We start from the raw sequence: 57,671 nt of genomic DNA on the forward strand, positions 1-57,671 counted from the left end.
AGCAAGTGCTTATCGTCCACTTTCCGCATGATGTAGCGTTCAAAGGCAATGGCTTCGCCTTTGATACTGAAGCGTTTATGAACCCGCTTTCCTTTGAGTCTGTTCGTGTAGCACTCACAAATCCACGGATTATTGGAGCCGTCTTTGAGGTTTCGGATAGACATGGCAAATCGCTAAAATACTGCATATAAATACAGTATTAATTGAGACGAGCGGCGAAACAATATTTGATATGGACGAAGAAATACAATGTGAGGTGGCTCATATACGATCTGGTACATTAGAGACGATAGTTCAAAGGGAGCGTACTATGAGCCTATTAACTCTCAATTCGATCAACATGACATTTAGGAGGTGGTATTTATGCCAACGGAAACGAATGTATATTCAAGAAACTTAAAGGTAATTTCACTCTTTTTTATAATTTACTGGTTGCTTGGATTACATCCTCAAGACAACGTGCTTTCCTTGGGGACAGTGCGTTTCAATATTGATGACCCTCGTTGGCTCCCATATATAGCTAATGGACTATTATTATATTTTGCTTGGAGATTCTTTATTCATTCTAGGAAAAAGGTATCTAGCTCATATACAAGTTTTTTACGCTATGAAATGCTTAATCGGAAGCACAAATTCTGGTGCAAAAAACTGACTGAGTCAGCAGAAAAAGACTTTGCTAATAATGGTAAATTCGAAGATTTCCAAAAACTTAATGCTAATGATTTTTTTGATAAGTTAAAACCAGAACAATGTAGGATTTCACTTCCTTCATTATCTAATTCAAATACACCGATTAAGTTTGGCTACAGATATATAGCATCTGTGCCAAGCAATTTAGAGGGCAGGCCAAGTAACGTAAAAACTGGTAGTTATATATTCAAGTTCAACTACTTACTACGAACCACTTTGAATCTTCATATGATTACATTGTGGTTATTGTTTAATGAGGACTCTGCAGATTATTTAATACCTTGGGTTTTATTTTTCATTGCAGTTTTTAGTATCTTCATAAGATGCGATGAATATTCAATATCAACTACTCTAGTAGCTCAATGTAAAAATTGTTAATTATTTTCGTGTGAATCATTGTCCATTTCCCCTTTAGCGAGACAATTCAAAACTAGAGGTTTCCAGTTGACTCCGGTATTTAGCCGGAGGAATATTGCCTAAGCTCACGTGTGTGCGTTCTTCTTTGTAATCGCACATCCCAGAGTGAGACACGTATGTTCACTTTTTGAACACACGTAAGTTCTCTCGGGCTGGTTGAGTAATTATTAGACACCTCATGCATTTCACACCTGTGGCAGGCGGTTAAAAATCACTCTTCATGATGATCTGATGCTGTTATGTGGCAGAAATCTCCAGTTTAGACTGTCTCAGGATAGGGGAAGTGGACAAAATGAGTTTGGTTAATTGGTTAATTGGTTAATTGGTTAATTGGTTAATTGGTTAATTGGTTAATTGGTTAATTGGTTAAGGGAGAGCTTACAAGATAGAAATATGTCATTAATTTAACTTGGTATTGATTGCCTTACACCAATAATAACTATGTCTATAAATATAAATATAAATAAAATTCCGTATACAATGTAGTGGAACTTGGCTTCTTCACTTTTACATTTGGCGTCTTCGTAGCTGGGGCTATTGAATAAATTGTCAAGCTCCACTTGGCAAAGCATATTTTTATATCTACTATAAAGTTCATCTTTTTGCTTTTGATAAAAAGAGACTTTTTTGGTTAGTTCACCTTCCACTAACTTTGTATAGATTAATGCCACAATAAAAAACGCTAACGAAATGTAGCAGAACAAGTCTATTGTTGAGTCAAAATTATTCTTAGACATTCCTCTAATGACTATCAAAGTCACTATATAAGACAATATAGCAACTAAGTTAACTTTGTTTGAGTTGTAATAAGAGTCGTATGATTCAGACATTTTATTGCTCAAGCTAAAAATAAAATCGACTACTTTGTTTTTTATTTCAAAGTATTGTTTTACATTGTCTTCTTGATACAGTTGGTGGTTGGATTCAATAGCATATATAGTTTCTTGTGAGAAAGCTTGTTCTAATTCAGTAAAGCCATTTGTTGTAAATATATTACGTATGATAGATATTTTTGCGACTGCTCCAGTATCCTCAAAAACCCAATGAAATAGGTCATGAACTTCTTGAGATATAGTTTCTCCATCAATATCGAAATTAACTTTTAAAGCTATTGAATTCACACCGTTAAAGAAGAAGAGGTAAAGGTTATCTTCTCTTTTTACCTTGTTGCTAAAAATAACAAGTGACATGTAAGTCGATAGTTTATTAAATATATTGTTGGGTTCAATTGATCTAATTGACTTTCCCCATATAAACAAATGCTCAGGCGTAACTTGATGCTTGATATCAAAGTTATAACGATGAAAAATATTTTCGGAATTGTATTTGCTTTGCGCGGGAAATATAAGCGGTAACTTTTTTTTATGAATAAATAACGATAGATAGTCATAGGAGCCAGCTATCTTGTCTACTTCATTTAGAGCTGTTTTTAGGTTTTTGCTTAAAGCATCTTTAAAATTGGCGTAAGAGTAGAAGTACAGTGAACCTGAACTAGGCTTATCAATCTCAATTCTTAAGCTATACTCTGTATCTACGGTTGATGAGTCCAATAATTGAGCAGTTATATAATCTAAAGCAGACTCGATATTTAATTCAAAATCTTGAGCCCACTCACCATTTTCATATAACGATACTCTATCGGCAGATAACTCCGAGACGTACTTTATATATGACTCTAACTCACTGACAATTGTCTCTTTGTTAAAATCTTTATTAAAACTTATTTTTAAAAATGAATCAGTCAGAGTTTCACTTAAATTAATCATCTGAAACGTCCAGTTTTCTAAAATTCCCGTATCCTGATTTAGCCTTAATAGCTATGAAGTTACTTTTTTTATATTCAAATTGATATATTTTTGATATGTCACCACTTTTAATTTTTAGCTCAATATCATCATCAATTTTAATGGTGCGTTTCAATTTGGATTTGATAGGACTTATATCTATTTCAAATGAAGTGTCAAACTTCCCGCTATTACACGCCTTTTTTAAATCTTTTTTTATTTTGTCAGTGCTAACTTCTTTACTTTCAGGTTCATAATTCCCCACAACTCGCTCAACCATGTCGTCAGGGTCAAAGTGAGTTGCCGTTGTGAAATATGATGTAAGATTACCTTTTAGGAAAGCGTGATCAACCGGAGATACTTTGTTGACTTGACTTAGAGTGGAACTTAATTGGCTAAACGCTAAATCGGTGTTTTTTTGCGAGTCTCGAATGAACTCACACTCTAAGAACGTGCTCCACCAAAATTTGGATATTGATGAGTTTGTATCCGATAAATAAATTTCTTCATTAAGTGCGTTATTTTCCACATTAACTAAACAAGTTTTATACACGCCTTTGTCTTGTGGTAGACCTTTTAACAGCTTTAGATGCTCAGTTTCGAAGAAGTTCTCTACGTCAATTTTTGATATCAAAATAGAGTTTTCTCCTTCGCTTTCGAAATTAGAAACCAATAATGAACCTTTTCTGATTTCGTTAAAGTTTCCGTGCTTCGAGTTGTATTCAACTTCACAGGATAAAAGTTGTTCTGCTATTTTAAGAATACTTCCTTGATTTTCATCATCAGTTAGAGAAGCGATTAATTCCTTTTTAACAGAAGAGGTATCTGAAAAAGAACCTTGTCTTCGAGATGATCCATATTTAGCGTCATTAGCAAGTTTTTTAACAAAAACTAATACATCGTTTGCGTTTGCGTCGTTTAAGTCTATCTTGCGAACCGAGTTAGATTCGGACGCTATTTCAAAAATTTGATAGTACTTGATGGTACTTTCTGGTGCATTTTTCTCCATGTAAATCCCTTACTTTAAGAAAAATTTTATAAGATTTTAAGCTTTAGTGAGCTCTATTTGAAAGGATTGTCTCTTGTCAATGACAAAAATACAATACCAGTTTCACACATAATCTATGATACGTGTACTATAACCGTAATGTACGCCTTTAAAGTTAGATTTTTTTATTGATAGAGTCAAAATGACACTTGTCTAACTTAGTTTTGGGGCAATAACGAGTTACGATCCAAACTATTTCCTCAGCTTTAGGGAAAAATTCAGGACGAATTTTTAGGTTGTCGGCGCTGGGAGCGCCTACAACCGGCCCGGGCAGCGACAAAGAACCCAAAGGCATTTCTGGGTACTCTTTTTGCCATAAAAGAGTACCTGGCGCGCATCAGAAAATGCTGAGGCAGGCACAAAAGTGAAAGCGCGACATACAAATTCACCTAAAGGTAGGATGGACATTTTAGACATCCCACCCCCTCCCATCGCACAAAAAACCACCAATCAAACGATTAACTCCTTAAAACCAAGCTAAGTCACTAAAAAGTAACTAATTGCTGGCTACACTGAAATGACTATCAGTGGAGAGATAAGGGGAAGGGTATGACAATGAAATCATTACAAGCAGATACCCTGTACCGCACCTGCACCTTAAACGGGCTGGATGCCGAGTTTTCATCAACCAAACATTTAGCACCCCTGAACGAAATTGTGGGGCAGGAGCGCGCTCAGCAGGCGGTTGAGTTCGCGATGTCGATTAAAGAGAAAGGATACAACATATATGCCATCGGCCGGAACGGGCTGGGTAAACGGACTATGGTACTGCGTTATCTGAACCGCCATGATCCGAACGGGGATGCTACGCCACTGTATGACTGGTGTTATGTCGCCAACTTTGAAGAAACACGTACCCCTAAACTGCTGAAACTAAAGCCCGGCACGGGGATGCCGTTCAAAAAAGACATTGAAAAGCTGATGCTTCGTCTGGTGAAAGCCTTGCCGCTGGCGTTCGATAACGAAATGTATTATTCGCGCTCGGAACAGCTGAAAAATCAGTTGGCGGAGAAACAGCAAACCGCCCTGGGCAATTTAACCGAACAAGCGAAAGAGCAAAAGGTGAGTCTGACCCTGACGACTCAGGGCGATTATCAGCTGATTGCGATGAATGGTGAAGAGCCGCACACCGAAGAAAGTTTTGTCGCGCTGCCTGAAGAAGAGCAGGAAAAATTCGAAACGATTATCACAGCGCTGGAAGTGAAACTGCGCGGCATTGCGCGCCAGCTTACTGACTGGGAAGAAGAGTTTTCCGATAAAATCCAGAAGCTCAATGAAGAAGTGGCGCTGGAAGTCGTCTCGCATTTTGTTAAACCGCTTAAAAAGCAGTACCGCGGTCATACTGAGATAAAAGACTATCTCACGGCGATGCAGAAAGACATTCTGGAAAACCTCGATATCTTTTTAGAAGAAAGTGAAGATCAGGTCGCGCTGTCTTATGCCGCGCTGGATAAGAAAATGCCGCGTCGTTATCAGGTTAATGTGCTGGTCAGCCAGGAGACTGAACGCTTTCCGATTGTGGTGGAAGAAAGCCCTAACTATCACGCCATCTTTGGCTACATAGAGAACGCGACCTACAAAGGCACTGTGTTTACCGATTTCTCGCTGATTCGCTCCGGCAGTCTGCACCGTGCCAATGGCGGCGTGTTGCTGATGGATGCGGTGAAGGTGCTGGAGCGGCCCTATGTGTGGGACGGCCTGAAACGGGCATTGCGCTCACGCAAGCTGAACCTGAGTTCGCTGGAGCGGGAAGTCACGCTGTCGGGGACGATTTCGCTGGAGCCTGAACCCATTCCGCTGGATGTCAAAATCATCCTGTTCGGTGATTATCAGACTTATCAGTTACTGGTTCATTATGATCCCGACTTCAGTGAGTTGTTCCGTGTGACTGCGGATTTTGAAGATGAAATGGAACGCACGGATGAGTCTGAGCTGCAGTATGCGCGTTTTATTTCCAGCATCGTGCACGATAACGGCATGCTGCATTGCGACCGTAAAGCCATTGCCCGCATCATAGAATACAGCTCCCGTCAGGCCGAGGATCAGAACAAACTGTCGCTGCACTCGGCGGATATCGCCAATCTGCTGCGTGAGACCAATTACACCGCCAGAGCCGCCAATGCCAATATGATCCGTGTCGCCCATGTCGAACAGGCCTTGCTGCGACAGGAAAAACGGGTCAGCCGCCTGCAGGATCAGATGCTGCATACCTTCAGGAACGGTACAACCCTGATTGATACTCAGGGTGATGTTATCGGTCAGATCAATGGTCTGTCCGTAGTATCGACCTCGGATCACCGTTTCGGCTTACCGAACCGGATCACGGCCACCACCTCTTGGGGGGAGGGCGAGGTGATGGATATCGAGCGCAGCGTGAAGCTGGGCGGGCGTATTCACTCAAAAGGCGTGATGATACTGACCGCTTACCTGTCGTCGCTGTTTGGCAAGAGCGCACGCATTCCGCTGACCACACATCTGACGTTTGAGCAATCTTACGGTGGCGTGGATGGCGACAGTGCCTCGATGGCCGAGCTGTGTGCCATTATCTCTGCGTTTTCCGGCTGCCCGATCAACCAGTCGATTGCGATTACCGGCTCGATGAATCAGTTTGGTCAGGCGCAACCGATTGGCGGTGTGAATGAAAAAATTGAAGGCTACTTTGATGTCTGTACCATCAAGGGGCGGCATAACAACCAGGGGGTGATTATCCCGCAGTCGAATGCCCATAACCTGATGTTACGCAAAGACATTCTCACCGCTGTTGAAAAAGGCGATTTCCACATCTGGGCGATTTCCCATGTCAGTGAGGCGATCAGCTTGCTCACCGGCAAAGATGCCGGTGACTGGCAGGACGATAATTACCCGCCGGAATCTGTACTGGGCATTGCGCAAAATAAGCTCAATGCGATGCGCAAATAAAACCGTGTGACAGGAAACCTGTTATCGGAAACAGAGAATGCCATCCAGCCGGATGGCATTTTTTCGGCTACACAGGTTCGCGCTGGCGGGCGACAGAGAGAAAGGTCGCCATGGCCTGAACATCAAGAAAGCCGTCTGTCTTCTTGTGGCTGCGCAGAAACTGATAACCCGCCAGCACTTTGATTAACTCTTCTGCGCGAACACCGTCAAAAGGCTGGCCTGTGACATGTTCCCAGGCGAGGGCCAGCGCTTCTTTGTCGACCACTTCAGCCTGACGGTACAGATAGCCGCAACCGGTGGCTAACCACTCCAGTGAGCAATTGGCTTTCACCGCAATTTGATTGGCTTTTTGCAGGCTGGGTTCGCTGCCGTTGAGGTATTTGCGGATCAAGGCTTCATTCAGCTCAACCCGGCGGGCAAAACCACTGGTACTTTCTTCGCCAATCAGGCTGCGCAAGCGTTGAGCAAATGACATAGACTCGTACTCTGGTTCGAAACTTGTGGGTTATATCATTGCCCGAGGGGGCGATCCAGCCTAGGATACGTTCAGCGAATTATTTCGGGTAATGAATAAAGGAGTATGGACCATGGTGGCAAACGTCGAACTGACGCCAAAAGGGCCGCAGCTTTCTGAATTGGTTCAGGGCTACTGGCGTCTGGCGGAGTGGGGCATGACCCCGCAGGAACGTCTGACCTTCCTGAAACAGCATATTGAATTGGGCATTACTACCGTTGACCACGCCGACATTTATGGCGGTTACACTTGTGAGCAATTGTTTGGTGAAGCGCTGGCGCTGGATCCCAGTGTGCGCGGGCAGATTCAGATCGTCTCTAAATGCGATATCAAGCTGTGCGGCAGCCAGTATCCCGAGCAGAGAATCAACCATTACAACACAGGTAAAGCGCATATTACTGAGTCGGTGAACAATTCACTGCAACGTCTGGGCGTTGAACAGTTAGATGTCCTCTTGATTCACCGCCCGGATGTGCTGATGGATGCCGACGAAGTCGCAGAAGCTTTTGCGGCGCTGAAACAGCAGGGCAAAGTGGCCCACTTTGGAGTGTCGAATTTTTCTCCTGCACAGTTTGATCTCCTGCAGTCACGTCTGGATGCGCCTTTGGTGACCAATCAGGTGGAAATCAATCCGCTCAACTTCGAGGTTTGCCATGACGGCACGCTGGATCAACTGCAGATGAAACGCACCAGGCCGATGGCATGGTCCTGCATGGCCGGCGGTGAGATCTTTAATGGGCAGTCAGAACAGGTGATCCGTGTTCGCAGCGAACTGGAAGCGATCCACCAGGAAATCGGCGCCAGCTCCATTGATCAGGTGATCTACGCCTGGGTACGCCGTTTGCCGTCTAAGCCGTTGCCGATTATCGGTTCCGGTAAAATTGAGCGGGTTGAAGATGCTATCGCCGCGCTGGCATTTGAACTGAGCCGCGAACAATGGTTCCGTGTGTGGGTGGCGTCGAAAGGTCATGGTGTGCCGTAACCCGTTTTCACTCGGCCATAACGACACAACCCCGCATCTGGCGGGGTTGTGGTTTTTATCGCGCTAAAAGATTAGCCGCTTAATTTTTCTTCTCAGTGGCTGTTTTCAGGATTTCTTTGATGCGCTTGTTCGAGACTCGTTTAGCCATAAATCACTCCTTGTAAAAAGACTACTCATACTGAAAACGATCGATGCCACGATATTGAGTGACTTTTCTAGTGACACTGTCACTCCGTTGCATTCGACCTTACTCCACTATAATGCCTGGCAGACTGAAAAAAGGGATCTGGCTCAACCTCTCGGGATTTGATGTTCGGAAAATGCGAGCTACACACCTTACTATCACGTATATAACTAATTGTTTTTGATTGAGTCGTGCGCCATGAAAGAGATTGATATCCAAGGGATGACCCCTGCGCATTTACCGCAGGTGGCTGAGTTGTCGGTAGCAACAGAGCAGGTGAAATTCGTTGGTACAATGGAAGAGCTGCTGGTTAACATCAATGATAAGCTCCACCCGCACGTGATTCTGGATGGCAACACGGTTGTCGGCTTTTTTCTGATCGATACGCAGTACGGGCACAGATACGACTTCGCCCATCCAGAGGCGCTCGGTTTACGTGCTTTCTTTATCGATCATCACCATCAGGGCAAAGGTTACGCCAAGCGTGCGGTTCTGGCCCTGAAAGCGTTTCTGCTATCTGCTTATCCCGGTTTTGATCAGATTTATCTGACAGTGAACTGTAAAAACCCTGCAGCCAGACATTGTTATCAGCAGGGCGGGTTTATTGATACCCATGAGCTCTATCTCGGTGGAGCCGCTGGCCCGCAGCATATTATGAGAATGGTGCTATAACTCCCACAGCGCAGACTGGCTGAGCCAAGCGGGTTATGTCACAGTGTAAGCGCTGATTTCAAACTATATTTTAATCACATCAGCTATCTGCCAGAGGGATGCGCATGGACAGCAAACACTACGAAATCAGAACCATGAAACCGGACGAAGTCAGCATTGCTGTCGAATGGGCTGCGCAGGAAGGCTGGAATCCCGGCCTGCATGATGCCGACTCTTACTACTACGCCGACAAAACCGGTTTTCTGGTCGGTGTATTGGATGATGAACCGATAGCGACCATTTCGGCGATTCGCTACGATGCGTCTTTCGGTTTTATTGGCTTTTATATCGTCAAACCAGAATACCGCGGTCAGGGCTATGGCATACAGATATGGAATGCGGCACTGGCGCACCTGGAAGATTGCAACATCGGCCTGGATGGGGTGGTGGAACAGCAGGACAATTATAAGAAATCCGGCTTTCAACTGGCATACAGCAACCTGCGTTATGAAGGGCTCAGCGGCGGACAATCACCCGAGGATCACGCGATTGTGGCACTGACAGCACTGCCGTTTGAAACCGTCGCTGCTTACGATCAGCTTTTCTTTCCTGCTTCTAGACCCGAGTTTCTGCAACATTGGATTACCCAGCCAGACAGCCATGCATTAGGCATTCTGGAAAATGGCATGCTGGCAGGCATAGGCGTGATCCGCCAGTGTCGCAACGGCTATAAAATCGGCCCGTTGTATGCCGAGAATGCCGATCTGGCCGAGCGTCTATTCGTCGCCCTGAAATCAGCGGTAGAACCCTCACAACCGCTTTTTCTTGATGTTCCGGAAGTCAATCAGGCCGCCATCGCACTGGCGGAAAAATACGACATGACGGTGTCGTTTGGTACCGCGCGTATGTACACCGGGGAACAACCGGCATTACCGCTGGAGCGGTTATTTGGTGTGACCTCGTTTGAGATTGGGTGAGTCAGGCTTGTGTGAGGCGGGTAAACAGGTTTGATGGTATGTCGCGCTTTTAATCCGGAGCGCCACTCCGCACTTTCTTATGCGCGCCAGGTACTCTTTTGGGGCAAAAAGAGTACCCAGAAATGCCTTTTTGTTCTCTGGCGCCGTCCGGGTCGGTTGCAGGCGTTCCCGGCACCGACAACCTAAAAATTCGTCCTGAATTTTTTCCCTCGGGTTGTGCCACCAATATACATTTTTAATCCGTCATTCCCGCGACAAGCGGGGAGCCATACAGCGAGTACGATTCTTAAGGCTGGGTGAGTATGTCGCGCTTGGGTTCTGTGTGTCACTCCGCATTTTCTTATGCGCGCCAGGTACTCTTTTGGGGCAAAAAGAGTACCCAGAAATGCCTTGTTGTTCTCTGGCGCCGTCCGGGTCGGTTGTAGGCGCTCCCGGCGCCGACAACCTAAAAATTCGTCCTGAATTTTTTCCCTCGGGTTGTGCCACCGATATACATTTTCAATTCGTCATTCCCGCGACAAGCGGGGAGCCATACAGCGAGTACGATTCTTAAGGCAGGCTGAGTATGTCGCGCTTGCGTTCTGTGCTTCACTCAGCATTTTCTCATGCGCGCCAGGTACTCTTTTGGGGCAAACAGAGTACCCAGAAATGCCTTGTTGTTCTCTGGCGCTGTCCGGGTCGGTTGCAGGCGCTCCCGGCGCCGACAACCTAAAAATTCGTCCTGAATTTTTTCCCTGGGTTGTGCCACCAATATACATTTTCAAGCCGTCATTCCCGCGACAAGCGGGGAGCCATACAGCGAGTACGATTCTTAAGGCTGGGTGAGTATGTCGCGCTTGGGTTCTGTGCTTCATTCAGCATTTTCTCATGCGCGCCAGGTACTCTTTTGAGGCAAAAAGAGTACCCAGAAATGCCTTTTTGTTCTCTTGCACCGTCCGGGTTGGTTGCAGGCGCTCCCGGCGCCGACAACCTAAAAATTCGTCCTGAATTTTTTCCCTCGGGTTGTGCCACCGATATACATTTTCAAGCCGTCATTCCCGCGATAGGCGGGAATCCATACAGCGAGTACGATTCTTAAGGCTGAGAGATGCCTCAAACTCAGGCGCGACATACTTTCATGCACAAACATATTATCCACCCCTCCAGAATAATTGCCTTTAATCCCTACCTTTATATGGATAATGCATAAATTCTATAGGAGGACATTTATGTTAAATAAGATCATTGGTTTCAGTTTTTTGGCTACAATTGCCACTTTTCCCAGCCTGGCTCAGGAACCTCTCAAAGGGTGCGACGCCAAAGCTTATGAGATACAGCAGCAAATCGAATATGCGAAAAGCCATGACAATACGCATCGTGTAACCGGTCTGGAAAAAGCGCTGAAAGAAGTACAGGATCATTGTACGGATGAAGGATTAATGCGCGAAAGACTTGCAAAAGTTAATGAAAAAGAACAGGAAGTTGCCGAACGCACGCTTGAACTGAAAGACGCCCAGGAATCTGGCAGAGCCGATAAAATTGAGAAAAGAATGAATAAGCTGCAAGAAGCAGAGGCAGAGCTTTCCGCCGCAAGAAGTGAGCTGAACAAGTAAGCTCAGATCTATCAGAGCTTGCAATGAATACTTGCCTCAAAGATAACTATCTAACAACGAGTTAATAGTCCCCAAAAATCCACTCTCCAGGGGAAAATTCAGGACGAATATTCAGGTTGTCGGCGCCGGGAGCGCCTACAACCGTCCCGGTCAACACCAAAGAACACAAAGGGGGTTTTCTGGGTACTCTTTGCACCAACAAAGAGTACCTGGCGCGCATACAAAGATGCTGAGAGAAGCCCCGAACTCAAGCGTGACAAACCAGCAACACCTCAGATATTGCACTCGTTATCTGGATTGCCGCCTGCGCGGCAATGACGGGCTGGGTGTATTTTCTTAGCTAAAGTGATCAACAAACCCAGGGGAAAATTCAGGACGAATTTTCAGGTTGTCGGCGCAGGGAGCGCCTACAACCGTCCCGGCCAATACCAAAGAACACAAAGGGGGTTTTCTGGGTACTCTTTGCACCAACAAAGAGTACCTGGCGCGCATACAAAGATGCTGAGAGAAGCCCCGAACTTAAGCGCGACAAACCAGCAACACCTCAGAAATTGCACTCGTTATCTGGATTGCCGCCTGCGCGGCAATGACGGGCTGGGTGTATTTTCTTAGCTAAAGTGAAGACTAGGACGCCCCTTTTGATTAACGACTCAACATAGAGATATCAAGTTTATCAATTACTATTATTGAGTTTTTATTTTATGAATGCTGTCAATTTTTTTTCATATTGTTCAAGCACTATATGAGTGACATCTCAGGGATATGAATTAAGTCATATTCTGGTACTCTATTTTTGCAGGGTATATCTTTTATCTTATTTGACTGTTTTGATAATAAATAGAAATGTTGTTTTTAATGTTGATGTGAAAAATAATATCTATTAGAATCTTGTTTCATATCATCAGTATGAATTTTGTCTTTTTTGTTTCAAAGGTTGATGGATAAAGTTTTTCATGACTATGAATCTATACAAAGCTTTGTTCTGTCTTATTGTTTTTTATTATTTCAATTTTCAAGATTGATCATTTACTGAGAACTTGTGTTATTTCAGTCGGGTTAAATGCCTCTTCGCTAATTCAATACGGCCATTTTACATCTGGTTGATTATATTATAATTAAATGTTGCATGTGATTGTTTTGACGTGATTATCAATAAATTTAGGGTGTCTTTGTCTAAATAAGGAAATGAAATGAATATCTCACATCTAGTTGGTAATACGCCTATCATTAAACTTCAAAGTTTAACAAAAAATTTATATGCCGATATCTATATTAAATTGGAATTTCTGAATCCTTGGGGATCAATCAAAGATAGAGCGGCGAAATCGATGATTGATGCAGCGATTGCAGATGGTTCAATTCAGCGCAATACGACGATTGTTGAAGCGACGACGGGGAATACGGGTATCTCTTTGGCCGGGATATGTGCTTCGATGGGTCTGCCACTGATTATTGTCATGCCAGAATATGTTACCGAAGAGCGGAAAAAGCTTTTGGAGCTTCTGGGTGCTCAAATTGAGTTGACGCCTGCTGAATTGAACTATCAAGGCGCTGTGTCTCGTGCCATTGAACTCGCGAGCCAGGAAAATTATTTCCTGGTTGATCAGGGAAATAATCAGAATAACCCATTCGCACATGTTCAGACGGCAAGGGAAATCATCGATTTCTTTGATGGTACGCCTGACATTTTTATTGCCGGGGTGGGGACTGGCGGACATTGTAATGGCATCGGAAATACCCTTAAGCAGCATAATCACCAGACAAAAGTAATTGCCATTGAACCGAAAGGTGCAGCCGTTCTTAGTGGTCGGACATCTTTCTCAGAAGTCAATTCGAATCATGGTGTTTTGGGGATCGGGCCGGGAATCATCGCGAAAACGGTCGATCGGGAAGTTATTGATGAAGTCTATGTGATCGAGGGTGATGATGCGATAACGATGACTCGAAAAGTGATATGCGAGGAAGGACTATTACTGGGTATTTCATCAGGCGCGTCTATCCATTGCGCTCTAGAGCTGGCTGCCAGAAAAGAGAATGCAGGGAAAAAGATCTTAACCATTGCTGCGAGCCAAACTGAGCGATATCTGTCAACTGGAATTTGAGGTCAAGCAAATGAACTTAGGAATAATTGGCGGTGGGGCTGGGTGTATCTCTGTGCTGATGCACTTACTGGAATTACCTCATGATATTTTCACAACAGTGAAAGTATTTAGTGGTGATCACAACCAGATAGGTTATGCCTACAAAGCGTCTCCAGAAGAATTTATTTTAAATACACGGCTGGACTCTCTGAAACAGTTTAATCATGTGGTCGATATCTACGAGTGGTTATCTCATGCAGGTTATGATTATACGAAGAAAGACTTTATTCCCAGAGCGATTTATGGTCGCTATCTCAAGCAAGTCAAAGACCTAATGATCACGACACTAGAATCAAGAGGGATTGCATTTGAGTATTACCCTGAAGCCAGTGCAGTCAATGAGTATGGTGATATTGTTTGTCAGGGGATAAAGCATCAGGTTTCTGCGACGGTCGTGTCCATTGGGTTTGGCGGTGATCTCTTGAATGATGTGCTGTTTGATAAAATCAATGCTGTACCCAAAGGAGAAAAGATCGAAATATACGGTTCAGGGTTGAGTGCGATTGATATGATTCTCTTTGTGAGTGCGTATCGGCCAGACTTAACCATTGATTGTTTTTCTTTAACCGGTCGTTTCCCCAGAATCAGAAGTGATTTTACATCAGGTGGACCTTCTCTGTTTGATGGTGTTGATATTGGGAACCTAACCGTTGATAAAATATTTTCCAGGTTTTTATCAACGCTCAAAAATACGCAGGAAAGAGAGATTGTTTTGAATAATCAGGTGACATTGTCTGAAGAATTACAATATGTCTCTGAGCACACACCACTCTGGCAAGAGATGATTTATAATGCGACGTCTAAGTATGTTGATGTGTATGCGCAACTTGCGATCGACTGTAAAAAGCGTTTACATGAAAATCGGGCGAATATTATTAATACACGTGCGATGTTTCCGCATGTCAATGCCTCGAAGTTAGTGAACCTGATAGACCAGGGGCAACTTCGGATGTGTAAGAAACCTTTCGATATTTTGACTGCAGGAAAATATGCACTGATGGGCTTTAATTCCTTTGAATCCCCTGAGTTCATCTCAAATAGCAAATTGCCAAAGAGTTTTATTTCCGGAATTGAGGTCGATGCCAACTGTCGAGTGAAAGACGAGCGAAATATTTATATTCTAGGGCCAATGGTGAACGGATGTCGGTTTTTTACAGAAGCGACATCACTCACAGTAAGAGATGCTGAACTCGTTGTCAGGGAAATATATCGCTCAGAAAAAGGAAAAAACCGTGTTTATACAGGATGTAAATAGATTTAGGAATCTTCTGAAGGGTGTGAAGACAATTGATATCGCATCGTTCGGGAGTGTTATTTCTCCGGAATATTTGATTCAACTGATCAACTTCACGGCCTGGAATGGTCGTTACGCCGAGAAATATGGTTTTATTGGCGCATCATTGCCGGGGGCTGGCTGGCAGGGTGGCTTGAATACTTTGCTTCAGGGAAACAATGTTGACTGGGTAATCGGTGGGTATTTTGGTGCAACGCGCCAAATTAATTGTAGCTTAGCGCTTGAAAGAGGCGAGGTTCATAACTTGCCTCAGGGGGTTCTTGCCAAGTTAATGAGTGAACCCAATCGGCAATATTCAACGAACATTGGGATGGGGACGTTTATTGATCCATCTGTAAAAGGAAGCTGTATTAGTTCCGGCGCACCGTTTAACTTCATGCCTGTGGTCAACACAGGCAATTTTCTAACGTATACACTCCCTGAGAGCGATCTGGTCATCATGCGGGGGGCCGGCTTCACTCAAAGTGGAGATATTGTTCTTGAAACGCAGCCTATCGATTTAGATTTAGAGTCTGTGATACGATGCGCCTTATCGAATCAGACAAAGATAGCGATTCAAGTGCCGGATCGGATTGTCAATGACCCGGAGAAAGTTTGTTCGAGAGATTTGTTTGATGAAGTCTTTATTGCCCCTGATGCTTTCCATATAGTGAGTTATTTACCGGGCAGATATCATCTGAATGATGAAAATCTTTATCGGCACTGTCTGGATTCAGCTTCAATTAGTCACCAGCTCGCGCAGCGTATTACGGCCCATGAACGGCTAATTATTGGCATCGGATTACCTGTGCCGGCAGTGAATCAGGTTCATCAATATACTGACTGTCAGTTTGATGCACTCATTGAATCAGGTGTTGCGGGCGGGGTGCTCTACGACGGTGATGGATTTGGAATGAGTCGTGGTGGAAAAAAAAGATACACACAAAACGAGATCTTTCAGAAAATCTGGAATGGCGAAATTGACCACGCAGTGCTTGGTTTGGGTGAAGTTGACCGATTGGGACGAGTCAATATTGCAAAGCTGGGAGAAACATTCTTTGGCGTTGGTGGCTTTATTGATATTTCTCAGTCCATACAAAAAATAACCTTTTGTTATCGGAATAAGTTCGAAACAGACCAACTTGAGCGGGTGTGTTTTACTCCCCGACAACATCAGGATATCTGTTATATAAGGAGTCATGTGTGACAGAGTGGTTACCGTTATTAGTATCCTTTACAACGCTGCTGTTGGTTGGTGTGATGAGCCCGGGTCCGGCGTTCTTTGTGACCACCCATAGTGCGCTGACTTTTTCAAGAAAAGAAGCCTTTGCGAGCGTTTTAGGGATTGCAACTGGCAACCTCATTTTTGCATCGCTTTCCGTACTGGGATTTTCTGCATTGTCACAAAATAGCTCGCTCATGAATGTGATTCACATTTTTGGCGGATGTTACCTGTTGTACCTGGCATTTAAGTTGTCAACGGCGCAGCCTGTTCAGGCGCACGCGGTGTCGGATCAGGGAGATCAGAGCTGTGGGTTCCTGTCCGGGTGTATGGTTCAGTTATCGAATCCGAAAGCATTTTTGTTCATCAGCAGTGCCGTTTCTTTTGCTGTGCAGAAAAACCATGAACCCCATTTTTATTTTCTGGTGGCTATGGTTACTTTTCTGGTCAGTGCTGGTTGGTATGGTTTTATTTGCTCGGTGGTGAGTCTTCGGTTTTTCAGAGAAGCTTTGCGCCCCAAACTGCATTGGTTCTGTCGGTGTTCGGCGTTAGTCATTTTATATATGGCCTACAGAATGTTCCTCCAGGTATTTGCAAGCTAAAAAGTACTTCGAGATACGCGGTTTATTTTTTCAATAAAATCAGGGCAGGTCTCTCAGGATCTACCCTGAATGTTTCTGATACCCGGTTAACATGCATCAAATACAATGCTTGTGCCGTAGCTGCCGTTCACTTTTGTTTGGGTGTCTGGTGATACGGATAACCGGGTGCCGGCAGACTGCCTGCCTGAAACCGATTTGGCATGACACAGGCTGGCGCTGGCCCCCATACCGAGTTCAACCGTGGCCTGGTTAACATGCAGGGGCTGGGCGGCGTGATCGAGTGTGGCACCCATGGCCAGAGCCAGTGTCAGCGTATCTGTGCTGCCGCTCAGCACCAGTTTGCTGCCCATTTCCCCGGTGGCTGCGAAACTGTCGCTAGCGATAGCGCAGCCGTCCACGGTAGCATCAATGCCAAATCTGGCGTCAAGGCGCTGAAGGGGTTGCGAAGTGTAAATATGCACAGTCAGCGGTTCAATGTTCTCCCAATCGTCACCCGAGCGATTGCTGATCTGCAGGGTACCCTGCTGTTCAGTCACCGTCAGCTTTTCCAAGGCAGCAGCCTTACCTGTGGCTTCAAGGTAATTTTTGTCGCTGCAATGCACGCTGACCTCCAGGCCTTTTTCGACAGATAGCTTATTGAATGCACGGACAGATTCTGTGCGTGTCTGCTCGTCGGCAAAGCTGAAATTTATGATACCGGTATACAGCGCAATACCAGCCAGGGCAGCAGGAAGAATCACTTTTTTCATCGTCGGTTTCATCGAATCATCACATCCGGTTTGTGGAAAGTGAGATTATCTAATCAATAGTCGTGCCAATATGCATTAAGGTCTGTAATCCAGGCTGTATGCGGGTTGGCGCTGATTCGTTTCACAGTTCCTCAGGGTATTGATATCAATTGTTAGCCGAAAAAACTAACAGGTGGCAAATTTCGCCACCTGTTTTCTCTTATTACCGACTGTTTTTGTTATTGCCGCCACGCTTTACATCATTCGGGACACAGTAAAACGGGTTTGCTGAATGACACCATGATCCGGGTTTAGCTGCCAGTCCGGGTTTTCCATAAAGCCCAGGGCTGAGAAGCTCAGGCCATCACCATCCTGCAGTTGCCAGGTCATGACTTTATCGCTGTCGGTAAAGTGGATCACCAGTTGTCCTTTGGCATTCACTATCCAGCTGAATGCTTCTGTCAGGGGCTGATCTGGCTGGTCAGCATTCGGCACGTTATAAGTACCGTTGCCGGAGAGCAGGCCGTCTGCATTGCTTGCCGGCACACCGCTGAACGCCAGGCTGTGACCGTTATCCAGCGTCAGCAAAGCGGTACTCAGCAGATTACCGGTAAAGGCCAGAGGTGTTGCTGTCCAGGGTGTGCCGCAGCTTGCGATGGCCTGAGCATAGTCGGCCGGTGTCGCGCCGCTGTCGGTCGGGCTTTGCGTGCTGTCATTCCAGCCGGTGTCGAAGTTATCACACTGGGTCAGTAAACGGCCGGGCAGGGCACTTTGCACCAGCGAACCGGAGCCGATCGCACCTTGTTCCTCGGTAATTCCCTCTGGTGTATTGTCCTTGACCCATTGCTCATTCACCGTAAAGACTTTCCAGCCGGTTTCACCGTTGGCCTCAGCTTCTGCCAGCAGAGAGAAGGTTTGCGTCCAACTGGTGGCATTGGGGATATCACGGCCCTGAATGGTCAGCAGATTGTTATCGATTTCCCATTGATAGCTCTCTGCTTTTTCGCCTGTCAGGCGATAGCCGAAGCCCTGATTGCCGTCACTGTTGGTCAGGAAGGTGTAGCGGCTGCCCAGATCATCACCCGGTTTGCCCCACAGGAAGGACTGGCTGGCCAGATGATCAACCGTCGGGGTGAGCTCACCACCTGAGGTACTTTGTTTGCACGTCTCGACGGCAGTATCAAACTGGGCTTTGGTAGCTGCCACTGTGGGTGCGTTATCGTCGCTCATCACGGAATCACCTGTCGTACAGGGCGACAGGGTTGCGCTGCTGGCAGGGACAGTATCGCCGGACTGACGGTAATCCAGGCTGCGCATCTGCCACAGGGCTTGTGTATCTATGATGTTGTCACCGTTGCTGGCGTATTGTGAGAAGACGATAAACAGGTTCTGCTCGCTGGTTTTGTTGAGCATCGCCCAGACTTCGGCATCGCCATTGCTGTTGAACAGCTTGATCATGCCGGAGGCGAACCCGTCTTTCTCGTTGCTGCCGGTAATACTCCAGGTGTAGTTTCCGGCCGCGACGCCGTTCAGATAACGCACGGCTGTGCCATTGTCTTCAAATTCATAGGCTTCAGTGGAACCAGACTCTGACTGGCTGCCATAGCTTGTATCGGCTTCCATCACACGGTTGCGGCGCAGTGCGGACAGTGCTTTAACGTCGTTACTGCCCAGCGGCAGGTAGCCGCCACATTGCAGAATGATGTTGTGCATTTTGCTGGCGTCCAGCTCGAACGAGTTGGAAATAATGGCATCAAACTGGCAACTGAGCTTGGTGGGATCCTGCGGATCTTCATCGTACTCATCGCTGACGCCATCGTTATCATTGTCAGGATCGGCATTGTCACCGATACCATCGCCGTCGGTATCGACGGTTTCGTTTTTATCTGTCGGGAAAGCATCTTCGCTGTCGTTCACTCCATCACCGTCGGTATCGGGATTGAACGGATCCGTTTTCAGCATCTCTTCCTGCACATCGGTCAGGCCGTCATTATCGTCATCAGGATCAAGGTTATCGCCAAGACCGTCATAATCGAAATCGCCGCTTTCATTGGGATCGTTCGGGAAAGGATCCGCGGCATCGATGACACCGTCGCCGTCACTGTCGGTTTTTAAGGCTGCATCATCCACCACTATGGGGAGATTGTTGCCGTCGAGCACGACGCGGTTATGGACATCAAACACCAGGTGATGATGGGTATCCAGCTGCTTCAAGACATCACGCAAGCGGCGGAACTCAGCCAGCGGGACGGCGAGCTCGTCTTCACTGCTCACTTCCTGTTTGAGCAAGATGCCCAGCTGAACAATGGCCCGCGCTTTGACCGCAATATCGTCCAGGCCATTGGCAATGTAATCGCCCATCACCTGACTGGCTCCGATACCCAGCGACTGGGCGGTGGCAGAAATCGCCGTCGACTCGCCCAGCCCTTCATACATATAAAGATGCACAATACTGGTGAGCGGGGTGACAGTGGTATAGCCGATCGGGGCCGACATTAAAAAGCTGTGACTGACCGGTGTCCCCGGATTGTCCAGATCCACTGTCTGTCCGGCAATCGCCAGGACGAAAGAAGCGTATTGCGATGGGTTTTCCAGCCCGTTCAGAGCGATTGATGCCTGACCCGACGCGTTGGTTGTCCCCTGGCGATCGCCGGATTCAAAGCGGAAATTCTGCCCCACGTCCACCCAGGCCTGGGCACTTTGCAGATACCCGTCAATGGCGGTGATGGTGTAGGAAGGTATGGTTTTTACCGGCGCGACAGGCTGTTTGGAATCACCACCACAGCCAGCCAGCAGGCTGATACCAATCAGCCCACACGCGCACTCCCATGATTTGTTCATCATGTTCAGCCCCCAAGTCAATCGCACCGCGCTCCGCGGTTAAAAAATAAGGTGTCGCGACTCTGTATCAGCACAGAATCACTTTTTCTTGCTTTCTGACTGTTAGCTTAGTGTTGTCTAGCTTGACCTTCATCAGCGCCGGAGAAAATGGGTGTCGCGAGAATAAGAATGTGCAGGTTTCGCGAGGATGCAAAACGGTAATCATGGTGTAAGATTATGAAAGTTTTGGTAATTAACCGGGAGCGTTCAGGGTATGACAACAAGTTTTTTTGCAGCCGTGCTGGCATTGTGGCTGTGCTGGTTATCCATGCAGGTGATTAAGGCACGCAGGCGGCATCAGATTGGTTACGGCGACGGGGGAGCCGAAGCAAAAGATCTGCAACTGGCCTGTTCTGCTCAATCTAACGCGGCAAATTACATCCCAATCACCTTGATCTTGCTGTTTCTGCTCGAAGATAACGGCGGTGCGAACTGGCTGATTGCTGTGATTGGGCTGATTTTCACCGCAGGCCGGGTGATTCATGGCCGTGGCATCTTAGCCGACAGCCTGAAAGGGCGGATATTGGGTATGCAACTGACGCTTTGGCCGATTATTGCGCTGGCGGTTCTGAATCTGCTGTATTTTCTTTTTGGCTGAATCAAAGGGGGCTGCCATAGCGCGCAGCCCCCTTTTAAAAATACTCAAAGTCAACAACATATTAAGCGAAATAGAGCACACCCAGTGATGCCGGCCGGCTGGCGCCTGTCACTTCAGGTAAATTGCTCGGCAGGCCATGAATGCGGCGCTGCGCCAGCCAGGCGAAGGCCATGGCTTCCATGTAATCGCTGTCGACGCCAAAATCGCTGGTTGGTGCGACCTGCCAATCGTTTAGCAGATCTGTCAGGCGCTCCATCAGCACAGGGTTTCGCGTACCGCCGCCGCACACCAGTAGCTGGGGAGCTGGGCCGGTTTTAAAGCGCCCGACCTCGCGGGCAATGGTCACTGCGGTGAATTCACACAGGGTGCGTTGCACATCTGGCGCACTGACATTGCTACTGATCAGGTTGGCGTCCAGCCAGGGCAGATTGAACAGCTCCCGGCCGGTACTTTTGGGGGCAGGCTGCGCAAAATACGGCTCGCTGAGCAAGCGGTTCAGTAAAGCCTCGTCCACCTTGCCCTGTCTGGCCAGGTTGCCGTTGCGGTCAAACTTCTGACCTGTGTGCCGTTCGCACCAGGCATCCATCAGCATATTTCCCGGACCGGTGTCGAAACCAAGGACATTTTCGTTGGGGCGAATCACGGAAATATTGGCAATCCCACCTATGTTCAGCACGATCACGCTGGAATCGGTCGAGTGGAAAATGGTCTTGTGGAAAGCCGGGACCAGCGGCGCGCCCTGTCCGCCCAGTGCCATGTCTTTGCGGCGAAAATCCGCAACGGTATCAATACCGGTTTTCGCGGCGATGATATTGGCATCGCCAATTTGCAGCGTGAACGGTGCATCGCCTAAGGGCTGGTGGTACACAGTCTGGCCATGATTGCCGATAGCGCGGATCTGATCGGCCCGGTAACCGGACTTTTTCAGCAGGGCATTGACGGCATCGGCAAATAAATGGCCCAGCAGGTGGTCCAGCTCGCCGATTTCAACCAGGGTGGTCTGCTGCCCGATGCAGACACTGAGCAAACGCTGTTTGAGCGGATCAGGCATGGGATAATCATCATGGGCCAGCAATTGAATGCGGTCGCCGTCTATAGACACTAATGCCGTGTCTACGCCGTCCATGCTGGTGCCTGACATGACGCCGATATACAACTCCTGAGTCATTCCTGTTCTCCCGCTCTTTGGTCGATCACTGTTCAGTGAAATCTTGCTATGGCGCATAGTGTCCCAGACTGGCGATAAACACGATATCAAAAATCGTTTCCTGTACCGTATTGAATGACAGATTGTGAATAGGCTTACAACTCTGTGCGGTGAAAATCAGGCCGTCTGTACAGGGAATAACCGTGTGAAGCCTGTGTGTAGTCCAGAATCATCAACATTGAGAAACCGGGCCATCCTGACTAGGCTTGCTGGTAAGTGCCGAAATAATAAATAAAATTTGTTTTGGTCTTTTCAGTATTCAAGCAGGAATCTTTATGTCCGACTTCTGGCAAAAGAATCTGTCGATGGCAAAAACCTTTCGGCAGGATTTACACCGCCATCCTGAGCTGGGATGGCAGGAACATCATACGGCCGCTGCCATTCGTGATCGTCTGACCGCAATGGGTATCGACTGGCGACCTTGCGCACAAACGGGCACGCTGGCGCATATTGCGTCTGGCAATCCTGGCGGTCGCCACATTGCCCTGCGGGGCGATATCGATGCTTTACCGATTGATGAAGACAGCGGCCGCACCTGGTCATCACAGCAGCAGGGCTGTATGCATGCCTGTGGTCACGATGGCCATACGGCGGCCCTGATGGCAACAGTCGCCTGGCTGAAACAGCATGAAGAGACGTTGCCTGGCCCCGTTACTTTTCTGTTTCAGCCTGCGGAAGAAGGCGGGCACGGTGCTCGGGAAATGATTGCAGACGGGGCGCTGGAAGGGGTGGATGAAATTTACGGCTGGCACAATTGGCCGGCGATCCCGTTCGGTAAGATGATTTGCCCGGATCAGCTGGTGATGTGCGGTAATGCTACTTTTTCCATTACAGTAAAAGGGCGCGGCGGCCATGCCAGCCAGCCGGAACTCTGCGCCGATCCTGTGCTGGCGGCGTCGGCAATTACCCTCAATTTGCAGCAGATTATCAGTCGCCGCTTACCGCCTCAGCATGCCGCCGTTGTCAGTGTGACCTCAATAGAGGCCGCCAGTGGCCTGACGGTGATCCCACAGCAGGCGGTGCTGAGTGGCAGTATCCGGGTACCTGACGACCAGACTAAAACCCGAATCAATCAGCTGATCGAAGAGATCAGCCATCACACTGCCATGAGTTATGGCGTGGCCTGCGAGGTGGCGATCCAGCCGCGTTACAGTGCCACGATCAATCATGCCAGACAGGCCGAAAAAGCCCGTACGGCCTGGCTGGCAGATCAGGATCAGCAGCTTGATCATGCCATTTCACTGCCTGTGATGGCCTCGGAAGATTTCAGCTATTACCTGCAGCAGGTGCCCGGTGCCTTTGCCCTGATCGGGGCCGACGATGGCGAGCCTGTCCATCAGTATCCCTGCCACAGCCCACACTACGATTTTAATGACCGACTGCTCGAAAAAGTCGTTCGCTGGTATGCAAGGCTTGCGGGGGCGCCATTACCGAACTACACAGGGTAGAGAGGGTAAAAAAAATCAAAGGGCTGTTGAAGGCTGGCTGAGCGAATCAGCACAGCGCAACAGCCCTGTTCACACCAGAGATTTTAAAGCACAAGGAGATGTACGATGAGCATTTTTGAACAGCGCGAATCCGAAATCCGGGCTTACTGCCGGGTCTACCCAGTCGTGTTTGATACGGCTTTCAATGCCAGGCAGACAGATGAGCAGGGTAAAGAGTACATCGACTTTTTTGCGGGTGCAGGGGTGTTGAACTTTGGACATAACAACGAACGTATGAAACAGGCGGTGATCGAATATCTCCAGCGTAATGGCGTGACACACAGTCTGGATATGCATACCAGCGCGAAACGCCGGTTCATGGAACGGTTCCATCACGTCATTCTTGAGCCGCGCAACATGCCCCACAAAATGCAGTTTATGGGGCCAACCGGCACCAATGCCGTCGAGGCGGCGCTGAAACTGGCGCGACGGGTCACAGGACGTCATGAGATCGTCGCTTTTCATCGTGGTTTTCATGGCATGACCTTAGGTGCACTGGCCTGTACGGCGAATCAGTACTTCCGGGGCGCGGCAGGTGTGCCGCTGACTCATGTGTCACATACCGCTTTCGGTGCACAAGGCAAAGCGGCAGAGCAAGCCCTGCAGGCGCTGGAATTGCTGGAAGACAGCTATCAGGACGGTTCAAGCGGCGTCATGCCACCGGCGGCGTTTATGGTCGAAGTGGTGCAGGCCGAAGGGGGCGTGAACATTGCCGATAAAGCCTGGCTGCAGCGGCTGGCATCGCTGGCGAAATCGGTCGGTGCATTGCTGATTGTGGACGATATTCAGGCCGGAATGGGGCGAACCGGCTCGTTTTTCAGTTTCGATGATTACGGCATCGACCCTGATATCGTTTGTCTGGCAAAAGGGTTGGGCGGTATGGGCACCCCGATTGCGATGAATCTGGTGAAACCCGAGCTGGATAAACACTGGTCGCCGGGTGAACACACAGGCACCTTCCGCGGGCAGTGTTTGTCTTTTGTGGCGGGCTGCGAAGCGCTGAGTTATTTCGAAGACAGTCACCTGATGGAAGAGGTGCAGCAAAAAGGCGAGATGATGCACGCGGCACTGGCGCCGCTGGCGGATCTGGCTGGGGTGGAAGTGCGCGGCAAAGGCATGTTGTATGGCGTGGATGTGGGTCTTGGCGAGCTGGCGAAAACCATTGTCGGGCGCTGTTTCGAAGCAGGGCTGCTGGTCTCAGCCTGCGGCAGCGGCGGCCGGGTGATTAAGCTGATCCCGCCACTGACAACGCCGGAAGCCGACTTGCAGTCAGGGCTGGCCATTCTGGTGGAAGTGACGCAGAACGTGCTCCGGGAGGCGGTATGAAAAAACGCGACGATATGACGTTTCCTTTTGAGGAATATGAGCGACGTCTGGGCGAGTTGCGGCAACGTATTGCTCATCGCCGCCTGGATGCGGTGGTGATCACCGATCCGGAAAACATCATGTACCTGACCGATTACCAGACAACCGGCTATTCCTTTTTTCAGGCGCTGGTTGTGCCGCTGGAAGATGAGCCCTTCATGATTACCCGGGCGATGGAAGAGTCGAACATTTTTGCCCGGACCTGGATTGAACGGACCCGGCCCTATCCCGATACCGGAGATGCGATTCAGATGCTGGTGGATGCGTTGCGGGAATTCGGACTGTCGCGAAAACGTATCGGCTACGAAAGAAACAGCTACTTCTTTCCGGCCTATCAGCAGGACACTATTCACACCACACTGACGGAAGCAAAACTGCTGGACTGCTTCGGCATCGTCGAGCAGGGGCGTATCTGCAAATCGCCGGTTGAAATCGAGTTGATGCGCAGAGCGGCGATTGCCACCGAAGCCGGTATGAAAGCCGGCATTGCGGCCTGTCAGGCTGGAGTAACAGAAAACGAAATCGGAGCGGCAATCAGCTCGGCGATGTTTAAAGCAGGCGGGGAGCCCCCTGCTGTGATGCCGTATGTGACATCCGGGCCCAGAACCATGATAGGTCATGCAACCTGGGAAGGACGGGTAGTGCAACCGGGCGAGCACGTGTTTCTTGAAGTGGCAGGCTGCTATCGTCGCTATCACACCGCTATGATGCGCACTGTGATTTTAGGTGAACTGACCGATTCCATGTACAAAGCGCAGGAAACCATGAAGCTGGCGCTGCAATCGCTGCATTCGTATATCCAGCCCGGTATGACGGTGTCGGATGCGGATAACCTGATCCGCAATATCATTTCACACAATGATGTGGGGGCCAGATTGATCACCCGCTCCGGCTATTCTATCGGTATCGCTTTTCCGCCCAGCTGGGACGAGGGTTATATTGTCAGCCTGAAACAGGGGGAGTCGACTGTGCTGCAAGAAGGTATGACGTTCCACATCATTCCCTGGATGTGGGGAGTGGATGGCGATAAGACCTGTGGTATTTCCGATACCATAGTTATCACCGCAGATGGCTGTGAATCTTTTTTCACTCTGCCGAAAGACTTCACTGTGTTGCCCGATCAGGGCAAACCGGCCAAGCCTGAAACCGCCACTTCCAGCGTGTCGTCTGACAAAGCGACATCCATAGATAAAGCCCGTAAAGGCAAACAGCAACAGGCTAACGGATAGCCGTTTAAGGGGGGAGATATGTCTTTAAAAGCGATCAATCCGGCCAATGGCACACTGATTGAGCAATACCCGACGCTGAATGCCGATGCGCTGGCCAGCCAGATTAAAGCGGCGAGAGCAGCGCAGCCTGACTGGCAGCGCTTAACCTTTGCCGCGCGCGGCGAAGTATTACGCCGCGTTGCAGAACAGTTGAGGGAACATAAAACCCGCTTGGGCGAACTGATGACACTGGAAATGGGTAAGCCGGTGAAGGAAGCCGGTCCTGAGGTGGAAAAAGCGGCCTGGTGTGCGGAGCATTATGCCGAGCATGCTGAATCCTATCTGGCAGATCAAAGCCTGCCGTCTGATGCCAGCCACAGTTATGTCTGCTATCAGCCTTTAGGTACTGTGTTAGGAATTTTGCCCTGGAATGCACCGCTGTGGCTGGCCTTCCGGTTTCTGGCACCGGCGCTGATGGCCGGAAACACCTGCGTGATGAAGCACGATCCGCATGTACCAGGTTGTGCCCGCGCGATCGCAGAAATGTTTGCACTGGCGGGGGCGCCCGCCAATATCATGGTCAACCTGCCGGTTGGCAATGAACTTGCCGAGCAGGCGATCCGCCATCCCGGCATTGCGGCGGTTTCGTTTACCGGTTCAGACCGCGCAGGTGCGAACGTTGCCGCGACTGCAGCCAGTGAGATCAAACCGGCAGTGCTGGAGCTGGGCGGCTCCGATCCTCTGGTGGTACTGGCTGATGCTGATCTGGAAACGGCCGCTGATGTCGCGACACTGTCACGCATTATCAACGCCGGTCAGTCTTGTATTGCGGCCAAACGGATTATTGTTGAAGCGCCTGTGTATGACATTTTCACCCAGCTGGTGGAAAGACGGCTGACGCTGCTGAGAGTCGGCGATCCCTCTTCGCCAGACACGGATATCGGGCCGCTTGCCCGTGATGATCTGCGCCAGAACCTGCATCGTCAGGTGCAGGCAACAATAGACGCAGGTGCACGGTGCCTGATGGGCGGCCAGCCAGAACCGGGGATGGGTTATTTCTATCCGGTGACCTTGTTGGCGGACGTGACACCAGAGATGTGCGCGTTTCGGGAAGAAACCTTTGGCCCAGTGATGGTGCTGGTAAAAGCGGATGATGCGGAACATGCTCTGCGGCTGGCTAACGATACCGCGTACGGACTGGGGGCCGGGGTCTGGACGGCAAATCCGGTACAGGCTCAGCGTTTTATTCGCGAATTACAGGCGGGTCAGATTGCCGTGAACGGTATTGTGAAAACAGATCCCCGCCTGCCGAGCGGCGGCATTAAACGCTCGGGTTACGGGCGGGAGCTGGGACCGCAAGGCATTCACGAGTTTGTGAATGCCAAGCAGGTTTGGGTGAAATAACGGGTATTGAAAGCGTACTGCCGGTACAAGCTGCTATGACTGAGTCGCTTGTACCGGATCGCTGTTTTGCTGTTGTAAGCGGGCAGAGCAGCGGTATAAATAGCCTGCCAGAACCAGCACACAGGCGGTGGACAGGAACAGCGCCGGGCCGCCGTATAACGACAAGATAATACCGCCAGCTAATGGCGATAAACTCACGCCGATCGATGCCAGATTTCCCGCCCCGAAGTAAGCCCCTCGCAGATGATCCGGTGCCGCTCTGTCAATCAGCAGATTAAAGGTCGGGAACAGAATCACTTCGCCCAGACTCAGTACAAAGGTGGCCAGCAGCCAGTACCACTCAGGGGCATCAAGCGGGAAGCTGGCGTACAGCACAAAGGCGCTGGCAAACAGGGCAACGCCCAGATATACACGGCGATACAGCGACCAGCTACTGAGCAGTTTCAGCAGTGGAAATTGCAGTAACACGATCACACTGGCATTGACAAAAATCATACTGGTGTAAAGTGCTATGACTTTATCGCCCAAACCATTCAGATACTGCACCAGCGAAGTTTCCTGATGCAGATAAGCGTACATCACCAGGGTGTTGGCCAGAATCAGCACCATGAATGCCTTGTCTCGCGCTAATACTTTCAGTGTCTGGCTGAAGTTCTGCTCGTTTTTGGGCGGTTGCGGTGTGTTACGGATCTGCCAGAAAGCCAGAATAAAACACACGCTGTAGATCAAGTAAGCCAGCGCGACCAGATAAAAAGAGGACTGTTCGCCGGTAAAGCCAAGCTGTAAGCCCATTAGCGGCCCGAAAGCCGCACCCAGATTGATGCAGTAATAGCGGACCTGGTGCGCCATTTCCCTGACGGGAATTTCAGGCAGTAAGTCCGAAATCATCGCCCGTGCCGGCGGTTCCAGCATAGCCCGGCTGATGCCTGCCATCAGCGCCCCGGCAGCATATAGCCAGCTTTGATCTGCCTCGGCCAGAATAATAAATGTCGCGACATGGGCCAGACAGCTGATGATCAGTAAATTTTTCCTGCCAAGCTTATCAGACAGATAGCCCACATACAGAGCGACAACGGCGCCGCCGAGTGCCGCCAGACTCATTATGGTGCCAATTTCAATTTCAGACAGGCCAAATTTCCGGTGCAGCATCACGGCCATATAGGGCCAGACCATAAAAAAGGAGGCGCGGGTCAGCAGAGTGCCGATTAATACGGCCCAGATAGGTGCCGAAAAACGGCGTACGTGAGACAACTCCATGTCGTTGATTTTCCTTTGAACTATCAAGCCGTTCATAGTGTCATAGCCCCTGATTTTTGTCTGTAATTTTTCTATTCAGGCAGCAAATTATTCTATTGTTCGATTTATTCGAATTAGTTACTCAATTTCAACCGGTGTTGTTTGGCTTTGACTGCCACTACACTTGCTTTCAATCGAGGAAGACAGAGCTAAGGCCAGTGCATGAGCAGTCAGCACAGCTTCTGTCACTTTTAACGATGACAGCTTTGAATATCTATTATTGTTCAACTTTTTTGAGGAAACCCTTATGAATACTTCTTTTATTAAACGCCTGTTAACGTCTTCAGACAGTGTTGCCCCTCTGGCGCTGCGTGTGCCTGCCGGTATCATTTTCATGGCCCATGGCGCACAAAAACTGTTTGGTGCTTTCGGTGGTTATGGTCTGGAAGGCACGGGCCAGTGGATGGCTTCTATAGGTCTGGAGCCTGGCATGCTGATGGCGTTTCTGGCCGGTAGCGGTGAGTTCTTCGGCGGTCTGTTTATCCTGATCGGTTTACTGACACGTCCGGCAGCTTTGGTGCTGGCAATCACTATGGTGGTGGCTATTGTGAGCGTTCACTTACCGAATGGCCTGTTTATGTCTAACGGCGGCTACGAGTTTGGTCTGTCTCTGCTGGCAATCGCGGTATCACTGGTTTTCTCAGGAGCAGGCAAATTGTCGGCTGACTCACTGCTGGCAAAACGCGTCCGCTAAGGGCGCGCTCAGCCTGACTAATCCTTTGTCGACATCATTTAAGAGGTGACATTATGCTGGAAATCAGACGTGCTGCAGAGCGTGGCAGAGCCTCGTTCGGATGGCTTGATAGTCGTCATACCTTCTCGTTCGGTCATTATTACGATCCTGAGCATATGGGCTATTCGGCGCTGCGGGTGATAAATGATGATACCGTCCGCGCCGGTGCCGGGTTTGATACCCATGGTCATCAAGACATGGAAATTATCAGCTATGTGCTGGAAGGCGAAATTGCCCATAAAGACAGCGCAGGTAACATCAAGCGTTTACCGGCGGGTGAATTTCAGCTGATGTCGGCCGGTAAAGGGATATATCACAGCGAGTTCAATGCGTCGCAGCACGACACACTGAAATTTCTGCAAATCTGGATTCAGCCGGATCAGCTTGGTGGCGAGCCGGGCTACCAGCAGAAAGACTTTGGTCAGCGTGAAGGCTTGACCCCAGTGATCACGCCGGACGGTGAGAACGGTACGTTGTCCATTAAGCAGGATGCCCGGCTCAGCCAGCTGATTTTAGCGGCAGGTGAATCTCTGACCCTGACACAGCAAGCCGGACGCCGGTTTTATCTGCATCAGATCAAAGGCCAACTGACGGTAGAAGGTGAGATCTTATCACCAGGGGACGGACTGAAGGTGGATCATCAGCCTGAGCTGATTGTATCCAATCAGGGCGATGTTTCGGTCACAGCTCTGGTGTTTGACTTACCCTAAAGGTTTTCCGAACGGTAAAGATTGCTTACACTAGCGCAGGGGCTGCTTATCTGTTCGTGATGTCTGACAGCTGTGATGCTAGACAGCCTGAAGACATACAGCCTTGAAGACAGACAGGTTGTGATTGCAAACAGATAAGCGGCTCCTGTTTGCCACGTGATGTGGCCAGTTCGCAATGACAAGGCTTTGGCCTGAGGAGAAAAAATGACAACAGCGAAAATTGGGATTGTCACCGTCAGTGACAGGGCGAGTGCGGGTGTTTATGAAGACCTTTCCGGGCAGGCGATCATTGAGACGCTGAAAGCGTATCTGACCTCACCGTGGGAACCTGTCTACGAAGTGATTCCTGATGAGCGTGATGTCATTGAGTCCACCTTAATTCGCATGGCTGATGAAGAAGAGTGCTGCCTGATAGTCACAACCGGCGGAACAGGCCCGGCGAAACGTGATGTTACCCCTGAAGCGACAGAAGCTGTGTGCGATCGCATGATGCCTGGTTTTGGTGAACTGATGCGGGCCGAATCTCTGAAGTTTGTGCCAACTGCTATTTTGTCACGCCAGACGGCAGGACTGCGCGACGATACGCTGATCGTGAATCTTCCCGGTAAACCTAAGTCTATCCGTGAATGTCTGGACGCGGTATTCCCGGCCATCCCGTATTGTATTGATCTGATGGAAGGGCCTTATCTGGAAAGCGATGAAAGCGTGATTAAGGTGTTCCGTCCAAAACAGAAATAAGCCGCTGTTTTCCCTGTTGGTCACTGCGTCACACCGGCAGGGAAAATCTCCCTTCTTCTCCATCTTACTGATTTTGCAATCTACACTTTAAACACTATCCCCAAATTACCTGTGTAGAGAGTCAAGAGGTCAGTGCTATGGAAAGCTTCATCCGAACCCTGCCGAAAGTTGAACTGCATGTCCATATTGAAGGGACATTAGAGCCAGAACTGATGTTTGAACTGGCGCAACGCAACCAGATCCCTTTGCCCTATGCCAGTGTTGAAGAAGCCCGGGCCGCCTATCAGTTTGATGATCTTCAGTCTTTTCTGGATATGTATTATCTCGGTGCGGCTGTCCTGCAGACTGAGCAGGACTTTTACGATCTCACCTGGGCGTATCTGCTGCATTGTCAGCAGGATCATGTCATGCATACCGAACTCTTTTTTGATCCGCAAACCCACACTGAGCGCGGCGTGACATTTCAGACAGTGATGGCCGGCATTACCCGGGCACTGGCCGACGGGGAGCAAAAATTGTCGATTTCAAGCCGGCTCATCATGTGCTTTCTGCGCCATCTCAGTGAGGATGCGGCGTTTGAAACTCTGGCTCAGGCGATGTCGTATCAGGAATACATTATTGGTGTTGGGCTGGATTCTTCTGAGAATGGCCATCCGCCGGAAAAATTCCGCCGTGTGTTTGAAAAAGCACACGATGCCGGGTTTTTGACCGTCGCCCACGCCGGCGAAGAAGGGCCGGCCAGTCATATTCGTGATGCGATATCGCTGCTTCGGGTGTCCCGAATCGATCATGGCGTGCAGTGTAGTCAGGATCCGGCGCTGGTGCATGAACTGATCCGCAATCAGATGCCTTTGACTGTTTGTCCTTTATCGAACGTTAAACTCAGGGTGTTTGATCACATGGCGGATCACAACATCATAGAGCTGCTGCGCAAAGGCGTGTGCGTGACGATCAATTCCGATGATCCGGCTTATTTTGGAGGTTACATGACGGACAATTTTCTGGCTGTAGCCGAGGCGTTTGAGGTAACAAAAGAAGAAATGGCTTTATTTACCGCCAACGCTATCCGGGCCAGCTTTTTGCCGGATGAAGAAAAAGCGCAGTTGCAGGAGCGCCTGGAGCATTACCTGTCTGTGCAGCTCCATCCGATACTGTAAAACAGATAAAAAAAACGCCTGTCAAAGGCATGACAGGCGGGGGAAATAAATCAACTCAAACTGCGTTAAAGACCCTGGCGGCTTTTTCCGTTCCGGGCATCTTAGCTGCAGGAGTTTTAAAGGAACAACATACTTGGTTAAAGCGTAGGCGGTATTATAGGGGTGATTAAAAAACGCGCAACGATCACTTTTGTAAAAAATGTATAGTCAAATGTTAAACATCAACCTTGTCAAAACATTAGGCGGATAACTTTTTTATTAGCAAAGACATAAAAAAAGCAGCCAGCCTGCTAGCTGTATGATTTAACATGATTTATTTGCTGTTTTTTCACTTTTTTATCTCAGCGTAAACACCGGGTTTTCGGGATCTGCCGTATGTTTTCAGTTTCACCGATGAAATATACGCTGAAACCAGCCTCTGAGTGAGTTTATGAAACTGACAGAGGACGTATTCTGCTCTGTGCCCCTCGCATTGTCGCGGGCTGATGCTTTACCTTGATAATAGGCCTGCATAAAGCGGCGCCGGGTTTGCTCAGCGCGGCTGTGGCTTGGCCCTGTGGCATCATCCGGAAACAGCAGGCTAGCGCTGGACTGCGCGTGATCGGCGGCATAGCTGAGATCGATCTGCTGATAACCGAGTACCAGCATCCACAGGCGTGTGACCAGCAGAAAATGGCCATGATGCTGGTTGTCGAAACGTGCCGCATGTTCCTTGCCAAGTTGCTGCACGAACAGATCATTCATTGCATGACTTTGGCTCTCCGTACTCTGATATTGCTCAAGTGCAGATAAATGCGTTTTGGTCATCAGCCCCAGTAAAAGATCGTCGCCTTTGCTGTTTGGCCGTTGCTGCTGCAGTGAGGAAAATTCTGTTTCAAGCTGGCTGAGCAGTACGTCTAAGCTTGCGTTTTCAGCCTGGTTAAAGTCTAAGCTTCTGAGGCCCATAGCGGTCAGTTGCTGGCTAAATGAAGACACTGAGGTTCCCCGGCAGTTACGTTTCAGATGTGGTGGGGGGCCAGTATACGGTTTTAAAGAACAATTCCCAGTTGAACAGCTGTGCCTGATAAACTGGCCACACAAAGACACCATGCTTGAAGCATGACAGGTAAGGAACAGAGTTATGGCGGCATTTTACGATTTTTCAGTCACCAGCCTGCAAGGCGAGCTACTGCCATTAAGCACTTACAAAGGGAAAGTTGTGTTGGTGGTGAATACCGCCAGTCAATGTGGCTTTACGCCGCAATATCAGGGCCTGCAGTCGCTTTATGAGACATACCGTGAGCAGGGTTTGGTGATTCTCGGTTTTCCCTGCAATCAGTTTGGTCAGCAGGAACCGGGTAATAGCGAAGCCATCAGTGAGTTTTGCGAAATTAACTATGGCGTTGATTTTCCCATGTTTGAAAAGGTGGATGTCAAAGGAGCGACCAGTCATCCGCTGTTTGCCTATCTGACCGGCGCTTTACCTGGCCTGCTGGGAAAAAATATCAAATGGAACTTCACCAAGTTCCTGATTGGCCGGGATGGCCAGCCGATTAAACGTTACGCGCCACTGACCAAGCCAGAGGCGCTGGAAGCGGATATTAAAGCTGCCATCAAAGCGGATATCTGAGACAGAGGCTGAGACTAAGATCGCGTCAGTCTGTTGTGAAAACTGATTCCGGCCAGTAGCAGACTGGCCGGCATCGCTTAATGCTTTCTGCTTAATAAAGGCTTTCTGATTAGCAAAGGCTTTCTGATTCGCTAAAGGCTCTCAGACCAGCTATAGACTGTCTGGTCAGCTTGAAGCGGGCGCATTGGCCCGGCAGTCGCTGATTTTGCTCAGTGCCGGTTGCATGGCTTCAATCGACAGGCGAACACGCTTTGCACCTTCCGTCTGCATGGTGCCGGGCTGAGTTAAGGAATGAATAGGGTGCTGCTCTGGTTGGCTGCATTGAATGGCTGAAATGGTGTTAAAAACACCCAGGGCGTAACCCAGACACAAGGACTCATTCTGATAAGTGCGAAGGCAGTCGTTCATAAAGGCTTGTTGCGCATCGGCCGCTGCAGCCTGGGGTGTTACAGACAGTGCAAACAGGGTGGAGAGAGTCAGTGTTATTGTTCTGATTGATTTCATACGCACTTCCTTTCATTTGTGTTTCATTCATTAATAGCAAAGCGCTGAAAATAAAGCGTGATTGGTCTCTCAGCTTGTATTGCTGTTTAATGAAGCTTTTATGAAATGTGCATGATGCCGCAAAAAATCTCCCGTCCGATGTCCTGTTCAGGGTTTATATATCTTTTCGAAGGATTTTTGAGGAGCAGCAAAGGCATACTGGTTGACATGATCGATAACACTGATTTTATGATCGGCATGCTGCTTTTGGCTGAATGTCAGTAAACGAGAGATTGCGTTATGGCGTTTTGATCCTGGCTTTTGCTGCTCAAGATACTGATTGAGAAAATCCATCTGTACCGCACTGTCGTTAAAGTAACCAAGGGAATCCTGCAGCGCTTTCAGCTGCTTGATGTGATCTTTCATGACTTTGCGCGGAAAAATCGGGGCAAAATACTCCAGAAGATAACGGAGCTTTTTGCAGGAAATTCTGAGCTCGTGAATGTGTTCGTCCGGGTTGGCGTAACCGATGGATTGACAGACATTCTGTGTTTTATTGAAGTGTTTCCAGATACATTTTTTTGCAAACGGCAGGCTGGGCTTTTTTCCTGCATCTGTCGGTTTCACGTTCAGTTCATCCAGTAACCCGACTATCTGGGCGCATTGTTGTTGATAGTCGGCAGATTTCAGCCACTCTTTAATTTGCTTTTGCAACACTATCCGTCTGTCCTGCAAGTCGTTAAAGAACAGGATCAACCCCTGATGATACTCATGATCCAGCGCATCGAAATAAGGCTCCATGTTGCCTAAATACACATCCAGATCCCGCAGTTCATTGGTTTTCTGCATCAAGGTTTTCAGGGCGTTCTGAATCATCTGTTTTTGCTGCGGCAGGAAAATGGCACTGAGCAGGCTGAGCAAGGCACGACAGCGCCGGAGTGACACACGGTACTGGTGCAGGAATTCTGTATCGTCATCGCGGATCAGCCCTGCCTCGTGGCGTCGGGCATGCTGAAATTCGCTTTTCAGAAAATGATAAGTCGGCAAGTAAATTGCGCTGTCTTTTTTCAGGGCAACTGACGTTTTTTTCCGCTGCGGTAAACGCAGTTTATCCCTTTTATTTACGCTCATTACAATGACCTCCTCCATAACCATAGTCAGGGGCTGTTTATCTTTCGAATCTCGACAGAGCCGGCAACACAGTCTCGCGGTTGTGATTGCCGCGAAGAGTTGGTTGCTTCTCTTATGCAGGTTGCTACGCAATCACTTCAGAGCAGTACTCCAGCGCATACGCCTATGTAAAGCTTTCTACACTATTTTTCAATTTTATGAAATGGCTTGATTTCATGGTGTCTCAGGTTCTTACGCTGTTCTCATTACCTGTAATGGATGGGGTGCTCATTGAGCTCAAATGGCTGGCAAGCTGGCTTTACAAACTATTTTTACATTGCGTTAACCTTAGTTTTACAACTGGCTTCTCAACCCCTCTCTGTGGTGCTAATTCTATAGGTAAGGAATCGCTGAACAGGCGTCAGCAAAGTAACCAATATGTGAGGATATACGGATGAGTGAAATGATGAAAAATCCTATGGGCACGGACGGCTTCGAGTTTGTTGAGTATACCGCACCGACGCCAGAGGGTATTGCCAATCTCAAAAACCTGTTCCGGCTGATGGGCTTCGCTGAAGTTGCCAAGCATAAACATAAATCAGTCTGGCTATACCGCCAGGGTGACATTAACTTTATCATTAACGGTGAACAGCATTCTCAGGCTGCCGGTTTTGCCGGTGTTCACGGTGCGAGCGTTAACGCGATGGCATTTCGTGTGAAAGACTCGACGCTGGCTCTGGAACACGCGGTGGACAACGGGGCGACAGCTTGTCCTGCTCAGGCCGGTCCGATGGAGCTGAATATTCCGGCCGTGTACGGTATCGGCGAATCTCTGATCTATCTGGTTGATCGTTATGGTGAGCACGATATCTATGAGATCGACTTCGACTATTACCCGGATTATCAGGAACGCCTGGCTAATCAGGATGCCGGTTTACATACCCTGGATCACCTGACTCACAACGTGAAGCAAGGAAATATGGATCTGTGGGCGGGCTTTTATGAGCGTATTGCCAACTTCCGTGAGATCCGCCACTTTGACATCAAAGGTAAAGTCACTGGCCTGCTGTCTCGCGCTATGACGGCGCCATGCGGAAAAATCCGTATTCCAATCAATGAATCCAGTGACGATAAATCACAGATTGCAGAGTATCTGGATCAATACAATGGCGAAGGCATCCAGCATATCGCTTTGAGCACAGACAATATTTTCGAGACGGTGACACGGCTGAAAAAGAACGGTCTGGCCTTCATGGATACCCCTGATACCTACTATGAAGGGGTGAATAAGCGTATTCCTGGTCATCAGGAAGATCTGGCGAAACTTCAAGATCTGAAAATCCTGATTGATGGTGATGAAACCGGCATTTTGCTGCAGATCTTTACCGATACCGTTATTGGTCCTGTGTTCTTTGAAATTATTCAGCGTAAAGGCAACGAAGGCTTCGGTGAAGGTAACTTCCAGGCGCTGTTTGAATCGATTGAACTGGATCAAATCCGCCGTGGTGTAATTCAGGTGCCGGATAACGCTTAACTTTATCCGCTCACTGACACAAACAAAGATATGAGCAAGCCCGCACGGCCAGGTGCGGGCTTTTTTCTTTTGGTTTTCTTGCGTTGTTCTCATAGCCGGCAGACACCAAACCAGGTGATTATCTGCTTCACTTACAGGAGTCGGGTTCAGTTATTTATCGACGCTGGGATTATCAGGAGAGGGGATATGATGCGTGTGCTGACTCTGTTGTCTTTCCTGTTGGTGACAGCCTGTACATCCCTGCCTGAGCCGATCCCGGATTCTATTCCGGCCCAGCAGCAAATCTACACACGCTCACAAGCCGACTGTGTTGATCTGCTCACGGACTTTAAGCGTACGGTTCAGCAACAGGGCGTACAAGATGCGCAGCTGACATGGGACCCGAGATTTCCGCACCTGGCTTTCGACCGTTTCAGTCTGTCCTGGCTATTTGAGCTGACTGATCGCGAAAGCAAACGCCAATGGCTGGACTATGTGTCACATCAGGCCGCCGTACAGCGGCAGGCGGAATATCAGAACCTGCCGGATAACACCGCTTATGGGTTAAAGCCGCTCGATCTGTGTGCAGAGCAGCTGGTCGGCCGCAGCCTGTATCAGCCCGCTCTGTGGTCAGCACTCATCACAGAGCCGCCTCAGTTGCCATCCGGCTACGCGACCTGGCAACGGGTACTGGGGCTGTACCCGGTCACACAACATTTTGCCAGACCTTCGATGGACAAAGAAAAGCGGCGTCTGATCAGCCATTTTATCCAACCTGTTGAGGGTTATGCGATCCGTTACGCGCCAGAAGACCGGCCATCCCTTAACCGCTTGCAGATACAGGCGTGGTTTCGTCAGGCAAGGGAGAGGTCGGCACTGTCATGGCCGCTGCTAAGCGCAGAGCAGCAGCAAAGTCTGCTTAGCTTTTACGCGCCGGTTTTTCAGGTCGAAACCCGCTCGCGGGATGACTTTCCCGGTCAGGTCCGTTATTTCACCCCCAGTCAGCCTGGGGTCGTTCCCCAGAAGCCGACCCTGTATACCCATGTCAGCTATACCCGCTTTTATGGACAGACCCTGATGCAGCTGAACTACACGTTGTGGTTCGCCAACCGCACCGCACGCTCAGGGTTTGATCCGTATGCAGGTCAGTTTGATGGGGTGTTGCTGAGGCTAACGCTGGATGCTGACGGACAACCTTACATTCTGGACAGTATTCACCATTGCGGCTGTTATCACATGGTGTTTGCCCTGTCACCGGCTCTCACTTTTGCTCCGCCGGGCAACAAAGCGGAATGGCCTGTTACCCTGCAAGTCTATACCGGGCATCAGACAGACAAGCTGGGGGTGACCTTATCGTTTGGCGAGCATATGGTGAAAGATGTGCAATGGCTGCGGCATGATGTCCGGGCACGCGTATTGACTGTATTGCCTTACGATAAGTTGCGCAGTTTACCTGTAGCAACAAGCCACAATAAGAGCCTGTTCAATTCGCAGGCGATGTTACCGGCCAGTGTGCGCGCAGAGCGGTTTTATCTCTGGCCGCTCGGGGTTAAATCGCCGGGGACTCAGCGTCAGCTGGGCCATCATGCGACCGCGTTTATTGGCAAGCGCCATTTTGATGAACCTTTCCTGCTTGAGGTGCTCTTTCAAAAACCTTAATGGTTTGCCATTCAATCTATTAGGGAAAATAAACAGACGGCAGTCTCAATTACCGGAACTGAGCCGTATCCAGATTTCTACACTCATGACATTGCATCATCTTAATAGGGTGTCAGGCTGCTGCCCGTTCTGGTTTATGCCAGGACATTGCACTGTGCTATGACAAGGTAAATGCTTTGTTCGATACCCGGGTCGCGCTCAAAGGGCATTCGCCACTGGTGAACGTATGATAATAAAAAACATTCAGGTTCTCTTCTTCACGCTTACGATTGGCTTTGTCTTGTCATCTGTGGCTGATGCTCGTGGTGATCGGTATGGGTCGTCCGATCCGGCTACGCCATTAGCAATTATGACTCTGGAAAGGGGAACTGTTGCTTTTGAGCAAGTGACGTTTGATCTTGAAATTGGCACCATCGCTGAGAGTGACTGGGGGCAGTTCAGAGTGAGGCTGGATCACTTGATCGATCGCCGTGGCAAACCGGTTGGCCCCGGGTATGTGAATGTATTCTTCTATCCGGATTCAGGCTCCGAGGCAGGGACACCCGTCTGGGCCGTGGATAATCTGTTTGTGCCCGGTTCTGCAGTCAAAATGGGTAAAACGCACGGCAAAAAAACACATACTGCAGACAATTATTACCATGTTTGGGCTGCTGATGGTCGGGGAGGCAATCAATGGGGGAGCCATGAATGGGGAAAAGAGGACGGGAGAAAACATGGTGGATCCCGTTCTGTTCCTGCTGTGAGCCGGCGGGCTGATGCAACGGTTTATTTCGACTTACGTCCGGGTACGGATGGGGAAGGATCGGTGCAGCAAGTCAGGGCGACGGTTCTCTTCTCATCGCAACCATTGCCCAATATTACCGATATCGTTCAGTTTGCTAACCAATTTTCACCGCAGATGTATCCGGTTCGCACTACTGTGGTCAAAGCTGAAGGCGCCGGACATGTTGATGGCCGGGTGAGCCCGGTTTCATCAACTATTCCCAATACTTTATCTCTTGGTAGACCACCGCAACCGGCTTTACCTGCACCGTCACTGCCAGACGATCTCAGCTTTCCGATTCAGGTGGTGCAGTCTGATCAGCCGAATCTGGACTCTGCACGGAACCAGTGTGTTCCGATTGCCAATGCCAACGCGTTGCAGTATCTGGAGGACCGCTATGACAATGTACCGCTCGCCTGGCGGGTACCGCAGTTACATATTCGCGGTATTGGTCAGATTGGCGCGGCTGGTGACGTGTTAACCTGGACCCCTGTACCGGAAAACAGCTTGGTCGCCAATATCGACAGCTATGGTCGTCGGGATAACGTCCATGACTTAAACACTGGCTCTTACACGACATTCTGCGGACTGATTCGTGGCTTGTTTGGGTATCTGGCCGACTCGGCTTCCGGTTCGCTTGATGTGGTTCATTTTCGCCATCAGGGCAGTAGCTCGGTCGTATTGGGCGACAATGCAGATTGTGACAACGGGACGGTACTCATGAGCGACATAACTTCCCAGCAGGAAGGTAACTTTCCAACCTGGGAATGGATGTTCAATGAGCTGTCGCAAGGTCGTGCAGTGACCATTTTGTTCAGTTGGTATGACATCAACGGGGAATGGAAAGGCGGTCATAGTGTCAGGGTGTACGGCGCAGCTCTCATTAATAATAAACATTACATCATGACGCTGGATGATGGCGAGCAGGGTGATAACTTCAGCAATGTATCCGATCCGCGAACGCAGCAATGGGAAGTCGCAGATACCGGGCGGCCGGGGCTGGATGGGGTGCCGGATGGACGTCTGAATATGAACGGGATGAGCTGGGAAATCGACTTTGCGCTTTCCTTTGAGGCGAAACCAACGCTGCTCATTCCCTGAGTGTGCTCTCTTTCGACCCAATCAAAAAGCGGGAATCAGACTCCCGCTTTCTTTATATTGTCTCGCTGGCACCCAAGCGCTCATATGTGCTTGGTGGGCAGATACCAGGGTTTATGCTTCCGCCTGAGCCTGTAGCCCGTGCCACTGGAAATGGTGGTTTGGCTTCTTACTGACCAGGCCTTCCCCCATCATGCGGTGGAACACCTCATCGACTTCATCAGCCGAGAGCTTCAGCGCCCGTATAATGGCCCGTTTTGAGCAGCTGACGGAATCAGACGTGAGTGCATCTACCACGCGATCGTAGGGCGACAGGGAGGGCGCTTCTTTGGCGCTTGCAGACTGAGATTCGCGGGCCGCTTCAATGGCTAAGGTTGCCATACTGGCTGTGCCTGTATGATCACTTGCTGGGCTATTTTCAGGTTCTGGCGGGTTGGACCCTGCGGCAGATTGCCTGACAGTCGTGTCTGAGACATAAATGGCATGGCGCTGGTTAAATTGCTGACGAAAACGCAGCTCTTCACCGATCAATCCGACAAAGAAAGCGGCAAAGAAATCCAGCAGAACAGAGAGAAAGATCACCAGCCCGAGCTGCGCTGCTTCGTTGCTGACTTTGAGGGTTTTTGCCAGACCGTCAATTAAACCCAGCACTGAGCCCTGGCTGACCACAGGCAGGTTGTCCCGCTCCATTGCCAGCGCTTGCTGCTGCTCGCGCAGCTTGCTGTTTTCTCGCTGAATACGGGTGACACCCGTGGCGATACGCTCCATTCTGATGTACTTCTGCGCCGCCTCATTGTTCAGATCGATCTGCTTTTCAATGGCGTCAATCTGCATGTTGTAAGCGTTGATTTTGCTCTGCTGTACTGTGACATGGCTCTGAGCCTGATTAGTGGCACTTTGAATGCCGCCGACTGAACCGCCGATGGAAATCGCCGCCAGTACAGAATAAAAAGCCAACGCGCAGGCGGCCCCTGAGTAGCTGCGTCTGGCGCGGCGTTCGCCAAATTCATACCAGGCGAAGAATTTACCCAGTTCGAAAATAACCGCCAGACCGCCAAAGAGGATCTGCATCACAGGGTTGTCGTCGATAGACAAAAACAGCAACAGTGAAAAAATGATGGAAGCCAGAATGGAAGCGCTGGTAAAGCTGTATACCGTCCACATGGCGAATCGGCCTTTCGGAAAGCGAACAGTGCCTGTCCCGGGTAGAGCGTTGTCTGAAACCATAATAGTGTTTTAATGCCGGCAGGGCTTACAGCCCAAAAAGAGAGTGATTAATTAGCGGGGTAGGATACCGGAAAATCCGGGTCACGCGGCATGAAAAAGGGGTTGCGCGTGCCTTGAGCCGGAAATTTGCACAGCGCTGTCATAACTGGTGAAAGCTTGTTCATCTCAGCGTTCAGGGCTTTATTGCTGCGTTGCTCAAAAAGTGATCGTGCTTCGGAAATGGTGCTTCGCAGGGCCTGAACCTTACTTTGTCGCTAAATCTTAACCTGATCTTGCCGCATAAGATTGATGCCAGAGTGGCTCTTCACTTTGGTGTGTATGACAAGAATGGCTACAAAACCATCGGTTAAGACAAAGGAATACAAATAGTGACTCTTCCGAAATTCACCTATCACCCCGATCCGCTGGCGACTGGTGCTGTAGTGAAAAGCATGAAAGTGTGCGATTGCTGTGGCGAGGCGCGAGGCTATCTGTACAGCGGCAGTATTTATTCCCAGCGGGATGTTGAATGGCTGTGCCCATGGTGCATCGCTGATGGCTCGGCAGCCAGAGAATTTAAAGCCTCGTATTCTGATGATTTTCCGCTGGACGGCGCTGGCCTGAAGCGGGAAGTGATTGCTGAGGTTTGCCAGCGCACGCCTGGTTATCAGTCCTGGCGTCAGGAAGTCTGGCTTGATCATTGTGGTGATGCCTGCGAATTCCACGGTTTTGCCGAGCATGATGAACTCAAAGCATTAAGCGGACAGGCACTAAAGGCATTTTTGAGCCGTCACATGCTTAAAGCGAATTTATGGCAGGACATCCTGGATACCTATGAAAAAGGCGGTAACCCGGCGGTGTATAAGTTCAGATGCCGGCATTGTGGCGACATTCTCTACGGCATGGATTTTCTCTGATTGTGAATACGGCGTTCTGAACAGCTCCAGCCTGATCCTCTCGCTCTCCTTCGTATAGGGGAGGGAATATGCAGTGCTTCAGCAAACTCAGTACGATCCCTTTCCTTGCCAAGGGGGAGGGGTCATGCCGATCGCGGCAACCGATAAGGCCAGTGAAGCACTATTGTCTACTTCTCATTTCTGTGGTTCGATGTTGTGGTAATGTTGCAAAACAGTTAGATTAAATGCTCTAACACAACGTATTTTGCCTTTGAGGAGCCATCATGGACGCAATTCTTCAACAGTACCCTGTGGTTACTGAAATTCCGGTTGCCTGGGGGGAGATGGACGCCCTGAATCACGTCAATAATGTGGTTTATTTTCGTTACTTTGAAACCGCCCGTCTGGATTACTTCAAAGAAGCCGCGCTGATGGACGACATCAAAGACACCGGTATCGGCCCGGTACTGAGTGACACCAGCGCCCGTTATCGCCTGCCTGTTACTTATCCTGATACTTTGCTGGTCGGCTCCCGCGTCAGCAAAATTGAAGATGACCGTTTTACTATGGAGTACGAAATTTTCAGTAAGAAAATGGGGGCGATTACGACCCGTGGTACAGCCCAGGTTGTGATGTTTGATTTCAAAAACAACAGCAAAGCCAAAATCTCTCCTAAACTCCGAGACACCATCGAAGCCATCGAAGCGCGTAAGGAATTACCGGCAAGCGCCTGATCTGACCAATGACTTTGAATGAAACGAAAGACGCCTTATTCAGCCTCTATAATCAGAAGTAGGGCGAATAAGGAGTCTTTTATGTTTATTGCGACAGAGCACAGGATCACGGATCTGGACACGTTTTCGCAAAAAGCCGGCCCGGCACTGGGGCAGCCCCCTGCGGGCATGCGTTTACAAACGGTATTACTGGATAGAGACGATCACTGCTGTCGCTGTATCTGGGAGGCGGATTCGATTGAAAGTGTGCAGAACTATCTTGAGCCTGAACTGGGCTCCGCATCCGCTACCGTGTATTACCTGCTCGATCCCGAGACTGCAATCGGTTGAAAAGCGTTTCAGCCGCAGCAATAAAAAAATCGTCGAGCCAGAGAGTGCCAGTACCGTCCTCTGAATACTTCGTTGATACCATATAATACCAGTTGTCTATAAGCGCAGAGGCACCGGATGTCTCTGCTTTTGGCTGTTTTGTTTACCCTTTATTCCCCATCCTACCGCGATGTAGATCACCTTTTCAGTGTCTCTTACTGATAGTTCTGACGATCCTAATCACAGTTCATCTTTTCGCCTGCTGCAAAGAAGTCAAACTTGATTAGAATTCATCGAAACGTTTCGATAGCTTTTTACCAACCATAAAAATGCCGGAATATCGAAAATGCATTATTGCCTGTGTTGAGATAGATAAACCGAATTTTTGACGACGTTAGGCGATTTTTATCGCTATTTGATGATTTTAAGCCAGTGCTTGCCAAGCCAGGGTGATGAAGAATGAAAAAAAGTACTCTACTGCACGCGGAACTGTCCTATCTGGTTGCGACGTTGGGACATACCGATGAAGTGACGATTTGTGATGCAGGACTACCTGTTCCGGCATCCGTTCAGCGGATCGATCTGGCGCTCACTCATGGTGTGCCCGGTTTCATTGAAACCGTTCGAACCTTCTTGTCTGAGTCGCAAATTGAAGGTGTGGTGATGGCCGAAGAGTTCAGGCAAGTGAGTCCGGCACTTCATGCGTCGCTGCTGGGATTGCTTCAGGAAGAACAGGCGCGCATTGGCCGAGACATTACGGTGACTTATCTGCCTCACGAAGTGTTCAAGCAGCGAACGCATAACAGCCGGGCTGTGGTCCGGACGGGTGAATGCACCCCGTATGCAAACGTGATTTTTCAGGCCGGTGTGGTGTTCTGACCACAGTAACCATTGAGGACGTCGTATGACGCAAGCCATTTTACAACTCAGTGAGATTGAAAAAGCCTTTCCGGGTGTGAAGGCGCTGGATAAAGCCAGCCTGAATGTCTATCCGGGACGGGTGATGGCGCTGATGGGAGAAAACGGTGCCGGGAAATCGACCCTGATGAAAGTGCTGACCGGTATCTACAGCAAAGATGCGGGCAGCGTTCACTATCAGGGCCAGACTGCAGCGTTCAAAGGGCCACGGGATTCCCAGCAGGCGGGCATCAGTATTATCCATCAGGAACTCAACCTGATCCCTGAACTGACGATTGCCGAGAATATCTTTCTCGGCCGTGAATTCACGGGTCCGCTGGGCCGGATTCAGTGGGGCCGGATGTACGCTGAAGCAAACCGGCTGCTGGCCCGGCTGAATGTGAAACACAGTCCGAAAACCTTACTGGGTGATCTGAGTCTGGGTGAGCAGCAGATGGTTGAGATTGCCAAGGCGCTGTCATTCGAGTCGAAAGTCATCATTATGGATGAGCCGACCGACGCGCTGACGGATACCGAAACCGCCTCTCTGTTCGCGGTGATCCGTGAGCTGCGCACGCAAGGCTGCGGCATTGTGTATATCTCGCACCGCCTGAAAGAAATCTTCGAAATCTGCGACGACATCACCGTACTGCGGGACGGCAAATTCATCGGGGAATGTCAGGTAGCCGACACCAACGAAAACGGCCTGATTGAAATGATGGTCGGCCGAAAACTGGAAGAGCAGTATCCGCGCATTGATGTGAAGCATGGCGAAACCTGCCTTGAAGTGATCGGCTTGACTGGCTCGGGCGTACATGAGGTGAGTTTTACCCTCAAACGCGGTGAGATTCTGGGCATTTCTGGTTTGATGGGGGCTGGCCGAACCGAACTGATGAAGGTGATTTACGGTGCCTTGCCCAGCGAGCGGGGTGTGATCAACCTGAACGGCAAAACCATTAATCCTGTCAGCCCACAGGACGGACTGGCCAATGGCATCGCTTACATCTCGGAAGATCGCAAAGGCGATGGTCTGGTTCTGGGCCTGTCGGTGAAAGAGAACATGTCCCTGTGCGCGCTGGCACAACTGAGCCGAGGCGTTCAGATTCAGCATGGCGATGAAGCTATCGCTGTGGAGGATTTTATCCGCTTGTTCAACATTAAAACGCCGGGCCGGGATCAGATCATCGGTAACCTGTCGGGTGGGAATCAGCAGAAAGTGGCGATTGCCAAAGGCCTGATGACCCGGCCAAAAGTTTTGATCCTGGATGAGCCGACACGCGGTGTCGATGTTGGCGCTAAAAAAGAAATCTATCAGCTGATCAATCAGTTCAAAGCTGAAGGCATGAGCATCATTCTGGTGTCTTCCGAAATGCCGGAAGTGCTGGGAATGAGTGACCGGATTCTGGTGATGCACGAAGGCCGGATCAGCGGCGAATTTGATGCTAAAGATGCCGATCAGGAAAAACTGCTGGCCTGTGCTGTCGGCAAATCTATCAACGGGGAAGCAGCATGAGTACCAAAACCTTGAGTCAACCCACCGAAGCCCGCGAGAAAAAGTGGTTCAGTAAAGCCTGGCTGATTGAGCAGAAATCGCTGATTGCCCTGCTGTTACTGATTGCTGTGGTGTCCTTTCTGAATCCGAACTTTTTCACCGCAGATAATATTCTCAACATTCTGCGCCAGACCTCGGTGAACGCCATTATCGCTGTGGGTATGACCCTGGTGATTCTGACGGCGGGGATCGACCTGAGCGTCGGTTCAGTCCTCGCGCTTTGTGGTGCCTTTGCAGCCAGCTTGATCGCTATTGAAGTGCCGGTATTGATTGCGGTACCTACTGCTTTATTGGCCGGTGCGGCGCTCGGGGCTATCAGCGGTATCATTATTGCTAAAGGCAAAGTGCAGGCGTTTATTGCCACGCTGGTGACCATGACGCTGCTGCGCGGTGTCACCATGGTGTATACCGATGGCCGTCCGGTTTCGACCGGCTTTACCGATACGGCTGATGCATTTGCTTGGTTCGGCACTGGCTATGTGCTGGGCATCCCAGTGCCGGTGTGGCTGATGGTGGTGGTGTTTGCCGCCGTCTGGTACCTGCTCAATCACACCCGTTTCGGCCGTTATGTTTATGCGCTGGGGGGTAATGAATCGGCCACGCGTCTGTCCGGTATTAATGTGGACCGGGTGAAAATCGGCGTATACGCGATTTGTGGTCTGCTGGCGGCACTGGCGGGCATTATCGTGACTTCCCGCTTGTCGTCAGCACAGCCGACGGCAGGCATGGGATACGAACTCGACGCCATTGCGGCTGTAGTGCTGGGCGGCACCAGCTTGATGGGCGGTAAGGGCCGGATTATGGGCACCCTGATTGGTGCGCTGATCATCGGCTTTTTGAACAACGCCTTGAACCTGCTCGATGTGTCTTCTTACTACCAGATGATTGCCAAAGCAGTTGTGATTTTGCTGGCTGTGCTGGTGGACAATAAAAACAAGTAAATCCAGAGGATTTACGGACAACAAGAGAGCCGGATGACGTGTACCGGCTCCCCCTACACGAAGGATAATCATGATGAAAAAACTGGCAACGTTAATCTCTGCAGCACTTCTGACATCCACCGTTTCTGTGTCTGCACAGGCACAGGACACATTGGCGATTGTGGTCTCGACCTTGAATAACCCCTTCTTTGTGACCATGAAAGACGGCGCGGAAGCCAAGGCAAAAGCTCTGGGTTACGACCTGATTGTGCTGGACTCGCAAAATGATCCGAGTAAAGAGCTGTCGAATGTGGAAGATCTGACTATTCGCGGTGTGAAAGCCATTCTGATCAACCCGACAGATTCTGATGCCGTATCGAATGCGATTCGTATGGCAAACCGTTCCAAGATCCCTGTCCTGACGCTGGATCGCGGTGCCAGCCGGGGTGAGGTGGTCAGTCATATTGCTTCGGACAACGTAGCCGGTGGTGAAATGGCAGGCAAATACATCATGGAGAAAGTGGGTGAGCAGGCCAAAGTCATTCAGCTGGAAGGGATTGCCGGTACGTCTGCAGCCCGCGAGCGGGGTGAAGGTTTCATGAAAGCGGTGGAAGGCAGCCAGATGGATTTGCTGGCCAGCCAGCCTGCGGATTTCGACCGGACCAAAGGCTTGAACGTGATGGAGAACCTGCTGGCGGCGAACCCGGATGTGCAGGCTGTGTTTGCGCAGAACGATGAAATGGCGCTGGGTGCGCTGCGCGCCGTGCAGGCGTCCGGCAAGCAAGTGATGATTGTCGGTTTTGACGGCACAGACGACGGCATTGCGGCGGTGAAACGCGGCAAGCTGGCGGCGACTATTGCACAGCAGCCGGATCAAATTGGCGCACTGGGGGTGGAAACGGCGGTGAAAGTGCTGAAAGGCGAGTCGGTTGAGCAATACATTCCGGTGCCGCTGAAAGTGGTCGTCAAGCAATAACGTGTTTTCCTCCCTTTATGAAGCGCGGAGGGATGGTCATGAGCGTGTTGCAGCAGTGAATATTCCCTCCCCTTGGCAAGGGGAGGGTTAGGGTGGGGTTCGTGAAATGTGCACAGGTTTGAATTTTGTGCCCGAGTAACCCCCTCCTAGCCTCCCCCTTGAAAAGGGGGAGGGACTAAAAAGCAGTTTTGATGTTCCTCTTGAAAAGGGGAGGAACAAAGTAAGAGTTCTAGTGGGTTTATGAGCGGCCAAGGATAATTCTATGAATAAACTAGTGGTTTTAGGCAGTGTCAATGCTGACCATGTATTGCGGGTGCCCGATTTTCCGCGTCCGGGTGAGACGTTACATGGCCGTGATTATCAGGTCATTCCCGGTGGGAAGGGGGCAAACCAGGCGGTTGCGGCGGCGCGGCTGAATGCGGATACTGGCTTCATTGCTTGCGTTGGCGATGATGCCTTTGGCATTGCTATCCGGGAAAGCTTTGAGCATGACGGCATCAATGTCGCCGGGGTAAAAATACAACCGAATTGTCCGACCGGCATTGCCATGATTCAGGTATCCGCCAGTGGTGAAAATACGATCTGTCTGTCACCTGAAGCCAATGAATGCCTGACGGCTGATCTGATTGAACCAGATATGGTGCGGATTCGTGAAGCGCGGTTTGTGCTGATGCAACTGGAAACACCGCTTGAGGGCATTGAACGGGCAGCGCGTGAAGCAAAGGCTCATCAAACCAATGTCATTTTAAATCCCGCACCTGCACGAATATTGCCAGACAGTTTGTTGTCCTGTATCGATGTGATCACCCCGAATGAGACAGAAGCAGAAGTATTGACTGGTATCCCAGTCACGGATGATCAGACTGCTCAGCTTGCGGCGGACGAGCTGCATCTTAAAGGCATCGACATTGTGCTGATAACTCTGGGTGCTAAGGGAGTCTGGCTGAGCCAGAATGGCCGTGGTCAGCTCATTCCGGGGTACAGGGTGGATGCTGTGGATACAACGGCGGCCGGAGATACCTTTAACGGTGCCTTGGTGACTGGTTTATTGGAAAACATGTCTTTAGAATCAGCTATTCGCTTTGCACACGCTGCTGCTGCTATTTCAGTCACCCGCTTTGGTGCCCAGACGTCAATTCCGACGCGTGCAGAGGTAGATGCTTTTCTGGCAGAGCGCTTCGCCGTCATTGATTAATCACACAGGAAAAATACATGGCCACAATGAAAGATATTGCAAGACTGGCAGGCGTGTCGACTTCAACTGTGAGCCATGTGATCAACAAATCCCGTTTTGTCAGCGACGAAATCGCAGAACGCGTGAACCGGGCTGCTAAAGAACTTAACTATGCACCTTCTGCGCTGGCCCGTAGTCTCAAAGTCAATCGCACCCAAACTATCGGCATGCTGGTGACGACCTCCACCAATCCATTCTTCGGCGAAGTGGTCAAAGGGGTGGAACGCAGCTGTTATCAGAAAGGCTATAACCTGATTTTGTGTAACACCGAAGGGGACAGTGAGCGCATGAAGGCTTCTATAGATACGCTGCTGCAAAAGCGGGTCGATGGACTCCTGTTAATGTGTTCGACACTGGAAGGTGAGCAGATAGACGTTTTTGAACGCTATCCTGATATTCCTGTGGTGGTGATGGATTGGGGGCCAATGTCCTTTACCAGTGATAAAATTCAGGACAACTCTTATCAGGGCGGTTATCTGGCTGCCCGCTATCTGATTGATTGCGGACACCGTGAGATCGGCTGTATTACCGGCCCTTTGATGAAACATCAGGCACAGTTCCGCTATGAAGGTTTTAAGCATGCACTGAATGAAGCCGGGCTGGCGGTTCAGCGCGATTGGATTGTGGAGTCTGATTTTGAATGTGAAGGCGGTTACTCTGCTTTCAACAAGATTGTTGCCAGCGGTTCATTGCCCAGCGCTATTTTTGCGTCTAACGATATGATGGCGATGGGGGTCATTAATGCCGCCCATGAAAAAGGAATTCGTATCCCGGAGGATCTCTCCCTCATCGGGTACGATGACATACATATCGCAAAATTTATGACGCCATCACTGACCACTATTCACCAACCGAAATACCGCTTAGGTCAGGCGGCTGTTGAGACCTTGCTCAAGCGGATCAATAAAGAAATTACCGAGCCGCAAGTAGTGCGGCTGGAACCGACGCTGGTGGTACGAAAAAGTGTACTTCGAGTCGTAAACTGACCATTGTATTGCGCTCAGAGGAATCAGGCAGGATGGCATCATCAGCCTGATTACAGGTACGATTTAGCTGTTTTTTGTTTCTGTGCCTGATAGTGTCTCGGCAGTGACAAAATCTCTTCAATAAAGATCAGATAAAACACCGGCATCATCAGGCACATAATAAAGATGTAGCTGCACTGATAGCGTAATGGCATAGGTCGTTTTTTGCCCTGATCGAAGAGGGTTAAACCGGACAGAAAAAAGTAAACGATGACATACAGTGTTGCAGCAGCGCCAAGTATCAGATAGCCCCGAAAGAAAAGAGAGAGTAAGCTTTCCATAAATCACCTCAATGTAGTGGATTATTTTGATTATATTTCAAATAATCAGAGCGTTGTTGGTAACTTTCTTAAAAAGAAAGAACAATTAACGTGAAACACTGAGAACAATGAATCATATGAAACTTGGTTTCTATTTTGTTCCGGTATTTTTGCGGCTTACTTCAAAAACTCCTCTGTTGTTCCCGTCTATTGAATGAAAAACAGCGGACAGAAGCGGAAACCGACTGGTAACAGCGTCTAACCTGTTGCGTTTTGAACATTTTTAATTGGAAATGCGCTGAACGGCTTAATCTCTTTCAGTACAAACATACTCTGCATTTCTTTAATTCCAGGTAAACGCCGTATGGTTGACATCGCGAAGTCGGCGTAGGAATCGAGATCGGGGGAAACAACCTGAATCAGAAAGTCGGCATCGCCGCCTATGCTGTAACAGGCAACGACATCGTCCAGTGCGGTTACTTCTTCCTCAAACTTTCTGGCTTCCGATTCGCTGTGACTGTCAATTGCCACCCGAACGAATACCATCACACCCAGGCCAATCTTCCTCCGGTCCAGAACAGCCCTGTATCCCTGAATAATGTCATCGTCTTCCAGCTTACGGACTTTGCGCCAGCAGGGAGAAGGCGACAGCCCGATTTTATCTGCCAGCGCCTGATTGGTGATGCGCGCATCGTCTTGCAAAAGTGTCAGAATTTTAATATCTGTCCGATTCAGCATCCAGTCTGCCATTTTTTTTCTCTAAATGTGTGTATTAAGCAAGACTCTACCTTTTTAAGCCCGAATGTTAAGCGATATAGGTAACACATTTCTTATTATAAAATGCATACTATTTCACTCTGTGTGAATGACCGGACAGAGAGGCGGCTTATTGCGTCGCGAGTCACGCAGGATTATTAAGCAGAGTTCAGCAGATCCCAGAAGCTGTATAAACACAAAGACAATTGATTTAAAGGATATTTTCATGTTAGAGACAACACAAATCCTGGCATACATGTCAGCGCTTATGCTGGCGGCAGCGATTCCAGGCCCCGGCATGACAGCCTTGGTTGCGCACAGTGTACGTGGCGGTGCGGTCACCGGGTTTACCATGCTGAGCGGGTTAATTCTGGGGGATTTAATTTACCTGTCCTTTGCCGTGTTTGGCCTTGCTGTTGTTGCCCATAGTTACGGTGGCTTGTTCACAGCAGTCAGTTGGTGTGCATCCCTCTATCTGGCGTGGTTATCCTGGCAATTCTGGAATCACAACCCGGAAGCCATCAACATAGATAAACAGACAAACAAGCGGGAATTGACGGCAGCCTGGCTATCCGGCTTAACGATTACTCTGGGTAACCCGAAAACTATCGCATTCTATCTGGCCATTCTGCCGCTGGTTATCACGCTGGATACTGTGTCGTTCCAAACCTGGGGTTTGCTTTTAGTGCCGCTGACCATACTGGTTCTTGTCTTTGTCGGCGCGGTATTTATCTTTGGTGCGCTGAAAATCCGGCGTTTTCTCGCCAGCTCTCAGGCACAGAGCTGGCTGTTTAAAGGGGCGGGGGTCATTATGTTTTTGGCAGCTGTCAGTATGGCGGCGCGTATGGTCTGAAGCGCAGCCCCGCTATATGTCAGGTAAACTCTGGGTCAGGTAAAACTGGGCCAGGTAAGCACTGGCTTTGAGGAAACAGGAAAGCTGGTTGAGCATAAAAAATGACCTCATCCATTTGATGAGGTCATTTTAATAAGCCTACGGTTTAACCAGTCTGATTATTTACCCGCAATACTCAATCCGCTGAAACGAATTTTGGGTGCGAAGAAATCGCGCTCGTAGTCATTTTCAAGCTGATTACCGACGGCGTCGATGGCTTTGATCATCTGGTAAAAGTTACCGGCAACTGTGATGCCGCGCACAGGCTGGATGCGCTTGCCGTCGCGGCACAGAAAGCCACTGGCACCGAAAGAAAAGTCGCCGCTGATGGCATCGGCGCCTGAGTGTACGCCTTGCAGCTCAACCAGTTCCAGGTATTCACCTGCGGTCACTTCGGCGTCATTGCTCTGGCCTTCGGCAATCACCAGATGGCGCGAAGCAACACCCAGGCCACCTTTGGCCGAACGGGCAGCGTTTGCTGTGTTGGTAATGTCGAAATAGCTGGCGGTGTGGCTGTTATGCAGCAGGCTTTGTAGTTGGCCTTCACCGATCAGAATCGTGTCCTGGGTGGCAAATCCCTCGCTGTCGAAGGCTTTGATGGCAGAGCCGCCCTTTACATAGGCCATGTCACTGACCGTCAGCAGTGAGCTGGCGACCTGCTTATGCAGGGTGTCGCGCCACGGGTTAATGCCTTTCATGGCCGACTGGCCGGACAGACACATGCCAAAGGCGCCAAACAGGCTGCTCAGTTCACTCAGATTAAAGATCACCGCATACTTGCCGGTCGCTATAGGGCCGCCGTCCAGCAGTGCCAGCGCCGTGTCGACACCGTGATTGATGCAATAGTCAGGGTCGAGCTCGGCAAAGCGACGTCCGGATGACATGCCACCATGCATGGCTTGTTTGCCATCCTGATCAATCAGGGCATAGGTGTAACAGAAAGTGGAACGCTCCTGATGCTGACAGAATGCGCCATGGGTATTGGCCAGCATACTCAGGCTGTCTGATTCACCAAAACCATTGTAAGGCGCACTTTTGGCTCCTTTTTCGATCACGCCTTTTTCCAGCGCCAGCGATAGAGCGATTTTCTGTTCGATATCCACATCGTCTTGCTGATAAATTTCAGGCGAGTCAGTGGTTAAGCGGCTGTTCTTTGCCTGGATCCGCTGGTGGGAGTCTGCTTTGGTGAATTGCGCGCTTTGCAGTGCTTGCTCAACCATGAGTTTCAGGCTGTCCGGATGCAGGGATTCCGAGTAGCTGGTGGCGACTTTGTCGTCTTTGACAACGCGTACGCCAATCACCTGGCCGGAGGTGACTTTGTATTCATCCAGTTCGCCGTTATTGGCTTTCAGTGACAGGTTATGGCTGCTGCTGGCAAGGACATCCGCTTCGGCACCCGCAGAGGTGGCCAGATCCAGTACCTGTTCCATGGCGTGTTGCAGGGTTTGTTGATCCGCCATTAGTTACCTCCCACCAGAATATTGTCTACTTTAAGTGCTGGCTGACCAACTGTCGTCGGCACTGAGCCGCTGACCGAGCCACACATACCGGCTGCCAGTTCGAAATCCTGGCCGACCATGCTGATTTCCTTCAGAACTTTCGGCCCTGTGCTGATCAGCGTCGCTGATTTCAGTGGACGGGTGATTTTGCCGTCTTCGATCAAATAGGCTTCCTGCACCGCGAAGTTGAATTCCCCAGTGCCAGGCTGAACGGAACCGCCGCCCATTTTCTTGGCGAAAATGCCTTTTTCGACGCTGGCGATCATCGCCTCCAGACTGCTGTCGCCCGGCTCGATGAAGGTGTTACGCATGCGGGAGGTAGGCGCGAACTTATACGATTCACGGCGGCCGGAACCCGTTGGCGCAAAACCGGTTTTCTTGGCGCCCATCTGGTCGACCATAAAGCTGGTGAGCTTACCGTCTTTGATCAACTGAGTACGCTGGGTTGCCATGCCTTCGTCATCAATGTTGATGGAACCCCATTCATTTTCCATGGTGCCGTCATCCACGGCGCTGACCACAGGGTTAGCAATCATTTCGCCCATCTGGTCATGGAAAACCGAGGCTTTTTTGGCTACCGAGGTGGTTTCAAGCAGGTGTCCGCAGGCTTCATGGAAAATCACGCCACCAAAGCCATTACCTATGATCACCGGCATTTCACCAGACGGGCAGTTATCTGCCGTCAACTTGATCATCGCCTGTTTTGCTACTTGCTGGCCCAGAGATGTGGGATCGATGCGGGAGTTAAATTCCCAGCCGGTCAGTGCCCCCGGTGCTTCAAAACCCGTAGACTGCTCGCTACCATCTTGCGCAACAGCGGTAGCAGCAATGCGGGTGTAATGGCGGGTATCACCGGTGTGCAGGCCATTGGAGTTAAAAATTTCTACCTGCTGCTGACGCTGCAGAATACGGCCGATGAACTGGGCAATTTTGTCGTTTTCTGCACGGGCCGCTTTGTCGGTGGCACGCAGGAAGGCGATTTTGGCTTCCAGATTGGCGTCCTGCGACAAAGGCTGGCGCACTGGATGTCTGTCTGTCAGCCGGCTGAAATTCAGTGCGGATGCCTGCATGATTTGATCGCGGTTATCTTTGGCAGCCAGCAGGCTGGTGACGCGTTTCAGTTCTTCTTCTTCAGTGCTGTTGGTGTAACCGTACAGCACTTTGTGACCAAAGAAGAGTCGGATACCGATGCCAAAATCGATACCGCCGTTGATTTTATCGACATCACCAGCATTGAACTCGACAGAGCCCGACTGGTGGTGCTCGACGAAAAGTTCGGCAAAGTCTGCGCCGAGAAACAGCGCATGGTCGATGACGGCTTTCGCCGTTGATGGGTTTAGCATAATTGCTCCTTGCGTAAATTCAGGTGGCAAGTTGATCCCAAAGCATTGATGAATAATAGTCGGTATCAGGCTTTTTTTGTCAAAGAGACAAGAATCTCTTCTAATTCATCCCAAGGCAGTATGTCCTTATCAATGACTTCAATGCGGGACTCAAACCCTTCCAGAGTGAGTTCATTCACCGAGACTACCCGATTGACCACATTAAAAGCAAAACATCCGCGTTCGGTGTTAACCACGGCTTTCACGCGCTGGGCATTCAGGTTAGTAAACAGGGTAAACAGCTGGGAAAAATCAAAGTGCAGGTCAGTCGCAAAGAACCAGCCGCAACTGTGATAGCCCTGACCATGGTTTTCTTTACGGATGAAGGTTTCACCGGGGGCCAGCTCTAAGCCCGGCAGGGGCGCGGCCGCATCGTCATGATGATGGTGATGACTGTGTGCAGCCTGACGTGCAATGCGAGGCTGTTCCAGCAGAGACAGATCAAGTTGCCCTTGCTCAACCTGAGTGATCATCTGTTTGGCTGGTTCGCACTCGCTGGCGTACTGCTCAAACATCAGCAGATCGTAATCGCTACAGGCATCGATTTTGTTAGCAACCAGCACATCGGCCAGCGCAATCTGATCCTGAAAATTCTGGTTATCGGTATATAAGCTGTCTGAAAACTGACGCGGATCAACCAGAGTGATCGTCGCTTTCAGATCGATGTATTTGGCATAGCTGTCGGAGGTCAGTTTATTGATGATCTCTTTCGGATGGCCCAGACCGGTGGGTTCCAGCAGCAGGCGATCCGGCTTTTGGGCCAGCAGGGCATTGATGCCCACCGACATCGGCAGTCCGGCGACACAGCACATACAGCCGCCCGGTACTTCTTTGACGATGGCACCCTGCTGGTCGAGCATGGCTCCATCGACACCTACGTTACCAAACTCATTGATCAAAATGGCCCATTTCTCATCGGCAGGTTTACGCGCCAGCAGCGATAAAATGGCTGTGGTTTTACCGGCTCCCAGAAAGCCAGTGATGATATTGGTCGGAATAGGTTTGCTGATAGTCATTGAGAATCCGTCTTACCGCATAACTAAGTTACTGGTCATCATACTGTATGGCAGGCCGTGAATTGAAGGAAACTGTGTGGGTTTCTTAGGCTTTGGGTCAATCCTGTCTGCTGAGTGAAGCAAAAATGGACGGTCGGTCAGTGTGTTTGTGTGCCGGTCACCCCGGGTGAAATCCTTTTGCTACCTTTGGAATTTGCGACATATGCTTAATCAATAATGATGATAGAACAGCCGGTGGCAAATTCAGTTGCCCCGGCTGCGGTATTCAGTCGCACCCGCGTCAGGAGTGGCCCATGAATGGCGAGCTGTTTGAATCCCTGCCGATCACTCTGATCTTTGTCGGCATTGCTTTGCTGATGTTGCTGTTCTGCGAAATTGGCTTTCAGTTTGGCCGTCATGCTTTTGCCCGGAAAGATAAGGAAGTTCCCGGTCCGCTTGGGTCTATGGTTGGAGGGCTGCTTGGGATGCTGGCGTTCGTGCTCGCGTTTACGTTTTCCATTGCCTCCTCTCAGCACGAAATTCGACGCAACAATGTGCTTGAGGAAGCCAATGTGATCGGCACTGCCTATCTTCGGGCTGATCTGTTGGATGAGTCATCTGAAAGTATTGTGAAAGATTTGCTCAAATCTTATGTCGAGATTCGACTCGCAGCGGCCAGCGGAAGTGATATCAATGAAGCATTGAGAGAATCACTCGCAATCCATCGCCAGCTTTGGGATGCAGTTTCAACTGCTGCCATTGCAAATCCAAGCCCATTGAGTTCGCTGATGGTTCAGGCGACCAATGATCTGATCGATATGCATGAAAAAAGAGTAACAGGGGCATTGCGAAGCCGGATTCCTGCCAGTATCTGGGTAGCGCTGGCGGCCATTACAGCGCTTGCGATGATTGCGCTGGGCACGCAAGTGGGTTACTCCGGTAAGCGACGGTTGATTGCGGTGATCCCGTTACTGCTTGCTTTCGCGGTCCTCGTCACGCTGGTGGTTGATCTCAACCGGCCTCAAAATGGCCTGATTAAGGTGAGTCAGCAGTCGATGGTTGATCTTCAGAGCGGTATGGGAGGTAACAAGAGCGGTAATTAATGTCTGGTAAGGTGATTGTGTTGTCATATTCTGGCTGATCCAATACGCCGATGTTTCGTGTTTTCTTTCTTATTCTATTCACTGCCTTTTCTGTCGGCAGCCAGCCAGTTGAAAGAGTGCAAATATTGAATCGCGTTGGTATGTCGCGCTTTGTTTTGGAGAGAGTCTCACCATTTTCGGATGCGCGCCAGATACTCTTTGCCGGCACAAATGTATCCAGAAATGCCTTTGGGTTCTCTGGTGTTGTCCGGGTCGGTTGTAGGCGCTCCCGGCGCCGACAACCTAAAATTCGT

At 49.6% G+C, this 57,671-nt stretch carries 50 protein-coding genes and 1 pseudogene; 34 read left to right on the forward strand and 17 right to left on the reverse strand.

What is annotated here, in order from left to right:
• Positions 1 to 164, reverse strand: a pseudogene (locus KCG43_RS21475) (site-specific integrase); the annotation flags it as partial.
• A 199-nt stretch (positions 165 to 363) separates the two neighbouring features.
• Here KCG43_RS21475 and KCG43_RS19215 point away from each other — a divergent pair.
• The gene (locus KCG43_RS19215; RefSeq protein ID WP_218386930.1) at positions 364 to 1,068 is read left to right on the forward strand and encodes a hypothetical protein; all 705 of its coding nucleotides are present in this window, start codon (positions 364 to 366) and stop codon (positions 1,066 to 1,068) included.
• Between the two features lie 443 nt (positions 1,069 to 1,511).
• On the opposite strand, the gene KCG43_RS19220 is transcribed toward KCG43_RS19215, so the two are convergent.
• A complete protein-coding gene (locus tag KCG43_RS19220; RefSeq protein ID WP_218386932.1) occupies positions 1,512 to 2,873 on the reverse strand; it encodes a hypothetical protein in 1,362 nt (453 codons plus the stop codon).
• Positions 2,866 to 3,900 (reverse strand): hypothetical protein, encoded by a 1,035-nt coding sequence (locus KCG43_RS19225; protein WP_218386934.1) that lies wholly within the window; start codon positions 3,898 to 3,900, stop codon positions 2,866 to 2,868. The genes KCG43_RS19220 and KCG43_RS19225 overlap by 8 nt, the downstream gene beginning before the upstream one ends.
• A gap of 588 nt (positions 3,901 to 4,488) precedes the next feature.
• Here KCG43_RS19225 and KCG43_RS19230 point away from each other — a divergent pair.
• Complete coding sequence (locus KCG43_RS19230) at positions 4,489 to 6,858, forward strand: Lon protease family protein (protein WP_218386936.1); 2,370 nt, start codon at positions 4,489 to 4,491, stop codon at positions 6,856 to 6,858.
• Positions 6,859 to 6,925: 67 nt separating this feature from the next.
• On the opposite strand, the gene KCG43_RS19235 is transcribed toward KCG43_RS19230, so the two are convergent.
• Complete coding sequence (locus tag KCG43_RS19235) at positions 6,926 to 7,333, reverse strand: XRE family transcriptional regulator (RefSeq protein ID WP_218386938.1); 408 nt, start codon at positions 7,331 to 7,333, stop codon at positions 6,926 to 6,928.
• A 112-nt stretch (positions 7,334 to 7,445) separates the two neighbouring features.
• Here KCG43_RS19235 and KCG43_RS19240 point away from each other — a divergent pair, with 112 nt between their 5' ends.
• From KCG43_RS19240 to KCG43_RS19275, 8 genes are all read left to right on the forward strand, one after another.
• Positions 7,446 to 8,354, forward strand: coding sequence for an aldo/keto reductase family oxidoreductase (locus KCG43_RS19240; protein WP_218386940.1), 909 nt, complete (start codon positions 7,446 to 7,448; stop codon positions 8,352 to 8,354).
• A gap of 382 nt (positions 8,355 to 8,736) precedes the next feature.
• Positions 8,737 to 9,210: a GNAT family N-acetyltransferase gene (locus tag KCG43_RS19245; RefSeq protein WP_218386942.1), complete on the forward strand. Its 474-nt coding sequence runs from the start codon at positions 8,737 to 8,739 to the stop codon at positions 9,208 to 9,210.
• Positions 9,211 to 9,314: 104 nt separating this feature from the next.
• Positions 9,315 to 10,166 (forward strand): GNAT family N-acetyltransferase, encoded by an 852-nt coding sequence (locus KCG43_RS19250; protein WP_255558102.1) that lies wholly within the window; start codon positions 9,315 to 9,317, stop codon positions 10,164 to 10,166.
• A gap of 1,181 nt (positions 10,167 to 11,347) precedes the next feature.
• Positions 11,348 to 11,758, forward strand: a complete 411-nt coding sequence (locus KCG43_RS19255) for a DUF1090 domain-containing protein (protein ID WP_255558103.1) — start codon at positions 11,348 to 11,350, stop codon at positions 11,756 to 11,758.
• A gap of 1,190 nt (positions 11,759 to 12,948) precedes the next feature.
• Complete coding sequence (locus tag KCG43_RS19260; protein WP_192014344.1) at positions 12,949 to 13,860, forward strand: PLP-dependent cysteine synthase family protein; 912 nt, start codon at positions 12,949 to 12,951, stop codon at positions 13,858 to 13,860.
• A 10-nt stretch (positions 13,861 to 13,870) separates the two neighbouring features.
• Positions 13,871 to 15,154: an FAD/NAD(P)-binding protein gene (locus KCG43_RS19265; protein WP_218386947.1), complete on the forward strand. Its 1,284-nt coding sequence runs from the start codon at positions 13,871 to 13,873 to the stop codon at positions 15,152 to 15,154.
• Positions 15,132 to 16,379 (forward strand): propionate CoA-transferase, encoded by a 1,248-nt coding sequence (locus KCG43_RS19270; RefSeq protein ID WP_218386949.1) that lies wholly within the window; start codon positions 15,132 to 15,134, stop codon positions 16,377 to 16,379. Before KCG43_RS19265 ends, KCG43_RS19270 begins: the two co-directional genes overlap by 23 nt.
• Positions 16,376 to 16,996 carry a LysE family translocator gene (locus tag KCG43_RS19275; RefSeq protein ID WP_218386952.1) on the forward strand — a complete coding sequence of 207 codons (621 nt, stop codon included), beginning with the start codon at positions 16,376 to 16,378 and terminating at the stop codon, positions 16,994 to 16,996. The genes KCG43_RS19270 and KCG43_RS19275 overlap by 4 nt, the downstream gene beginning before the upstream one ends.
• An 86-nt stretch (positions 16,997 to 17,082) precedes the next feature.
• Here the strand turns inward: KCG43_RS19275 and KCG43_RS19280 are convergent, their stop codons facing one another.
• Together KCG43_RS19280 and KCG43_RS19285 are read right to left on the reverse strand one after the other, a co-directional pair.
• The gene (locus tag KCG43_RS19280) at positions 17,083 to 17,745 is read right to left on the reverse strand and encodes a GIN domain-containing protein (RefSeq protein ID WP_192014336.1); all 663 of its coding nucleotides are present in this window, start codon (positions 17,743 to 17,745) and stop codon (positions 17,083 to 17,085) included.
• A 234-nt stretch (positions 17,746 to 17,979) separates the two neighbouring features.
• Positions 17,980 to 20,568, reverse strand: a complete 2,589-nt coding sequence (locus KCG43_RS19285; RefSeq protein ID WP_218386955.1) for a hypothetical protein — start codon at positions 20,566 to 20,568, stop codon at positions 17,980 to 17,982.
• Positions 20,569 to 20,818: 250 nt separating this feature from the next.
• On the opposite strand from KCG43_RS19285, the gene KCG43_RS19290 reads away from it, so the two are divergent.
• Entirely contained in the window at positions 20,819 to 21,202 is a 384-nt protein-coding gene (locus KCG43_RS19290) for an MAPEG family protein (RefSeq protein ID WP_218386957.1), read from the forward strand.
• A 61-nt stretch (positions 21,203 to 21,263) separates the two neighbouring features.
• Here KCG43_RS19290 and KCG43_RS19295 read toward each other — a convergent pair whose 3' ends face one another.
• Positions 21,264 to 22,370, reverse strand: a complete 1,107-nt coding sequence (locus KCG43_RS19295; protein ID WP_218386960.1) for an anhydro-N-acetylmuramic acid kinase — start codon at positions 22,368 to 22,370, stop codon at positions 21,264 to 21,266.
• A gap of 314 nt (positions 22,371 to 22,684) precedes the next feature.
• On the opposite strand from KCG43_RS19295, the gene doeB2 reads away from it, so the two are divergent.
• The 4 genes from doeB2 (at position 22,685) to KCG43_RS19315 (ending at position 27,873) form a co-directional block, all read left to right on the forward strand.
• Positions 22,685 to 23,857: a N(2)-acetyl-L-2,4-diaminobutanoate deacetylase DoeB2 gene (gene doeB2, locus KCG43_RS19300; protein WP_218386961.1), complete on the forward strand. Its 1,173-nt coding sequence runs from the start codon at positions 22,685 to 22,687 to the stop codon at positions 23,855 to 23,857.
• Between the two features lie 105 nt (positions 23,858 to 23,962).
• Entirely contained in the window at positions 23,963 to 25,222 is a 1,260-nt protein-coding gene (locus tag KCG43_RS19305) for an aspartate aminotransferase family protein (protein ID WP_218386962.1), read from the forward strand.
• The gene (gene doeA / locus KCG43_RS19310) at positions 25,219 to 26,490 is read left to right on the forward strand and encodes an ectoine hydrolase (RefSeq protein ID WP_218386963.1); all 1,272 of its coding nucleotides are present in this window, start codon (positions 25,219 to 25,221) and stop codon (positions 26,488 to 26,490) included. The genes KCG43_RS19305 and doeA overlap by 4 nt, the downstream gene beginning before the upstream one ends.
• 18 nt (positions 26,491 to 26,508) lie before the next feature.
• Positions 26,509 to 27,873: an NAD-dependent succinate-semialdehyde dehydrogenase gene (locus tag KCG43_RS19315; protein WP_218386965.1), complete on the forward strand. Its 1,365-nt coding sequence runs from the start codon at positions 26,509 to 26,511 to the stop codon at positions 27,871 to 27,873.
• A gap of 33 nt (positions 27,874 to 27,906) precedes the next feature.
• On the opposite strand, the gene KCG43_RS19320 is transcribed toward KCG43_RS19315, so the two are convergent.
• The gene (locus KCG43_RS19320; RefSeq protein ID WP_218386967.1) at positions 27,907 to 29,130 is read right to left on the reverse strand and encodes an MFS transporter; all 1,224 of its coding nucleotides are present in this window, start codon (positions 29,128 to 29,130) and stop codon (positions 27,907 to 27,909) included.
• 286 nt (positions 29,131 to 29,416) lie between these two features.
• Here KCG43_RS19320 and KCG43_RS19325 point away from each other — a divergent pair, with 286 nt between their 5' ends.
• The 4 genes from KCG43_RS19325 to KCG43_RS19340 all read left to right on the forward strand — a co-directional run bounded on the left by KCG43_RS19325 (position 29,417) and on the right by KCG43_RS19340 (position 32,507).
• Positions 29,417 to 29,863: a DoxX family protein gene (locus tag KCG43_RS19325; RefSeq protein WP_192014319.1), complete on the forward strand. Its 447-nt coding sequence runs from the start codon at positions 29,417 to 29,419 to the stop codon at positions 29,861 to 29,863.
• Between the two features lie 53 nt (positions 29,864 to 29,916).
• Positions 29,917 to 30,612, forward strand: a complete 696-nt coding sequence (locus KCG43_RS19330) for a pirin family protein (RefSeq protein WP_218386970.1) — start codon at positions 29,917 to 29,919, stop codon at positions 30,610 to 30,612.
• Between the two features lie 204 nt (positions 30,613 to 30,816).
• Positions 30,817 to 31,350: a molybdopterin adenylyltransferase gene (gene mog / locus KCG43_RS19335; protein WP_192014316.1), complete on the forward strand. Its 534-nt coding sequence runs from the start codon at positions 30,817 to 30,819 to the stop codon at positions 31,348 to 31,350.
• A gap of 137 nt (positions 31,351 to 31,487) precedes the next feature.
• Positions 31,488 to 32,507, forward strand: a complete 1,020-nt coding sequence (locus KCG43_RS19340) for an adenosine deaminase (protein ID WP_218386979.1) — start codon at positions 31,488 to 31,490, stop codon at positions 32,505 to 32,507.
• 387 nt (positions 32,508 to 32,894) lie between these two features.
• On the opposite strand, the gene KCG43_RS19345 is transcribed toward KCG43_RS19340, so the two are convergent.
• Positions 32,895 to 33,482 (reverse strand): hypothetical protein, encoded by a 588-nt coding sequence (locus tag KCG43_RS19345; protein ID WP_218386981.1) that lies wholly within the window; start codon positions 33,480 to 33,482, stop codon positions 32,895 to 32,897.
• Between the two features lie 145 nt (positions 33,483 to 33,627).
• Between KCG43_RS19345 and KCG43_RS19350 the strand changes: the two genes are divergently transcribed.
• A complete protein-coding gene (locus tag KCG43_RS19350) occupies positions 33,628 to 34,116 on the forward strand; it encodes a glutathione peroxidase (RefSeq protein ID WP_218386983.1) in 489 nt (162 codons plus the stop codon).
• A 165-nt stretch (positions 34,117 to 34,281) separates the two neighbouring features.
• On the opposite strand, the gene KCG43_RS19355 is transcribed toward KCG43_RS19350, so the two are convergent.
• On the reverse strand, positions 34,282 to 34,620 hold the full coding sequence (locus KCG43_RS19355) for a hypothetical protein (protein ID WP_218386985.1): 339 nt from the start codon (positions 34,618 to 34,620) through the stop codon (positions 34,282 to 34,284).
• Positions 34,621 to 34,767: 147 nt separating this feature from the next.
• Complete coding sequence (locus KCG43_RS19360) at positions 34,768 to 35,730, reverse strand: CHAD domain-containing protein (protein ID WP_218386987.1); 963 nt, start codon at positions 35,728 to 35,730, stop codon at positions 34,768 to 34,770.
• Between the two features lie 433 nt (positions 35,731 to 36,163).
• On the opposite strand from KCG43_RS19360, the gene hppD reads away from it, so the two are divergent.
• The 3 genes from hppD (at position 36,164) to KCG43_RS19375 (ending at position 40,745) form a co-directional block, all read left to right on the forward strand.
• The gene (gene hppD, locus KCG43_RS19365) at positions 36,164 to 37,243 is read left to right on the forward strand and encodes a 4-hydroxyphenylpyruvate dioxygenase (protein ID WP_192014302.1); all 1,080 of its coding nucleotides are present in this window, start codon (positions 36,164 to 36,166) and stop codon (positions 37,241 to 37,243) included.
• Positions 37,244 to 37,429: 186 nt separating this feature from the next.
• Positions 37,430 to 38,881 (forward strand): hypothetical protein, encoded by a 1,452-nt coding sequence (locus KCG43_RS19370; protein ID WP_255558105.1) that lies wholly within the window; start codon positions 37,430 to 37,432, stop codon positions 38,879 to 38,881.
• A gap of 226 nt (positions 38,882 to 39,107) precedes the next feature.
• Entirely contained in the window at positions 39,108 to 40,745 is a 1,638-nt protein-coding gene (locus KCG43_RS19375; protein ID WP_218386989.1) for a hypothetical protein, read from the forward strand.
• A 111-nt stretch (positions 40,746 to 40,856) separates the two neighbouring features.
• Here KCG43_RS19375 and KCG43_RS19380 read toward each other — a convergent pair whose 3' ends face one another.
• Positions 40,857 to 41,906 (reverse strand): bZIP transcription factor, encoded by a 1,050-nt coding sequence (locus tag KCG43_RS19380; protein WP_218386990.1) that lies wholly within the window; start codon positions 41,904 to 41,906, stop codon positions 40,857 to 40,859.
• A gap of 431 nt (positions 41,907 to 42,337) precedes the next feature.
• On the opposite strand from KCG43_RS19380, the gene KCG43_RS19385 reads away from it, so the two are divergent.
• The 9 genes from KCG43_RS19385 (at position 42,338) to KCG43_RS19425 (ending at position 50,452) form a co-directional block, all read left to right on the forward strand.
• A complete protein-coding gene (locus tag KCG43_RS19385; protein WP_192014300.1) occupies positions 42,338 to 42,865 on the forward strand; it encodes a CbrC family protein in 528 nt (175 codons plus the stop codon).
• Positions 42,866 to 43,128: 263 nt separating this feature from the next.
• Entirely contained in the window at positions 43,129 to 43,578 is a 450-nt protein-coding gene (locus KCG43_RS19390) for a thioesterase family protein (protein WP_192014298.1), read from the forward strand.
• Positions 43,579 to 43,659: 81 nt separating this feature from the next.
• Entirely contained in the window at positions 43,660 to 43,908 is a 249-nt protein-coding gene (locus KCG43_RS19395) for a hypothetical protein (RefSeq protein WP_192014296.1), read from the forward strand.
• A gap of 438 nt (positions 43,909 to 44,346) precedes the next feature.
• Positions 44,347 to 44,766, forward strand: a complete 420-nt coding sequence (rbsD, locus tag KCG43_RS19400; RefSeq protein ID WP_192014294.1) for a D-ribose pyranase — start codon at positions 44,347 to 44,349, stop codon at positions 44,764 to 44,766.
• A 25-nt stretch (positions 44,767 to 44,791) separates the two neighbouring features.
• On the forward strand, positions 44,792 to 46,297 hold the full coding sequence (gene rbsA, locus KCG43_RS19405; protein WP_218386991.1) for a ribose ABC transporter ATP-binding protein RbsA: 1,506 nt from the start codon (positions 44,792 to 44,794) through the stop codon (positions 46,295 to 46,297).
• Positions 46,294 to 47,277, forward strand: a complete 984-nt coding sequence (gene rbsC, locus KCG43_RS19410; RefSeq protein ID WP_192014290.1) for a ribose ABC transporter permease — start codon at positions 46,294 to 46,296, stop codon at positions 47,275 to 47,277. The genes rbsA and rbsC overlap by 4 nt, the downstream gene beginning before the upstream one ends.
• 73 nt (positions 47,278 to 47,350) lie before the next feature.
• Positions 47,351 to 48,232, forward strand: a complete 882-nt coding sequence (rbsB, locus tag KCG43_RS19415; RefSeq protein WP_218386998.1) for a ribose ABC transporter substrate-binding protein RbsB — start codon at positions 47,351 to 47,353, stop codon at positions 48,230 to 48,232.
• Between the two features lie 262 nt (positions 48,233 to 48,494).
• On the forward strand, positions 48,495 to 49,427 hold the full coding sequence (rbsK, locus tag KCG43_RS19420) for a ribokinase (protein WP_218386992.1): 933 nt from the start codon (positions 48,495 to 48,497) through the stop codon (positions 49,425 to 49,427).
• Positions 49,428 to 49,444: 17 nt separating this feature from the next.
• Positions 49,445 to 50,452: a substrate-binding domain-containing protein gene (locus KCG43_RS19425; protein WP_192014288.1), complete on the forward strand. Its 1,008-nt coding sequence runs from the start codon at positions 49,445 to 49,447 to the stop codon at positions 50,450 to 50,452.
• Positions 50,453 to 50,502: 50 nt separating this feature from the next.
• On the opposite strand, the gene KCG43_RS19430 is transcribed toward KCG43_RS19425, so the two are convergent.
• Together KCG43_RS19430 and KCG43_RS19435 are read right to left on the reverse strand one after the other, a co-directional pair.
• Complete coding sequence (locus tag KCG43_RS19430) at positions 50,503 to 50,772, reverse strand: hypothetical protein (RefSeq protein ID WP_192014286.1); 270 nt, start codon at positions 50,770 to 50,772, stop codon at positions 50,503 to 50,505.
• A 237-nt stretch (positions 50,773 to 51,009) separates the two neighbouring features.
• The gene (locus KCG43_RS19435; RefSeq protein ID WP_218386993.1) at positions 51,010 to 51,501 is read right to left on the reverse strand and encodes an Lrp/AsnC family transcriptional regulator; all 492 of its coding nucleotides are present in this window, start codon (positions 51,499 to 51,501) and stop codon (positions 51,010 to 51,012) included.
• Between the two features lie 232 nt (positions 51,502 to 51,733).
• Between KCG43_RS19435 and KCG43_RS19440 the strand changes: the two genes are divergently transcribed.
• Positions 51,734 to 52,360 carry a LysE family translocator gene (locus KCG43_RS19440; protein ID WP_218386994.1) on the forward strand — a complete coding sequence of 209 codons (627 nt, stop codon included), beginning with the start codon at positions 51,734 to 51,736 and terminating at the stop codon, positions 52,358 to 52,360.
• Between the two features lie 158 nt (positions 52,361 to 52,518).
• Here KCG43_RS19440 and KCG43_RS19445 read toward each other — a convergent pair whose 3' ends face one another.
• From KCG43_RS19445 to KCG43_RS19455, 3 genes are all read right to left on the reverse strand, one after another.
• Positions 52,519 to 53,859 (reverse strand): TldD/PmbA family protein, encoded by a 1,341-nt coding sequence (locus KCG43_RS19445; protein WP_192014282.1) that lies wholly within the window; start codon positions 53,857 to 53,859, stop codon positions 52,519 to 52,521.
• On the reverse strand, positions 53,859 to 55,241 hold the full coding sequence (locus tag KCG43_RS19450; protein WP_192014280.1) for a TldD/PmbA family protein: 1,383 nt from the start codon (positions 55,239 to 55,241) through the stop codon (positions 53,859 to 53,861). The genes KCG43_RS19445 and KCG43_RS19450 overlap by 1 nt, the downstream gene beginning before the upstream one ends.
• A 65-nt stretch (positions 55,242 to 55,306) precedes the next feature.
• Positions 55,307 to 56,296, reverse strand: coding sequence for a GTP-binding protein (locus KCG43_RS19455; protein WP_192014278.1), 990 nt, complete (start codon positions 56,294 to 56,296; stop codon positions 55,307 to 55,309).
• A gap of 293 nt (positions 56,297 to 56,589) precedes the next feature.
• On the opposite strand from KCG43_RS19455, the gene KCG43_RS19460 reads away from it, so the two are divergent.
• Complete coding sequence (locus KCG43_RS19460; protein WP_192014276.1) at positions 56,590 to 57,378, forward strand: hypothetical protein; 789 nt, start codon at positions 56,590 to 56,592, stop codon at positions 57,376 to 57,378.
• The last annotated feature ends 293 nt before the right edge of the window (positions 57,379 to 57,671 follow it).

This window comes from Photobacterium sp. WH24 (assembly GCF_019204055.1).
Classification (GTDB): domain Bacteria; phylum Pseudomonadota; class Gammaproteobacteria; order Enterobacterales; family Vibrionaceae; genus Photobacterium; species Photobacterium arenosum.

Excerpts from the sequence above, each read along its gene's own strand:
- rbsA (WP_218386991.1), top strand. The coding sequence starts at position 44,792 with ATGACGCAAGCCATTTTACAACTCAGTGAGATTGAAAAAGCCTTTCCG.
- KCG43_RS19450 (WP_192014280.1), bottom strand. The coding sequence starts at position 55,241 with ATGCTAAACCCATCAACGGCGAAAGCCGTCATCGACCATGCGCTGTTT.
- doeB2 (WP_218386961.1), top strand. The coding sequence starts at position 22,685 with ATGTCCGACTTCTGGCAAAAGAATCTGTCGATGGCAAAAACCTTTCGG.
- KCG43_RS19250 (WP_255558102.1), top strand. The coding sequence starts at position 9,315 with ATGGACAGCAAACACTACGAAATCAGAACCATGAAACCGGACGAAGTC.
- KCG43_RS19305 (WP_218386962.1), top strand. The coding sequence starts at position 23,963 with ATGAGCATTTTTGAACAGCGCGAATCCGAAATCCGGGCTTACTGCCGG.
- KCG43_RS19455 (WP_192014278.1), bottom strand. The coding sequence starts at position 56,296 with ATGACTATCAGCAAACCTATTCCGACCAATATCATCACTGGCTTTCTG.
- KCG43_RS19460 (WP_192014276.1), top strand. The coding sequence starts at position 56,590 with ATGAATGGCGAGCTGTTTGAATCCCTGCCGATCACTCTGATCTTTGTC.
- KCG43_RS19235 (WP_218386938.1), bottom strand. The coding sequence starts at position 7,333 with ATGTCATTTGCTCAACGCTTGCGCAGCCTGATTGGCGAAGAAAGTACC.
- KCG43_RS19255 (WP_255558103.1), top strand. The coding sequence starts at position 11,348 with ATGCATAAATTCTATAGGAGGACATTTATGTTAAATAAGATCATTGGT.
- KCG43_RS19350 (WP_218386983.1), top strand. The coding sequence starts at position 33,628 with ATGGCGGCATTTTACGATTTTTCAGTCACCAGCCTGCAAGGCGAGCTA.
- doeA (WP_218386963.1), top strand. The coding sequence starts at position 25,219 with ATGAAAAAACGCGACGATATGACGTTTCCTTTTGAGGAATATGAGCGA.
- rbsC (WP_192014290.1), top strand. The coding sequence starts at position 46,294 with ATGAGTACCAAAACCTTGAGTCAACCCACCGAAGCCCGCGAGAAAAAG.
- KCG43_RS19215 (WP_218386930.1), top strand. The coding sequence starts at position 364 with ATGCCAACGGAAACGAATGTATATTCAAGAAACTTAAAGGTAATTTCA.
- KCG43_RS19380 (WP_218386990.1), bottom strand. The coding sequence starts at position 41,906 with ATGTGGACGGTATACAGCTTTACCAGCGCTTCCATTCTGGCTTCCATC.
- KCG43_RS19440 (WP_218386994.1), top strand. The coding sequence starts at position 51,734 with ATGTTAGAGACAACACAAATCCTGGCATACATGTCAGCGCTTATGCTG.
- KCG43_RS19265 (WP_218386947.1), top strand. The coding sequence starts at position 13,871 with ATGAACTTAGGAATAATTGGCGGTGGGGCTGGGTGTATCTCTGTGCTG.
- KCG43_RS19330 (WP_218386970.1), top strand. The coding sequence starts at position 29,917 with ATGCTGGAAATCAGACGTGCTGCAGAGCGTGGCAGAGCCTCGTTCGGA.
- KCG43_RS19290 (WP_218386957.1), top strand. The coding sequence starts at position 20,819 with ATGACAACAAGTTTTTTTGCAGCCGTGCTGGCATTGTGGCTGTGCTGG.
- rbsK (WP_218386992.1), top strand. The coding sequence starts at position 48,495 with ATGAATAAACTAGTGGTTTTAGGCAGTGTCAATGCTGACCATGTATTG.
- KCG43_RS19280 (WP_192014336.1), bottom strand. The coding sequence starts at position 17,745 with ATGAAAAAAGTGATTCTTCCTGCTGCCCTGGCTGGTATTGCGCTGTAT.
- KCG43_RS19390 (WP_192014298.1), top strand. The coding sequence starts at position 43,129 with ATGGACGCAATTCTTCAACAGTACCCTGTGGTTACTGAAATTCCGGTT.
- KCG43_RS19340 (WP_218386979.1), top strand. The coding sequence starts at position 31,488 with ATGGAAAGCTTCATCCGAACCCTGCCGAAAGTTGAACTGCATGTCCAT.
- KCG43_RS19320 (WP_218386967.1), bottom strand. The coding sequence starts at position 29,130 with ATGGAGTTGTCTCACGTACGCCGTTTTTCGGCACCTATCTGGGCCGTA.
- KCG43_RS19245 (WP_218386942.1), top strand. The coding sequence starts at position 8,737 with ATGAAAGAGATTGATATCCAAGGGATGACCCCTGCGCATTTACCGCAG.
- KCG43_RS19325 (WP_192014319.1), top strand. The coding sequence starts at position 29,417 with ATGAATACTTCTTTTATTAAACGCCTGTTAACGTCTTCAGACAGTGTT.
- KCG43_RS19315 (WP_218386965.1), top strand. The coding sequence starts at position 26,509 with ATGTCTTTAAAAGCGATCAATCCGGCCAATGGCACACTGATTGAGCAA.
- mog (WP_192014316.1), top strand. The coding sequence starts at position 30,817 with ATGACAACAGCGAAAATTGGGATTGTCACCGTCAGTGACAGGGCGAGT.
- KCG43_RS19260 (WP_192014344.1), top strand. The coding sequence starts at position 12,949 with ATGAATATCTCACATCTAGTTGGTAATACGCCTATCATTAAACTTCAA.
- KCG43_RS19370 (WP_255558105.1), top strand. The coding sequence starts at position 37,430 with ATGATGCGTGTGCTGACTCTGTTGTCTTTCCTGTTGGTGACAGCCTGT.
- KCG43_RS19225 (WP_218386934.1), bottom strand. The coding sequence starts at position 3,900 with ATGGAGAAAAATGCACCAGAAAGTACCATCAAGTACTATCAAATTTTT.
- KCG43_RS19445 (WP_192014282.1), bottom strand. The coding sequence starts at position 53,859 with ATGGCGGATCAACAAACCCTGCAACACGCCATGGAACAGGTACTGGAT.
- KCG43_RS19435 (WP_218386993.1), bottom strand. The coding sequence starts at position 51,501 with ATGGCAGACTGGATGCTGAATCGGACAGATATTAAAATTCTGACACTT.
- KCG43_RS19430 (WP_192014286.1), bottom strand. The coding sequence starts at position 50,772 with ATGGAAAGCTTACTCTCTCTTTTCTTTCGGGGCTATCTGATACTTGGC.
- rbsD (WP_192014294.1), top strand. The coding sequence starts at position 44,347 with ATGAAAAAAAGTACTCTACTGCACGCGGAACTGTCCTATCTGGTTGCG.
- KCG43_RS19240 (WP_218386940.1), top strand. The coding sequence starts at position 7,446 with ATGGTGGCAAACGTCGAACTGACGCCAAAAGGGCCGCAGCTTTCTGAA.
- KCG43_RS19220 (WP_218386932.1), bottom strand. The coding sequence starts at position 2,873 with ATGATTAATTTAAGTGAAACTCTGACTGATTCATTTTTAAAAATAAGT.
- KCG43_RS19230 (WP_218386936.1), top strand. The coding sequence starts at position 4,489 with ATGACAATGAAATCATTACAAGCAGATACCCTGTACCGCACCTGCACC.
- KCG43_RS19425 (WP_192014288.1), top strand. The coding sequence starts at position 49,445 with ATGGCCACAATGAAAGATATTGCAAGACTGGCAGGCGTGTCGACTTCA.
- hppD (WP_192014302.1), top strand. The coding sequence starts at position 36,164 with ATGAGTGAAATGATGAAAAATCCTATGGGCACGGACGGCTTCGAGTTT.
- KCG43_RS19395 (WP_192014296.1), top strand. The coding sequence starts at position 43,660 with ATGTTTATTGCGACAGAGCACAGGATCACGGATCTGGACACGTTTTCG.
- rbsB (WP_218386998.1), top strand. The coding sequence starts at position 47,351 with ATGAAAAAACTGGCAACGTTAATCTCTGCAGCACTTCTGACATCCACC.
- KCG43_RS19355 (WP_218386985.1), bottom strand. The coding sequence starts at position 34,620 with ATGAAATCAATCAGAACAATAACACTGACTCTCTCCACCCTGTTTGCA.
- KCG43_RS19295 (WP_218386960.1), bottom strand. The coding sequence starts at position 22,370 with ATGACTCAGGAGTTGTATATCGGCGTCATGTCAGGCACCAGCATGGAC.
- KCG43_RS19360 (WP_218386987.1), bottom strand. The coding sequence starts at position 35,730 with ATGAGCGTAAATAAAAGGGATAAACTGCGTTTACCGCAGCGGAAAAAA.
- KCG43_RS19285 (WP_218386955.1), bottom strand. The coding sequence starts at position 20,568 with ATGATGAACAAATCATGGGAGTGCGCGTGTGGGCTGATTGGTATCAGC.
- KCG43_RS19375 (WP_218386989.1), top strand. The coding sequence starts at position 39,108 with ATGATAATAAAAAACATTCAGGTTCTCTTCTTCACGCTTACGATTGGC.